The sequence below is a fragment of the Cellulomonas fimi genome (assembly GCF_012952065.1).
Taxonomy (GTDB): Bacteria; Actinomycetota; Actinomycetes; order Actinomycetales; family Cellulomonadaceae; genus Pengzhenrongella; species Pengzhenrongella fimi_A.
This window is the reverse complement of sequence record NZ_JABCJJ010000009.1, coordinates 1-55,230: the sequence shown is the minus strand read 5'-3', so window position 1 is coordinate 55,230 and position 55,230 is coordinate 1. Positions and strand designations below refer to the sequence as shown.

Genomic DNA, 55,230 nt, shown 5'->3' with positions numbered 1-55,230 from the left:
GAACCGCCCGGGCACCGGGTTCCAGCGCGCGTGCAGCGCGCCCAGGGCCGCGTAGCAGTCGCGGACCGAGTCGACGAGGACCCGGACCCCCACCAGGTCGTAGATGTCCGCGAAGTCGCGACCGCGGACGATCATCTTCTGGTAGATCGAGTAGTAGTGCTTCGGGCGCCCGGTCACCGAGGCCTTGATCTTCGCGGAGCGCAGGTCCGCACCGACCTGCTCGCGGACGACCGCCAGGTACTCCTCGCGCGCGGGCGCCCGCTCGGCGACGAGGTGCACGATCTCGTCGTACACCTTGGGGTAGAGCGTCTGGAACGAGAGGTCCTCGAGCTCCCACTTGATGGTGTTCATGCCGAGCCGGTGCGCCAGCGGCGCGTAGATCTCCAGGGTCTCGCGGGCCTTCTTCTCCGCCGACGACGCCGCCACGAACCTCCACGTGCGGGCGTTGTGCAGCCGGTCGGCCAGCTTGATCACGAGGACCCGGATGTCCCGCGACATCGCCACGACCATCTTGCGGACGGTCTCGGCCTGCGCGGCGTCGCCGTAGACGACCTTGTCGAGCTTCGTCACGCCGTCGACCAGCATCGCGACCTCGGCACCGAAGTCGGTCCGCAGCTGGTCGAGCGAGTACTCCGTGTCCTCGACCGTGTCGTGCAGGAGTGCCGCCACGAGCGTCGGGGTCGTCATGCCGAGCTGGGCGAGGATCGTGGCGACGGCGACCGGGTGCGTGATGTAGGGATCACCGCTCTTGCGCTGCTGGCCGCGGTGCGCCCGCTCGGCGACCGCGTACGCCTGCTCGATCGCGGCGAGATCCGCCTTCGGGTGGTTGGTCCGGATGGCCTGCATGAGCGGCTCGAGCGCGGGCGTCCCGCCGCTGTTGCGCGTGCCGAACCGGACCAGCCGCGAGCGGACCCGGCTGCCCGTGGGCCCGCCGTCGGACGGCGCACCGGAGGTGACCGGCGCGTCGGCGCGCGCCGTGCGCGTCTCCTCGCTCATGCGACCTCCCAGCCTGCGGCGGCACCCCGCCCTGTCCGACGTCCAAGTCTACGACCGCTTCGATGCGGCCGAGCGGGCACCCAGCCGCGCGCCCGGCCGGCAGGAGCGGCACCGGGGCCGACCGTACGCGGCTCAGGGCACGGTGAGGATGACGTCCACGGGCAGGCCGTCGAGCCGGGCCCGACCGCCCAGGGACGTGATCTCGAGCAGGAACGCGAGGCCGGCGACGACGGCACCTGTGGTCCGCAGGAGCGTCGCAGCCGCCGCAGCGGTTCCCCCCGTCGCGAGCACGTCGTCCACCAGGAGCACGCGCGCGCCGGCCGGCAGGTTCCCGGGCTGGAGCTCGACGGTCGCGGAGCCGTACTCGAGGTCGTAGGACGCCGACACCGTCGGGCCCGGGAGCTTGCCCTCCTTGCGGATGGGGAGGAAGCCGACCCCCAGCGCCGTCGCCACGGGTGCACCCAGGATGAAGCCGCGCGCCTCGATCCCGGCCACGAGGTCGACGCCGCCGGCCGCGCGCGCCAGTGCGGCCAGGTGCTCGACGACGTCGGCGAACGTCGGCGCGTCGGCCAGCAGGGGGTTGATGTCCTTGAACCCCACGCCCGCGAGCGGGAAGTCGGCGACGTCGCGGATGAGCCGAGCGCACCGCGCCGCCAGCTCGGTGGACTCCAGCACCACGTCTACTTCCGGCCGGACTTGCGCCGCTTCGGCTGGGCCGCCGTGCCGAGGTGCTGCCCGGGCAGCAGCTGCGTGGCGTACCCGGTGGTACCGGCCGCCATCGCCGGCGTCGCGCCGCTCTGCGTGGTGGCCGGGCCCCCGCGCAGCGACAGCACCTTCTTCGTGTGCGCGACGACCTTGGGCTCACGCTCGCGCAGGGTCACCTCGAGCGGGGTCGCGAGGAACACCGACGAGAACGTCCCGACGAGCATGCCGACGAAGAGCGCGAGCGCGATGTCGCGCAGGGTGCCCGCGCCGAGGATGAAGGCCCCGACGAACAGGATGGCGCTCACCGGCAGCAGCGCCACGACGGACGTGTTGATCGACCGGACGAGCGTCTGGTTCACCGCGAGGTTCGCCTGCTCGCCGTACGTCGTCCGCGACTGGTCGAGCACTCCCGCGGTGTTCTCACGGACCTTGTCGAACACGACCACCGTGTCGTACATCGAGTACCCGAGGATGGTCAGGAAGCCGATCACGGTCGCCGGCGTGACCTCCCAGCCGACCAGCGCGTAGATGCCGACGGTGATCACCAGGTCGTGGAAGAGCGCGAGGAGCGCCGCCGCCGCCATCCGCCAGTTGCGGAAGTAGATCGTCATGACGACCGAGACGAGCGCGAGGAACACGACCAGACCGGTGACCGCCTTGCTCGAGACGTCGGCGCCCCACGTCGGGCCGATGAACGAGCTCGTGACCTCGCCGACCGGCACGTCGTACGCCCCGGCGAGCGCCCCGCGCACCTGCTCGACCTCGTCGTTCGTGAGCGTCGCGGTCTGGACCCGGATCGCCGACGCACCCACCGTGCTGACGCGCGCCTCCTCGTCGGCGGCGACCGATCCGACGGCGTCGATCGCGGGCTGCTGCTCGAGCGTCGAGGCGCCCGAGACCGTGAACTGCGAGCCGCCGCGGAACTCGATCCCGGGGTTGAGGCCCTTCACCAGGAGGAGGGCGGCGGACGCGAGGACGAGCGCGACGGCGATCAGGTACCAACGACGCCGCAGGCCGACGATGTCGTACGAGCGACGACCGGTGTACAGGTCGTTGCCCCACTGGGCGAATCCGGAGGCCATCAGGGCTCGTTCCTCTCGGCGCGACGATCGGTGTCAGAGGTCGGGGTGTCGTCGCCCGGCGATCCGGTCTCTGGTTCGGCACGTTCGCTCGCCCGCTGCGCGGCGCGCTGTGCTGCCCGGCGCTCGGCGATGGTCTGCTTCGGACCCTCCGTCCCGAACGCACCGCCCGCAGCGGCGCCGACGGAGACCCGCTCGGCCGGCCGCTGCCCGGTCGGGGTGGGCGCCCCCTCGTCGGCCTCCGTGCGCTGTCCGACCGGAGCGGCCCCGGCCCGGCCGGGAGTCACCACGCGGCCTCGACCGGCGTAGTGCGTGCCGCGGGCGCCGAGACGACGCGGGTCCAGCCCGGAGAACCGGTGGCCCTGACCGAAGAACTTCGTCCGCGCGAGCAGCAGCATGACGGGGTGCGTGAAGAGGAACACCACGAGCAGGTCGATCAGGGTCGTCAGGCCGAGCGTGAACGCGAACCCCCGGACGCCGCCGACGGCCAGGAAGTACAGCACGATCGCCGCGAGGAAGTTCACGGCGTCGGAGGCGAGGATCGTCCGGCGCGCGCGCTCCCAGCCCTTGTCGACCGCGTTGACCAGCGTGCGACCGTCGCGCAGCTCGTCGCGGATGCGTTCGAAGTAGACGATGAACGAGTCCGCGGTGATGCCGATCGCCACGATGAGCCCCGCGACGCCGGGCAGGCTCAGGCGGTAGCCCTGGAGCCAGGACAGCAACGTGATCACGCCGAAGGTCAGGATCCCCGCGATCAGGAGGGAGAAGACCGTGACCATACCGAGCGCGCGGTACTGGAAGAGCGAGTAGACGACGACGAGCGCGAGCCCGATGACGCCCGCCAGGAGCCCACGCTGCAGCTGCTCCGACCCGAGCGTCGCGGAGATCTGCTCCTCGCTCTGGACCTGGAACGTGAGCGGCAGGGCGCCGAAGTTGAGCTGGTTCGCGAGCGTCGCGGCGCTCTCGCGGTTGAACGTGCCCGAGATCTCGGCCTTGCCGTCCGTGATGATGACGCCGGGGCTGAGCGACGGCGCCGAGATCACGAGACCGTCGAGCACCATCGCGAACTGGTTCTGCGGCGGCTGGAGGCCCTGCAGGCGCGTGGTGACCTCGCGGAACTGGCTCGTGCCCGCGTTGTTGAACTCGATGTTCACGACCCACTCGTTCGTGGTCACACCGGTCGACGTGACGCCCAGGCCGGACGTCGCGCTCTGGAGCTCGCCGCCCTCGATCTCGACCGGCCCGAGCACGTACTTCGCCGTGCCGTCGGTGTCACAGGTCACCAGCGCCTGGTCCGCGGGCCCGCTCTCGCCGCCGGTGAGGTTCTCCGGGGCCGTGCAGTCGAGGGCGTTGAAGGCCGCGAGGACCTCGTCGGTGAGGTAGAACTCGGCGTCGCTCGGCGAGTCGGGGGCGGCCTTCGGGGTCAGCGGCTGCGCGTCGGCCGGCGGCTCGACCGGCCCCGGCGCCGTGACCGCGAGCACGGGACGGAAGCGCATCTGCGCCGACGTCCGGACGAGGTCGAGCGTCTCCTTGCTCGGCTCCCCCGGAAGGGCCACGACGATGTTCCGTCCGCCCTGGCTCGTGATCTCCGCCTCGGCGACACCCGACGAGTCGACGCGCTGCCGGATCACCCGGATCGCCTCGTTGATGGTCTCGCTGGTGATCTGGTCGTCGGCTGTCGTGGCGACCGGCGTGAGGATGAGCTGCGTGCCGCCCTCGAGGTCCAGGGCCAGCTTCGGCGTGAGCGCCGCGTCGGAGAACTGGTTCCCGGCCACGAGCGATCCGAAGACCGCGGCGATGAGGACGCCGAGGAACACCAGCGTCCGGACGGGCCGGGAGCGGCGGGGAGATGCGGCCAACGCGGTGTCTCTTCTCGTGCGCGCACCGCTCGCCGACGGCGAGCGGTGGGGGGTGTGCGGGCGGGCCGTCCGGGCGGACGACGCCGGTCAGCTCACTTCTTGTCGGGGTCCTCGTCCTCGCGCGTTGCGGGCATGGTCGAGAGGTCGTCGGGAACGGCGATGACGCGGTCGCCCTCGACCGTCGCCTCACCCTCGGCGAGCTCCGCCTCGTCGTCCGTCGTGCCGGCGACCGGCGGCTCGACGACCTTGGCGATCGCCGCGCGGATCCAGCGGGTGCGGTTGCCCGGCGTCGACTCGAGCGTGATCACGTCGTCCTCGACCTCGACCACCGTCCCGTACAGGCCCGACCCGGTCATGACCTCCTGGCCCACCTCCAGGTTCGCGCGGAAGTCGGCGGCCGCACGCTGCTGCTTGCGCGTGCGGCTCGTCATGAGCCACATCGCGCCGAAGGCGAGCGCGAGGATGATCAGAAAGCTCGGGTCCATTGCTTGTCTCACGATCTCTAGATTGCGACCGCGCAAGTCTAGGTGACCTGGACCGGCCTACCTAACGGGTCGATGCGGCCGTTCGTTCCGTCGGAACGACGGGACCCGTGCACGTCCGGTCATCCGAAGAGCGTCCCGCTCGGCGCAGGCGGCGTCAGCCCGAGGTGCTCCCACGCCGCAGGCATCGCGACCCGTCCACGCGGGGTGCGGCCCATCAGGCCCTCACGGACGAGGAACGGCTCGGCGACGGTCTCGACGGTCTCGGGCTCCTCCCCCACGGCGACCGCCAGGGTCGTGAGCCCGACCGGACCGCCGCCGAACCGCGTGCAGAGCGCCCTGAGCACACCGCGATCGAGGCGGTCGAGCCCGAGCGCGTCGACCTCGTAGACCTCGAGCGCGGCACGGGCGGCCGCGAGATCGAGCCGGCCGTCGCCCCGGACCTGAGCCCAGTCGCGGACCCGCCGCAGCAGCCGGTTCGCGATCCGCGGCGTCCCGCGCGAGCGCGTCGCGATCTCGGCGGCGGCATCGGCGCGCAGCTCGACGCCGAGCAGCCCGGCGGACCGGACGAGCACCTGCTCGAGCTCGTCCGTCGCGTAGAAGTCGAGGTGCCCGGTGAACCCGAACCGGTCGCGCAGCGGCGCCGGCAACAGCCCCGCGCGCGTCGTGGCGCCCACCACGGTGAAGGGAGGCAGGGCAAGCGGGATCGCACTCGCGCCGGCGCCTTTGCCGACGACGACGTCGACCCGGAAGTCCTCCATCGCGACGTACAGCAGCTCCTCGGCCGGGCGCGCGAGGCGGTGGATCTCGTCGAGGAAGAGCACCTCGCCCTCGTCGAGCGACGAGAGGACCGCCGCCAGGTCACCCGCGTGCTGGATGGCCGGTCCCGAGGTCACCCGCAGCGGTCGCCCGATCTCCGCGGCGATGATCATCGCGAGGGTCGTCTTGCCCAGACCCGGTGGCCCCGAGAGCAGGACGTGGTCCGGAGCACGACCGCGACCGAGCGCGGCCTCGAGCACGAGCGAGAGCTGGTCACGGACGACGCGCTGTCCGACGAACTCGTCGAGCCGACGCGGTCGCAGCGCGGCCTCCGCGGCGCGCTCCACGTCGTCCGCCCCCGGGCGCACCACGCGCTCGGTCGTCACGGCGTCGTCGTCCTCGGGACTGCCCCACGCGGGCGTCGTGTCCGTCATCGCCTCAGCCACGGCCCGCGCCGAGCGCCCGGAGCGCCGCCCGCAGGACGGAGGCGACGTCGAGATCCGACCCAGGGTCGCTGACCGTCGCGTCGCCGTCGAGCACCCTCGTGACGGCGTCGTCCGCGGCCTTCGCGTTCCAGCCCAGTCCCACGAGCGCCTCGACGACCTCACCGCGGCGATCGGTGACGGGTCCGCGACCGGGCGTGGCGCCGTCGGCGCCTGTCCCGCGCGGCGCGCCGAGCCGGTCGGCGAGCTCGAGGACGACGCGCTGGGCACCCTTGTGCCCGATCCCGGGGACCCGCTTGAGCGCCGCGAGGTCCTCGGTCGCCACGGCGCGCCGTAGGCCGTCCGGCGTGTGGACGGCGAGCATCGCCAGCGCGAGCCGCGGCCCGACCCCCGACACCGTCTGGAGGATCTCGAACACCTCGCGCTCGTCCGCGTCCGCGAAGCCGAACAGCGTGAGCGAGTCCTCGCGCACGACCAGCGAGGTCGCCAGCTCGGCCGTCGCACCGACGCGCAGGCCGGCCAGCGTCGTCGGAGTGGCCTGGACGAGCATCCCGACCCCGCCGACCTCGACGACCGCGGCGTCGAGCCGCACCGACTGCACCGAGCCGCGCACCGAGGCGATCACTCCACGTCCTCCCGAACACCTGTACGAACCCCCGACACCGTAACAACGCGCACGACGACGCGAGGACCCGACGCGCCGAGGCACGGGCCACCCGGGGGTCGCCTGCACAAGGACGAGAGGGCCGTCAACCGCGCGTCGGCCTACGGGCCGCGTGCTCGGCGGCCGCCCAGGCACGTTGGGCGGCGGTCATCGCGCCGAGCGGACGGTGCGGCGCGGCCAGCGCACCGGCCGGGCGCCACAGGTGGCAGATCGCCAGCGCGAGCGCGTCGGCGGCGTCGGCCGGCCGAGGAACCTCCGTCAGCCCGAGGATGCGGGCGACCATCGACTGGACCTGGGCCTTCTCCGCGCGACCGGACCCCGTGACCGATGCCTTGACCTCGCTCGGCGTGTGCAGCGCGACCGGGATCCGGCGTCGGGCCGCGGCCAGCATCGCGATGCCCGCCACCTGAGCCGTCCCCATGACCGTGCTCACGTTGTGCTGGGCGAAGACGCGCTCGACCGCGACGACGTCGGGCGCCTGCAGCTCGAGCCACTCGTCGATCTGCTCGGCGATCGCGAGCAGGCGCAGGTCGATGTCGTCGGCGGCCGAGGACCGCGCGACGCCGACGGCGACGAAGCGCGCACGCCGACCGGGCAGCGACTCGACGACACCGAGCCCGCACCGGGTCAGGCCGGGGTCGACTCCGAGGACACGCACGCCGTCATCGTCGCAGGGAAGGCCGCCCCGGCTGCGGAGCCCGCGCCGGAGTCGCCACGACGTCCGCTACTCCGCGTCCTCGAGCTCGGCGAGCACCTCGTCCGGGGCGTCGAAGTTCGCGTAGACGTTCTGCACGTCGTCGCTGTCCTCGAGCACGTCGATGAGCCGCATGATCTTGCGCGCGCCCTCGACGTCGACCTCGACCTGCACCGCGGGGACGAACTGGCTCTCGGCGGAGTCGTAGTCGATGCCGGCGTCCTGGAGGGCGGTCCGCACGGGCACGAGGTCCGTCGCCTCGGAGATCACCTCGAACGCGTCCCCGAGGTCGTTGACCTCCTCGGCCCCGGCGTCGAGCACGGCGTCGAGCACCGCGTCCTCGGTGAGGTCGCCCTCCTTCGGCACGAGGACGACGCCCTTGCGCGAGAACAGGTACGCGACCGAGCCCGGGTCGGCCAGCGAGCCGCCGTTGCGCGAGAACGCGACGCGCACGTCCGAGGCCGCACGGTTCCGGTTGTCGGTCAGGCACTCGACGAGGACGGCGATGCCGCCCGGGCCGTACCCCTCGTACATGATCGACTGGTAGTCGGCGCCGCCGGCCTCCTGGCCGGACCCGCGCTTGACGGCGCGGTCGATGTTGTCGTTCGGGACCGAGGACTTCTTCGCCTTCTGGACGGCGTCGAAGAGGGTCGGGTTCCCCGCCAGGTCACCGCCACCGGTGCGCGCCGCGACCTCGACGTTCTTGATCAGCTTCGCGAAGAGCTTGCTCCGCCTGGCGTCGACGACGGCCTTCTTGTGCTTGGTGGTGGCCCACTTGGAGTGACCCGACATCGCATCGCTACCCTTCGTCTTCGCCTTGACCCGCTCCGGCACGGTGCGCCGACTCCGCGTCGGCGGTCTGGGGCACGGGTGCGCCGCGGACGATCTCCACGAACAGTCGGTGCACCCGCGTGTCGCCCGTGACCTCCGGGTGGAACGAGGTGGCCAGCAGGCGGCCCTGCCGCACCGCGACGATCCTACCGGCGGCCGGCCCGTCGGAGACCGCAGCCAGCACCTCGGCACCTGGACCGACCTCCTCGACCCACGGCGCACGGATGAACACGGCGTGCACGGGGTCGCCGGGCACGCCCTCGAACGCCAGGTCGGTCTCGAACGAGTCGACCTGCCGGCCGAACGCGTTGCGCCGCACGGTGATGTCCAGCCCGCCGAGGGTCTGCTGGCCCTCGATCCCGCCGAGCACCCGGTCCGCGAGCAGGATCATGCCCGCGCACGAGCCGAACGTCGGCAGACCGGCCCGGATGCGCCGCCGCACCGGCTCGAAGAGCTCGAACGCGCGCAGCAGCTTGTCGATCGTGGTGGACTCGCCACCGGGGATCACCAGGCCGTCGAGCCCGTCGAGCTCGCTCTCGCGTCGCACCGGGACGGCGACCGCGCCTGACGCCTCCAGCGCGAGCACGTGCTCGCGGACGTCGCCCTGCAGCGCCAGCACCCCGATCGTCGGTCTCACGAGCGAGCACTCTACGTCGCCGCCGTGCACCTCAGCCGTCGAGCCTCCGGGTCACGCCGTCCCAGCCCGCGAGGAGCCCCCGCACCAGCTCGGGCAGCCCGACGGGGAACACCTCCTCGTCGACGGCGGCCAGGTCGTCGAGATCCCACCAGCGGAGCTCGTCGATCGTCTCGTGCTCGATCTCGGTCCAGCCCGCCCGGCTGAACGCGGGCGCATCGCCCGACGGTCGGTAGCGCGCGAGGAAGAAGAGCTCGTCCTGGCGGCACGTCTCCCGGAAGAAGTCGAACAGGGCGTCGCGCCGGAAGACAGGCCCGAGCAGGGTGTCGGGCGAGATCGCGATGCCGGTCTCCTCGACGAGCTCGCGCACCGCGCCGTCGCGCGGGTCCTCGCCCGGCTCGAGCCCGCCGCCGACGGTGAACCACCAGGTCCGCTCGCGCTGGTCCACATCGCTGCCGTGCACGAGCAGCACGCGGTCGCTCTCGTCGACCAGCAGCACCCGCGCGGCCTGCCGGAAGCGGACACCGTCCGCCCCGACCTCCCACTCCGGGCCCAGGAACGCGATCGGCCCGTTGGGGCCGACGTCGTCGCCGGTGGTCACCAACCGCGCTCGGCGAGCCGGTGCGGCTCCGGGACGTCGTCGACGTTGATGCCGACCATCGCCTCGCCGAGGCCGCGCGATACCTTGGCGATGACGTCGGGGTCGTCGTAGAACGTCGTGGCCTTGACGATGGCGGCGGCGCGCTGCGCCGGGTTGCCCGACTTGAAGATGCCCGAGCCGACGAAGACGCCCTCGGCGCCGAGCTGCATCATCATCGCCGCGTCGGCCGGGGTCGCGATGCCGCCCGCGGTGAAGAGCACGACCGGCAGCCTCCCGGCGGCCGCGACCTCCTTGACCAGCTCGTACGGCGCGCCCAGCTCCTTCGCGGCGAGGTACAGCTCGTCCTCGGGCAGCGACGTCAGGCGGCGGATCTGGTCGCGCAGCGTGCGCATGTGCGTCGTCGCGTTGGAGACGTCGCCGGTGCCGGCCTCGCCCTTGGAGCGGATCATCGCCGCGCCCTCGGTGATCCGCCGGAGCGCCTCACCCAGGTTCGTCGCCCCGCACACGAACGGCACCGTGAAGGCCCACTTGTCGATGTGGTGCGCGTAGTCCGCGGGCGTCAGGACCTCGGACTCGTCCACGTAGTCGACCCCGAGCGACTGGAGCACCTGCGCCTCGACGAAGTGGCCGATGCGGGCCTTGGCCATGACCGGGATGGAGACGGTCGCGATGATGCCGTCGATGAGGTCCGGGTCGCTCATGCGCGCGACCCCGCCCTGCGCACGGATGTCCGCGGGCACCCGCTCGAGCGCCATGACCGCGACCGCGCCGGCGTCCTCCGCGATCTTCGCCTGCTCGGGCGTGACGACGTCCATGATGACGCCGCCCTTGAGCATCTCCGCCATGCCGCGCTTGACCTTCGCGGTGCCGACGACGGGCTGGCTGTTCTCGCTGGTCACTGCGTGCCTCACAGGAGTGTCGGAAGGTGGTGCGGAGGAAGGAGTGGCGGGGCGACGGGGCGCTCCACGCGTGGTCCCATCCTAGACCGCGGCCGAGGCCGTCGAGGCGCCCGGCCGGCCGAGACCCTCGGGCCACGCGTCGTCGAGCTCGACCGTCTGGGGCCGGGGCGCGCGACCAGCGAGGCGGAGCGCACGGGCGAGCGGCTTCGCGCGTACCCGCTGCGTCTGGACGACAGCCTCGTTGTGGAAGCGTCGGGCCAGCTGCACGCGGTACCAGGCGGCCGCCAGCTCGTCGAGGAGCTCGGCCGCGCTCGGTTCCTCCCGCAGGAGGGTCACCTCCGCCGCGTCGCCGAGGGCCGTGCGCAGCGTCGCCGAGAGCTCGCTCTCGACGAGCCCGCGGTCCACCGCGGGGGTCGGCGGCAGGTCGGCGAGCACGGCGGCATCAGCCGGTGCCGTGCGACCGCTGGCCTCGAGCGACGCGAACGCTGCCTCGGCCACGACCAACGAGCTCACCGGGTCCATCACGCCGGAGGCGCCGAGCTCTGCGGCGACGGTCGCGCGCCGGACCAGCTGGACGTCGAGCACCGTGCGCGACGCCGCGACCTTGCGGTGCAGCCGGTCCAGCCGCGACGCCTCGACCCAGAACGCCCAGCCGAGCAGCAGCACGACCGCGGCGACGACGAGGACCTCCTCGGCCCAGGTCACGACTCCCCGCCCCGGTCACCGCGCACGAGCCGTCCGAGGGCGCCGCGCAACGACGACGGGTCCTCGCCGACCGGCCGCGGCGCCCCGCCGTCGTCCACGTCGCCCAGGACCATCTCGTACACCGCGAGCACCTGGCTCGTCACGGCCGACCAGTCGTACCGGCGCACCGAGGCCAGGCCGTGCTTGACCGTGGACGCGCGCAGCTCGTCGTCCGCCAGGACCCGGACGAGGGTCGCGGCGAGGTCGGCGGGGTCGCCGCGACGGAACAGCGTCCCGGCGGCGCCCTCGTCGAGCACGCGACGGAAGGCTCCCAGGTCGCTCGCGACCACCGCGACGCCCGCGCTCATGGCCTCGACGAGCACGATGCCGAAGCTCTCGCCACCGGTCTGCGGCGCGCAGTAGACGTCGGTCGACCTCAGCAGGCTCGCCTTCTCGGCGTCCGTGATCGGACCGAGGAACTCGACGGCGCGCGCATCGTCCCCGAGCAGCTCGCGCGCCTCCTCGGGGCCGGTCTCACCGCGCCCGGCGATGAGGAAGCGCGCGCCCGGGACGCTGCGCAGCACGTCGGGGACGGCGGCGAGCAGGACCGGGAGCCCCTTGCGCTGCTCGTCGAGCCGGCCGAGGAACGCGATCGTCGGGGCGGTCGCCGTCCCGGTCCATCGCGCGTCGGGCTCGGCGTCGGCGAACTGGTCGACGTACACGCCGTTGGGGATGACGACGGCGTCGCCCCCCATGTGCTCGACGAGCGTCCGTCGCGCGTCCTCCGAGACCGCGATGCGCGCGCCGATCTTCTCGAGGCTCTGGCGCACCAGGGGGTACGCCATCTGGAGCGGGCGCGAGCGGATCAGCGCGGTGTGGAACGTCCCGACGATCGGTCCGTCCGCGATCCAGAGCGCGAGCATGCCGAGGCTCGGGGTGACCGGCTCGTGCAGGTGGAGGACGTCGAACTCCCCCTCCTTGAGCCACCGCCGCACCCGGGCGGCGGTCACCGGCCCGAACGTCATGCGGGCGACCGCGCCGTTGTAGTGGATCGGGACGGAGCGCCCGGCCGGCACGAGGTACGGCGGCACAGGGGTGTCGTCGTCGGCCGGGGCCAGCACCGAGACCGCGTGACCCTGCGCCATCAGCGCCTCCGCGAGGTCGCGGACGTGGAACTGCACGCCGCCCGGCACGTCGAACGAGTACGGGCAGACGATGCCGACCCGCAGCGGGCGCACACCGGTCCCGGGCATCAGGAGCCGCCGTCCTGCGCGAGGCTCCGGGCGTACCGCGCCGGGTCGAGGTCGGCGACGAAGACCTTCTGCAGCATGTGCCAGTCCTGCGGGTACCGCGCGATCGCACCGCCGACGACGGCGACCCACGCCTGGGTGAGCGCGGTGAGCTGGTCCTCGCGCGGGAGGTGGAGCGGGACCTCGATCGGGGGATGGAACTCGATCAGGATCCCCCACGGCGAGCCGGCCGCGCGGCGTCGCGGACCGCGCAGGCGTTCGTAGCGGATGCTCGCAGGGACCAGCGGCTCCCCCGTCGTGATCGCGACGGCCGCCGGCCCGGCCGCGACACGGGCCCTCTCGCCGGCGAGGTCGACCTCGACCCCGCGCGCGGTGAGGTCCCGGTCCGCCACCAGCGGCATGAGGCTGGTCCCGCCGCGCGCCACGCGCAGGAGCTTCCGGAAGACCTCCCCGCCCGACCCGTCGAGCGGGATGATCCGCATGCCCAGACCTTCGCGGAAGCGCAGGAACTCCTGGAACAGCTCCGCGGGCTCGAGCCGTTCGGCGACCGTGGTGATCGGGCCGAGGTGGACCGTCGCGTACGCCCCTGCCAGGTCCCAGTTCCCCATGTGCCCGAGCGCGACCGGGACGGTACCTCCGGCCTGGATGCGGTCACGCACGGCCTCTCCGCCGATCACCCGCACGCGGGCCGCGAGCTGCTCGGGCGAGTACCCGCTGAGCGCGAAGGCCTCGCGGTAGTACCGCAGGTAGGAGCGCATGCCCGCGCGCGAGAGCCGGCGCAGCTCGCGCGGCGAGGCGTCCGGACGGAGCCGGGCGAGGTTGCGCTCGAGCTGCCGCACGCCGCCGCCTCGACGCCACCACGCGACGTCGGCCCCGACGGTGGCGGCGAGCCGGAGCACCGGCTCGGGGATCCGGCCGCCGAGGCGCCACGCCAGCGCGAACGCGCGTCCGACGTTCATGCCACCCCCTCGGCCTGCCGGCGCACGGTCCCCATGCGCTGGACGACGGTCACGGCGCTCGCCACGGCGAGCAGGCCGAGCACGACGGTGAGGACCACGAGGGGCAGCCCGGCCCCGACGAGCGCCGTCGCGAGCAGGACCGCGAGCAGGCGGTCGGCCCGCTCCGCGATCCCCACGGCAGCCGTCATCCCCAGGCCCTCGGCGCGCGCCCGCGCGTACGGGACGATCGACCCGAGGACGAGGCACGCCAGGGCCAGGACGGCCGTCGGGCGGTCCTCACCGGCGCCGGTGAACCACAGCACGAGACCGGCGAAGATGGCGGCGTCGGCGAACCGGTCGAGCGTCGAGTCGAGGAAGGCTCCCCAGCTGCTCGACCGCCCCGACCGCCGGGCCATGGTGCCGTCGAGCGAGTCCGTGAGGGCGAACACCCCGATCACGAGGGTCCCGACCAGGAGGTTCCCGGTCGGGTACGCCCACAGGGCGGTGACGACCACGGCCAGCGTCCCGGTGATCGTCACGGCGTCGGGCGAGATGCCGCGGCGCAGGAGCAGGTCCGCGAGCGGGGTCATGACCCTCGTCATGCCCCCGCGGAGACGGTTCAGCACGGGTCGATCATCTCCTCGTCGCGGCTACGTCCGGCCACGCGGCGGCCAGCCGGCTGCGGGTGTCGTCGAGCAGCTCGGGCAGCGCCTTGGTCCGGCCGACGATCGGCAGGAAGTTGGCGTCGCCGCCCCACCGCGGGACGACGTGCTGGTGCAGGTGAGCGGCGATGCCCGCACCCGCGACCGCGCCCTGGTTCATCCCGAGGTTGAACCCGTGGGGGGCCGAGACCGCGCGCACGACGCGCATCGCGGTACGGCTCAGCTCCGCCACGTCGACCGTCTCCTCGGGCGTCAGGTCCGTGTAGTCCGCGACGTGCCGGTACGGGACGACCAGCAGGTGACCAGGGTTGTACGGGTACAGGTTGAGCACGACGTAGGCGCTCGTCCCCCGTGCGACGACCAGCCCCGTGGCGTCGTCGAGCGAGGGCGCACGGCAGAAGGGGCAGTCGTCCGAGGTGGCGATGTCGCCCGCGGGCTTGTCCTGCCCGCCGATGTACACCATGCGGTGGGGCGTCCAGAGCCGGTCGAAGCCGTCGGGCTCGCCCGGGTGGTCGGCGGCGCTCTCGTGGTTCCCGGGAGCGACGGGTCCGGTCACCACCGGCTCAGACCTGGACCCGGTCGCGTACCGCGGTGACGATCCGCTCGACCGCGTCGGCGATCGGCACGCCGTTCTCCTGGGAGCCGTCGCGGAACCGGAACGAGACCGCGCCGGCGTCGAGGTCGTCACCCCCCGCGATCAGCACGAACGGCACCTTCTGGGTGCTGGCGGTGCGGATCTTCTTGCCGAAGCGGTCCTCGCTGAGGTCGAGCTCCGCGCGGATGCCCTCGGCACGCAACCGGGCGACGACGTCGGCCAGGTAGTCGTTGAACGGCTCGGCGACCGGGACGGCGACGACCTGCACCGGTGCGAGCCACGCCGGGAAGGCGCCGGCGTAGTGCTCGGTCAGGACGCCGAAGAAGCGCTCGATCGACCCGAAGAGCGCGCGGTGGATCATGACGGGCCGCTGCCGGGTGCCGTCCGGCGCCGTGTACTCCAGGTCGAAGCGCTCGGGCAGGTTGAAGTCGAGCTGGATCGTCGACATCTGCCACGTACGGCCGATGGCGTCCTTCACCTGGACCGAGATCTTCGGCCCGTAGAACGCGGCTCCACCGGGATCGGGGACGAGCTCGAGACCGGACGCGCGACCGACCTCCTCGAGCGTGCGTGTCGCCTCCTCCCACGCCTCGTCGCTGCCGACCGACTTCTCGGGGTCGCGGGTCGAGAGCTCGAGGTAGAAGTCGTCGAGCCCGTAGTCCTTGAGCAGCGCGAGGACGAACTCGAGGGTCGAGGTGAGCTCGGCGGCCATCTGGTCGCGGGTGCAGTAGATGTGGGCGTCGTCCTGCGTCAGCCCGCGCACGCGGGTGAGCCCGTGGATCACCCCCGACTTCTCGTACCGGTACACCGTGCCGAACTCGAACAGGCGGAGGGGAAGCTCGCGGTAGGACCGGCCGCGCGCGTTGAAGATCAGGTTGTGCATCGGGCAGTTCATGGGCTTGAGGTAGTAGTCCTGGCCCGGCTTGCGCACGGTGCCGTCCTCGTTCAGCTCCGCGTCGACGTGCATGGGCGGGAACATGCCCTCGCGGTACCAGTCGAGGTGCCCGGAGACCTCGTACAGGTGGCCCTTGGTGATGTGCGGGGTGTTCACGAAGGAGTACCCGGCCTCGATGTGCCGCTGGCGCGAGTAGTTCTCCATCTCGGTGCGGATGATGCCGCCCTTGGGGTGGAAGACCGGCAGCCCCGAGCCGAGCTCGTCGGGGAACGAGAACAGGTCGAGCTCGGCGCCGAGTCGGCGGTGGTCGCGACGCTCCGCCTCGGCGAGCCGCTCGAGGTACGCGCGGAGCTCGTCCTTGGTCGGCCACGCCGTCCCGTACACGCGCTGCAGCTGCGGGTTCTTCTCCGACCCACGCCAGTAGGCAGCGGCCGACCGGGTGAGCTGGAAGCCGTTCGCGATCAGGCGCGTGCTCGGCAGGTGCGGGCCCCGGCACAGGTCCTGCCAGGCGACCGACCCGTCACGCCGCACGTTCTGGTAGATGCTCAGCCCGCCGAGCCCGACCTCGACGCTCGACGCGTCGTCCTCCGCCGGCGTCGCGGCGTGCGTGCCCTTGAGGCCGATCAGCTCGAGCTTGTACGGCTCCTTCGCGAGCTCGGCACGCGCCTCGTCCTCCGAGACGTCCCACCGGCGGAACGTCTGACCCTCCTTGACGATCCGTTGCATCGCCTTCTCGAGCGCCTTGAGGTCCTCGGGGGTGAAGGGCTGCTCGACGTCGAAGTCGTAGTAGAAGCCGTCCTTGATGGGCGGGCCGATGCCGAGGCGCGCCGACGGGTTCACCTCCTGGACCGCCTGGGCCAGGACGTGGGCCGCCGAGTGCCTCAGCACCGCGAGGCCGTCGGGCGAGCCGATCGTCACGGCCTCGACGGTGGCGTCCGCGACGAGCGGGAGGTGGAGATCGCGGAGCTCGCCGTCGACGCGGACGACGACGACGTCCCGGCGGTCCGCGTAGAGGTCGGTGCCCGTCGTGCCGGCCTCCACCGTCACCGCACTGCCGTCGACAGTGAGCGAGAGGGGCGCTGCGGACGGTTCAGACACGGGGGGCTCCTTGCGATCGTCTCGCGCCCGCGTCGGGCGCACGTCGATGCTACCGATGCCGTGCCTGCCGGATCCGACGTCCTCGCGCTGCCGCTCGACGACCCCGTCCGAACGCCGTCGCGGGCCTCTACATCGTCGGCTCGCGGCACGTCTATGTGCGGAGCCACCGGGTGATATGTGGCCCGGACACAATTCGGCCTCCGGTCGGGTGATGACCGGAGGCGGATCGGGTGGGCGATACTGGGTTCGAACCAGTGACCTCCTCGGTGTGAACGAGGCGCTCTACCACTGAGCCAATCGCCCGTCACGCCGGCGAGCTGGGGGCTCGGGGGGCACGACGACGTGACGATGCTAGCGAACCGGAGCGATATTTCCGAACTGAGGTCAGCCGCTCGCGCGAGTGGGTGAACCTCCCCCATAATCAGCCCGCCGCAGGACCAAGGTCCCGTACGCTTCGTCGAGCCGGACGATCTGCGACCACCCGGAAAGGAGGCGGCAGCATGGCTCCACGGCCATTCGACGTCCTCGAAGTCGTGACGATGCAGCTGGTGCTGTCGGACGCCACCGTTCTCGGTGTGACCGCAGAGCTGGGCTTTCGCGCGGCGGACCCGTACACCGTGCGCGCCGTCTTCACGGGTCCGCACTCGATGTCGACGTGGTTGATCGGCCGCGAGCTCCTGGCCCAGGGCCTCCTCGCCACGCAGGAGCACCCCGCCGGCACCGGCGACGTCCGCGTCTGGCGCGACGACGACCCGACGTACGTCCTCATCTCGCTCAGCGGGGTCGAGGGCGACGCCCTCCTCGCCGCTCCTGCCGAGCCCGTGGAGCGCTTCGTCGCCACCACGCAGCAGCTGGTGCCGTTCGGTACCGAGAGCACCCGGATGGACCCGGAGATCAGCCGCCTGATCGCTGCACTCCTCACGGCCTGACCCGCTCCCCCGCCTCGCTCGCCCGTCGTCGACCGCGCTCGGCACGCTGAGTCGCGCCCTCACGGGTCCAGGTCGTCGCCGATCCTCGCCTGGAACAGTCGCTGGAGCTCGAGCGAGAGCGGACCAGCCACGACGTCGACGCCGTCGATGCCCACCACCGGCACCACGTTGCGCACGCTCGAGGACAGCGCCAGGTGCGCGTCACCTGCGGGTACCTCGTCGAGCACCGTGAACGGCAGCTCGCCGCGGACCGCCTCCCGGGCCGGCAGCCCGGCCGCGCGCGCCCACTCCAGCGCCAGCTCGCGCGTGATCCCGGCGAGGCATCCGCTGGTCAGGGCCGGCGTGACGAGCTCGCCACGACGCTCGACGAACACGTTCGATCCCGTGCCCTCGCAGAGCTCACCGACCGTGTTGGCGAAGATCGCCTCGTCGCCACCCCGCTCGGCCGCATAGCCGAGCGCGACGACGTTCTCGGCGTACGACGTGGTCTTCAGCCCGGCGACGGCCGAGCGCTCGTTGCGCACCCACGGGACGCGCGCGACCCGAGCCGTCTCGGGCCGGACCGCGGGCCCCGCGAGCACGAGCACGGTCTGGCGAGCCGTGCCGGGGGCGGCACGGTTCGACCCGAGCGGCCCCGGCCCCGCCGTCACCGTGATCCGGACGCGGCCCAGGCTGTCGCCGCCCGCGGCCAGCACGGCGTCGACCCCGGCCCGCACCGCGTCCTGGTCCGGTGCGCCGAGCCCGAGACCCGTGGCCGAACGCTCGAGGCGTCTCAGGTGCCGCGTGAGCGCGAACGCCTTCCCGTCGACCACAGCGCACGTCTCGAACACCCCGTTCCCGACCGTGAGCCCGTGGTCCACAGCCGTCACGACCGGCTCTCGCTCGTCCCTCAGGTGTCCGTCCGACCAGATCATGACGCTCATGCGTTCAGTGTGGCGCAGGTTCGTGACGGGACGAGGCCAGGCCGATCAGTCGGCGCGCCTTGAGCTCCGTCTCGGCCCACTCCGCGACCGGATCGCTCCCCCAGGTGATCCCGGCCCCGGTACCGAAGCGGAGAGTTCCAGGTCCCTGCCCTCGGCCGGAGCGCTCGCCCGTCCGGGCGCCCGCGGTCCACCAGAACGTCCGGATGGCGACCGCGAGCTCGGCGCGACCGGCGTCGGCGTCGATCCATCCCACGACCCCGCAGTACGGCCCCCGACGGACCGGCTCGTGCTGCCGTATCAGTCGGAGGGCCGCCGTCTTGGGAGCTCCGGAGACGGAACCTGGCGGATAGGTCGCCGCCAGGAGGCGACGCCATCGATCCGGGGCGGCGGCCACGTCGCGCGTGAGCTGTCCCTGCACCGTGGTGACGAGGTGGACCAGGCCCGGGTGCTGCTCGATGCCGAGCAGGCGCGTGACCTCGACGGTCCCGGGTCGACACACGCGCTGGAGGTCGTTGCGGACCAGGTCCGTGATCATGACGTTCTCGGCCTGGTCCTTGCCCTGGAGACCGTCCGCGGCGGTCGCGGTGCCCTTGATCGGGGCAGACGTGAGGACGTCCCCGTCGAGTCGCAGGTAGAGCTCGGGTGACGCCGAGACGACCCAGGCCGGAGGCAGCCCGCTCGTTGCCGGTACGTGGACCCCACCGGCGTACGGGGCGGGGTTGCCTGCGGCCAGGGCGGCGGCGAGGGCGCGGGCGTCCGGCTCGCCGCCCACCGGACCGCCACCCAAGGGCGCCTCGAGAACGCGGCAGATGTTGACCTGGTAGACCTCGCCCGCCCGGATCTCGGCACGGATCGCTTCGACCGCGCGCAGGTAGGCCTCGCGGTCGAGCGACGAGCGCCACGCCGACGACGCCGGCCCTCGCCACCCCGCGGTCGTCGCCGCGTCGTCCGGCTCCGTCCCTCGGGTGACCTGGCGGAACCGCCACGCGTGCACCGGCCCGTCGAAGTCGCCGACCACGGCCCAGAAGCCGCCGGCCGCAAGCCGCTCGGGCTCGCGGTCGACGTCCACCCACTCGACGACGCCGCGTGCCTCCACCCCGGCGAACCAGGCCGCGCCGTCGAGTCCCCTGGTGTCGTCGCCGCCCAGCGGCCGTTGTGGTGGGGTGTTCGACACCGCGCCACCGTACCGACGCCGGCCCTGCGGCGGCGGCGTGCCCCGGCAGCGGTCCGGTTGGACTCACGCCGATTCGGTCGGCTAAAGTCTGGGACGCGCCCAGCGCACCGGATCGCACTGCGGATCTGAGGCTGTGGGTCGTGCGGACGTGGCTCAGTGGTAGAGCATCACCTTGCCAAGGTGAGGGTCGCGGGTTCGAATCCCGTCGTCCGCTCGGTGGCTCAACTACTGGTCGGCTTCCCGGAGCTCGCGAGAGTCGGGTCGCACGGTGGAGTGGCCGAGAGGCGAGGCAGCGGCCTGCAAAGCCGTCCACACGGGTTCGAATCCCGTCTCCACCTCGCACAGCAGGTCGTGGTTGTAGTACCGCACGGGCGATTGGCGCAGCGGTAGCGCGCTTCCCTGACACGGAAGAGGTCACTGGTTCGATCCCAGTATCGCCCACCAGCATCACCGCAGGTCAGAGGCCGTCTCGGAGGAATTCGAGGCGGCCCTTCTGCTGTTCTGAGCGGCCCATACCCCCACGCATACCCCAACGCCCTTGTGAGCAACGCGAAACTGACCGTTCGCCGAAAGAACGGCTTTCAGTTGGCGACCGGTCGCCGCGGTTCATTCAGCGTTTCGCTGGAGATGCCATTCAGCGTTTCGATGAAGATGCAGCGAGGCGCCTGCCACGCCCAGCGCACGTTGACGGACGGTGGCGATGCTGGCCGGGCCCTCGTGCCGCTTGACACACTCTGTTGGACGGGCCGCGGTGGTGGGACGCGTCACCAGCCGCGCGGGCGGACAGGGCGTCCGCGCGGCCGGCTGCGCTCAGCGCGGCGTCGCGGTGAAAGGCGCGAGTCGTGGGTACAGCCCCTGCTCGACGGTGTCGATGAGGAATGCCCCGAGGTCGGAGCGCGTGATGCGGGTGCTGCGGGTGGAGCGGTGGGCGTGGTGCTCGAGCGGGCGGTCGGACGCCGGGCCGTCGACGAGACGGGGCGGGCGCACCAGGCTCCAGTCCAGGTCGCTGGCTGCCCACACCTGGTACTCGGCGGGCTTGTCCTTGACGACCTCACCGCCGAGGGTCTGGATGAGTCGGCTGATGAGCTTGTCCTTCGTCGTCTTCTGGTCGCCCGGGACGTCGATCCCCGCTCCGCTGATGCCGACGAAGCGGCGTGGCCCAGTGGTGGACATGAGCTCGACCAGGGCGCGAGCGGTGCGGGTGTGCAGGTGTGGTTGTCTGCCCGCGGGGCCGAGTGCCGAGACGACGGCGTCCGCGCCGGTGAGCAGGTCGGCCAGGGCGGCGGGGTCGGTCGCGTCTCCCACGACGACCCGCACGCGTTCGCGCGTGTCGGCGGGCAGCCTGCCCGGGTCTCGCACCAGGACGGTGACGGAGTGGCCACGGTCGAGCGCGGTGTGCAGGGCGTAGGTGCCGGTGCGACCGGTGGCTCCGATCAGAGCGATCCTCATGCTGACCTCCCCTGGGCCGAGGTGCGGGGTGTGAGCGAGTCGGTGGACGGTGCAACGGCGCGTTCCCACGCGCCGCGCTCACGGTGCGCGAAGTCGGCGAAGTCGACGGGGGCGCGCCCCAGGACCGTCCGTACGTCGTCGCTCAGCCCGGCAGCCAGGCCGAGCCGGGCGGCGGTGTAGATCGCCGAGGTGACGGCGACCATGCCGACCGGCAGGTCCAGCTCACGGCGGGCGTGCCGGGCGTACCGCAGGATCCCGGGCCGCGTGTAGCGGATCGGGCGGCCGAGCTCGACCGTCAGGATGTCCGCGATCTCGGCGTAGGTGAGGGCTCGCGGGCCGGTCACGGTCCAGGCCCGGCCGGTGTGTGCCGGCGCGTCGAGCAGAGCCGCGGCGGCGACGGCGCCGACGTCCTCGGCGTCGACGAACGCCGTGGCCCCGCGTCCCGCGGGAACGACGACCTGGTCCCGGTCCCGGATGTCGGCGACGTGGGTGGTGGTCAGGTTCTGGTGGAAGAAGGACGCCCGGACAAAGGTCCAGTCGAGGCCCGAGTGGCGCAGCCAGGACTCGACGGTGGCGTGCGGGACGATCTTGTTCCTCTGCGCACCCTGCAGGGACAGGAGCACCACGTGCCGCACGCCCGCCTCGCGTGCCGCTGCGACCGCCGGCAGGAGGTCGCGCTTGACGTTGCCCAGGGCGGGCGGGCGGACCAGGAACATCGACCGGACGCCGTCGAAGGCAGGCGCCCAGGTGACCGGCTCCTGGAAGTCGAAGGGCACCGTCGACCCGGAGGCGGGCCGCTGCCCGGGCCGAACCGCCGAGCGGACCTCCGTCTCGCTCGCGCTGAGCGCGCGGACGACCGCAGCACCGACATTGCCCGTGGAGCCGGTCACCAGGATGGGTGGCACGGACGATCTCCCTTCCGTGGACGTTGCATGTACCGTGGACGTTGCATGTATCGTACATACATGGCGTCGGGAAGCAAGAAGGACCTCGAGCGGATCGATCGTGCCCTCATGCAGCTGCGCCGCTTCGTCGAGGCGCCGGCCATGGTCGACGATCGCGGACGGCACGTGGAGACCTCCACCCTGCTGGTGCTGGAGGCGCTCGGGCCTGAGTCAGAACCCACCGTGCGCGACGTCGCCCGGCGGTTGGACGTCACCCACTCGACGGCCAGCCGGCTGGTCACCCGCGCCGAACAGGCGGGGATGGTGCGGCGTCGCCGGTCGCCGACGAACCGGCGCGAGACGCTCGTCGAGGCGACCGACGACGGTCACGCTCTTCGCGACCGGGCACGGACCTTTCGACTCCATCGCCTCTGCGACATCGTGGCGGACTGGCGATCCGACGACGTGGCCGCGTTCGCGCACTCCCTCGCGTCCTTCGCTGAACGGGCAGCGCAGGAGAGCCGCGTCCCGGACCACCACGGGCAGCCCGAAGTGGACTCTCCGTTCACCTGAGCCGGTGCTCAGTGCACTTCCCCCTGCTGGCTCCTGGAGGGTTCGAAGCGGGCTCAGAGCGCCGACGTCGGCGAGATGTCGCCCAGCGCCACGGCGAACCAGACCGTCTTGCCTCCTACATCGTGCGGCTGGACTCCCCACCTGGTGGCCAGACGCTCGACTATGCGGACGCCGTGCCCGCCAGGGACCTCCGGTCCGGTCGTACGCATGATGGGCAGACCATCACCGTCGTCGGTCACGGCGACGGTCAGCTCCACGTCGTCGATGTGCAGGGCGATGCAGATCTCACCTTCACCGTGCAGGACGGCGTTGGCAACCAGCTCGCTGGTGAGGAGCTCGGCGACCTCGACGATCTCGCGGGAGAGCCCCCGTTCGTGGGCGTGATCCTTGACCCAGTGCCGGGCGATGTGGACCGAGGCCCGACGGGTGTCGATCCGCAGGCGCATGCTCACCATCCCAGCACCGTAGGGTCGTTCCCGCGTCGAGGCCGAGGACTTCGCCCCGTCAGGCGGGCGGTCACAGGCGGGTGCGGACCGCTTCTGCGATCTCGTGGACGTAGCGGTCCATGCCGATCAGCGAGTCCCGATCCCACGGGTCCAGCAGGTCGGAGTACATGTTCAAGGCGACGGTGGTGTCCTCGTCGACGTACGCCGGCAGGGCCGCCGCGGAAAGGAATCCGGCGCCCAGGGCCGCGTCGCGCCACTCGGGCCACCGCTCTTCGGACTGGACATCCGGGACCAGGACGCTGCTGAGCTGGTTCATGGCCGTCACGCACGGACCGGCACCCACACGCACTTCGACCGCGTCGCACCGCTCAGCGCGCTCGTCGCTGCTGCCGACGTACGTCAGGTGGCTGCGGTGCCGCAGGATGATGCTGCAGTGGCTGTCCGGACCCAGGCGTCCGGCGGCTCCCTTGGCGAAGCCGTCCAGGGCGTGGTGCGTCATGTCGGACATGGGCTCCTCTTCCTTTCGCGCCGGCACCCACGCCGGCGCGCGAGAACACCCACGATCTCACCATGCCGGCGCTGGTTGCGGAGCCACACCCGCGCGCCCTGGGCTCGACGTGCTTCAGCCTTCGGCTCACAGCCGCAGACGCCTCATCGCTGAACGCGGCGGCGGGAGCGCCAGCGGTCTGGCGTGCGGTGGGGGGTTCGACGCGCGCTCGCTCACACCAGCTTTCCGAGGTGCGGGTCCCAGGTGGCGAGCATGAGAGTGGCGTCGTCCTGGAGGATGCCGTGCTGGTGGTCCATCACGGCGACGATCAGGCGACGAACGGTTTCCGGTGGTGGGAAGCCGGCGGCCACGGCGCGCCGGAGAAGGTCGGACAGGCGGTCGACCCCGAAGAAGTCTCCGTGCTCGTCGCGGGCCTCGGGGACGCCGTCCGTGTACAGCAGCAGGCAGTCTCCGGGCTCGAGCATCTCCTCGCCGACGGTGACCGGCTGGTGCCCTGTCCCGAACAGGGCTCGCCTGCCTGCCGTCAGCGACTTGACGATCTTGCCGCGGCGGATCAGCAGCGGGGCGGGGTGTCCGGCGTTGAGATAGCGCAGTCGCCCGGTGCTCAGGTCGAGGTCGGCGAGCACGGCGGTGAGGAACAGGGGCCGGTCGGTGAAGTGGGTGCTGACCACGTCGTCGATCGCCGTCCCCTGGTCGAGCAGGCCGCCACCGGTGCGGCGCACGCTGCGGTAGGCGGCGATCGCCGCGGCGGTGACCAGCCCGGAGGTCATCGAGTGTCCGGTGGCGTCGAAGATCGCCAGCTGCGCGTAGTCGTGGGACAGCGCGTAGTCGAACGCGTCGCCGCCGACGCTCGCGCTCGGCTCGAGCTGGCCAGCGATCATGAACCGGTCGGTCCCGGCAGTCAGGGGCGGCAACAGGTCCCAGATGAGCTCCGCCGAGGGCGTGCGAGGGGTCAGGCGACGAGCCGTGTCGAGCGCGTCGCCATACCCGGTGCTCAGGGTGATCAGGTGACCCAGCAGGTCGGCCAGCCACCGGCACTCCCGCCGGATCTGCGGGTCGCCGGGGTCGTCGGTGTCAGAGAGACGGACCTCGAGGGCACCGAGGCGTTCGGTGCCGTCGAGCAGGGGAACCCACAACCGCGCCGGGCCGTCGCCTTCGCCTTCGTCCGGGACGATCTGCAGCCACTGGTAGGCCCGCCCCGCCAGGGTCGACTCCACCGGCACCGGCGAACCCGCGATGACCGCGCCGCCGGCGGCGCGAGGGTGGGCGCGCAACGGGATCAGGGCGCGCTGCCCATAGTCCACCAGATGGACCGTCGCCTCGACGCCCAACGCCGCGGCGGCCGCATCGAGCGCCCCGATCAGCTGCTCGGGTGGCTCCTGCTCCATGCCCTCGAGCAGCTTCACCAGCGCGGCCAGGGCGCCAGTTGGGGGTGTCGCGGGCCGCACGACGCGCGCGTAAGGGATCCGCAGGCGGGTGGTGAGGTCGTCCAGGTGTTCGTTGGCGGCGTGCGCCAGGATGTCGCGCTGGCCGGCCGGCAGCGGCATCAACCCGTGCAGGTAGGCCTCCACCTCCACCGCACCCGCGTCACCGCCCAGGCTGAAGTACCCCAACCAGAGGTCATCGACGCTCACGTTCGCGCGCCGGCACGCGATCTCCAGTGCTCGCCGTTGGTCGTCCGCCGTCGCCGCGCGAGGCATGACGACCCTCAGCGCCGGCGGCGGACGGCTGAGCGGACGACGAGCTCCGCGACGTCACGCAGCTTCTTGCCGTCCCGCTGGGACATGCTCACCAGCCGGGCGAACGCCGTCTCCTGGTCCACGCCCTCGCGGCCGACCAAGACACCCTTGGCGGTGGCGATGACGTCGCGGGTGCGCAAGGCGTCCTTCAGCTGGTCGCTGAGCCGGCGGGCGGCCTCCAGGGACTGCACGTTCGCGACCATGATCGCCGCCTGGGCGGCGAACAGCGTCAGGGTGCGCTCGGAGTCCGCGTCGTACACCCCGGGACGGCGCCCGTAGACCTTGATCGCCCCCAGGGTGACGTCGCCGGCGATCATCGGAGAGCTCAACGTCGCGTGCACGCCCAGCGGCTGCACGGCCCGCGCCCACCGCGGCCACCGGGAGTCATGCTCGATGTCGTCGACCCGCACCACCACCCGGTGCGCCGCCGCCGTCAGGCAGGGGCCCTCGTGCAGCTCGTACTGCAACGCGTCTGCTCGCTCGGCGACCTGGTCCGACGCCGCTGTGGTCCGACTACCTTGGGCGTCGACCAGCGTCACGCCCGCACCGGAGGAGTCCGGCAACGTCAACTGCGCCAGCTCGCAGATCAGCCGCAGCGACGTGTCCACCGTCTCCTGGGACAGCAGCACACCAGACAAACGGGCGAACACCAGAGCCAGCTCATCGGCCAGCGGCAGGTTGACAGGCACATCCGCGGTCACCTGGGACCCCCGTTCGCGGAGGCACGACACCGAGGAGAGCTCCCGCTGCCGCCGCCTCGAGATCAGGGCCGGGAGCCCTGCCTCACAGCGTCACCGATCCGATGGACCGGGCGGCACACAGTGTCTGCTCACTCCGTACCCCCACACCGTACGCCACATGTGCGGTACCGCACACAGGCCCCGACGCCTGGATCGGACGGCGCGCCGCACGCACCGCGTGGTTCAGGCGTAGGGTCGCGACGACGTACCGACGTCATCGGACAGGCCGACATCCACCACGAGCGAAGGTGGCCGCCTTCCTCGTGCGATCCTCCGCATCGAAGGCAGCGACCGTGTCTCCAGGCCTCGACCAGACGCAGCGCAACGCGATCCTCGCCAGCCTCCCCGCGAACGATGCCACCACCCTGGCCACCCATCTGCGCGAGGAGCCGTTGACGCTCGGCACGGTGCTCCACGAGCCGAACACCCCTGTCCACACCGTGTACTTCCCACTCACCGGTGTGGTGTCCATCGTGACCGACGTCGAGGACGACGACGTCGTGGAGGTCGCCACCGTCGGGCACGAAGGGATGGTCGGCCTGTCCCTCTTCCTCGGCGCCGACGCACCCACCGAACGCGCTCTGGTCCAGGTCAGCGGCCACGCCCTGGCGATGAGCACCGAGGACTTCCTGCGCTGCTCGGAGACGATCGACGGCCCGCTCAACGAAGCGCTGCGCCGCTTCAGCCAGACCATGTTCACCCAGCTCGCCCGCAACAGCGCCTGCAACCGCATCCACCCAGCCCTGCAACGCGCGGCCCGGTGGCTGCTCATGACCAGCGACCGGATGCACAGCCCGACGTTCGACCTCACCCAGGAGTTCCTCGCCCAGATGCTCGCCGTCCGACGCGCCTCGGTCAGCCAGATCGCCCAGACCCTCGCCAAGGACGCCTGCATCACCTACACCCGCGGCACCATCACCATCACCGACCGCGACCGCCTCCACGGCCACGCCTGCAACTGCTACGACGTCATCCGCGCCGGCTCGCCCACAGCCGTGCAGGGGACCTAGCGGACCGTCACCGCGACACCGCCCCGGGCTCAGAGGCCCTCCCTCTGGCTGGAGGCCGATCCTGGGGGGTGCGTCGCTGGGGATTCTGGCGTACAACGGGGGCATGTTCGAAGAGGGACAGCTCTACGCCCCCGTCACGGCAGACGAGAACGGCGACGTCACGGTCCATCTCGCGGACGACCATCCTGGCGCGAACGACCAGGGGTACCGCCGCCGCCGCGAAGAGATCGCCGCCCCGGCGCTCGCGTGGCTGCCTGGCGACCCGGTGCCGCGCGTGGAGTACACAGGCTCGGAGAACGAGATCTGGCGGACAGTGTGCCGCGAGCTTGCCCCGAAGCACGAGCGGCTCGCGATCTGCGGCTACCTGGAGGGCAAGGAAGCCCTCGCCCTCCCCACCGACCACGTGCCCCAGCTCGACGAGGTCAGCGCCGCTCTCGAACCTCTCAGCGGCTTCCGGCTCCATCCGGCCGCCGGGCTGGTACCCCTCGACGTCTTCTACGGGTCGCTCGCAGACGGGGTGTTCCACTCCACCCAGTACCTGCGCCACCCGTCGCAACCGCTCTACACGCCGGAGCCGGACATCCTCCACGAGGTCGTCGGGCACTGCAATCTGCTCGCCAACCCGGCGATCGCGGAGGTCAAGCGCCGCGCCGGGGAGGCCGCGCGACGTTGCGAGACGCCCGAGGGCCTGCAGTACGTCGCCGACGTCTTCTGGTTCACCGTCGAGTTCGGCGTCATGTACGAGGACGGCGAGCTGCGCGCCTATGGTGCCGGCCTGCTCTCCTCCTACGGGGAGATCGAGGAGTTCCGTGGCGCGGACGTCCGTCCCGTGAGCTTCCACGAGATGGCCACGCTGGCCTACGACATCAGCCACTACCAGCCGATCCTGTTCGCCTGCGACGGCATGGGCGAGCTCACCGACCGGGTGGCCGGGTTCTTCGCCGAGTTCGACGACGAGACACCGGCCCGGCTCGCCCGCGACGCCGCGTAGGGCCGCCGCTGGGCCGCCTACCTCGCTGCCCCCGAGCGGGCCGTCACCCGACCGGCTGCCGGGTGCGGATGAGCAGGTGCTGACGGAAGAACGCCGCGAGGTCGTCCGTGGCGTCCAGCGGCAGGACCGCCGCGACGTACTGGTCGGGCCGGACGACGACGACGCACCCCCCACGGTCCACGCCGCGCAGCTCGAAGATGTCGTCCTCAGGGTGCGTGGCGAAGACCTTCTCGTAGTTGACGAGCCCGAACGGCCCGGTGCGCGGCAGGAAGAGCCCTGGCACCGCCCGGATGTCCACGTCGACGTGCCGCTGCTGGTAGACGACCTTGACGTCGAGGACGCCGTCGAGGTCCTCCTCCTCGGGCGTGTGCGAGAGCACCGGGGAGTCCGGTGAGCCTGTCATCCACTCGGCCCAGCGCTCGACCGCGGACCCGCGCCCGGGGGCGTCGTGGTCGGCGAACGCGTAGACCCGCCACCGACCGTCGGACCGGTGCTGGTGCCCGAGCTGCAGCGGGTTCGCGTCGGCGACGCGGACGACGGGGGCGGACTTGAACCGCTTCCCGATCGGGAAGCCCGTGGCGAGCCGCTGGTGGGTCGGCTCGCCGACGACCATCGACGGCGGGTACTGCGTCATGAAGCCGAAGAGGAACTCGGTGGTGCGGACGTAGAAGTCGGCGAGCAGGCCCGGCTCCCCCAGCTCCTCGGGCTTCTTCGCCATGAGGGTGGACCACTCGCGGTCGAAGTCGATGAGGTTCTGCGCGACGACGTGACGCTCGGCGGCGTAGGTCGCCAGCAGGCTCTCGGGGCTGCGGCCGGACAGCACGTAGCCGAGCTTCCAGGCCAGGTTGAAGCCGTCCTGCATGGAGACGTTCATGCCCTGGCCGGCCTTGGCGCTGTGAGTGTGGCAGGCGTCTCCGGCGATGAAGACCCGCGGCGTGCGCGTGCCGACCTCCTCGACGGGCACGTCGTCGAACCGGTCGCTGATCCGGTGCCCGACCTCGTACACGCTGTGCCAGGCGACGTCGCGCACGTCGAGCGAGTACGGGTGCAGGATCTGGTTCGCCCGCGCGATGATCTGCTCGATCGTGGTGCTGCGCACGGCCCCGTGGTCCTCCGGACGGACCTCCCCCAGGTCGACGTACATGCGGAACAGGTAGCCGCCCTCACGCGGGATCAGCAGGATGCTGCCGCCCGCACCCGACTGGATCGCGCACTTGGTGCGGATGTCGGGGAAGTCGGTCACGGCCAGGACGTCCATGACGCCCCACGCGTGGAACGCCTGGTTGCCCTGCATGGTGCAGCCGATCGCCTCGCGGACGTGGCTCCGGGCGCCGTCGGCGCCCAGCACGTACCTGGCGCGCACCACCTTCTCCTGACCGGCCTGCTCCCCCGCGGTGCGGACGAGCCTGACGGAGACGTGGTCGGTGTCCTCGGAGCGCTCGAGACCGCGGAACTCGTAGCCGTAGTCCGGCCTCATCCGGCTGGGCGAGTGGGCCATGTACTCCGCGAAGTAGTCGAGCACCCGCGCCTGGTTGACGATGAGGTGCGGGAACTCGCTGATCCCGCTCGGGTCGTCTGGCGGCCGCTCACCCCGGACGATTCGCGACGGGTCGTCCGGGTCCGGGTGCCAGAAGCACATCTCGGTGATGCGGTATGCCTCCTCGGCGATCCGCCCCGCGAACCCGAACGCCTGGAACGTCTCGACGCTGCGCGCCTGGATCCCGTCCGCCTGCCCGATCGGGAGCCGTCCCGCGCGGCGTTCGACGATCCGGGTGCTGATGCCGGGGAACTGGGAGAGCTGCGCCGCCGCGATCATGCCGGCCGGCCCGGTGCCGACGATGAGGACGTCGACGTCGTCGGGGAGTTCCTCGGGTCGGTCGAGACCGATGCCGGCCGCGGGCTGGACGCGCGGGTCGCCGGAGACGTATCCGTGGTGGTGGAACTGCATGGGACCGACTCCCCTGACGCCGCTGTCGAGGTCGACGGATCGTATATGATGAGCCGCCGCAGACGCAACGACGCCTCTGCGGTCCACCCTGGTCGGGAGGTCCGTTCCATGCCGACAGTTTCCGCGCACGTCGCCGTCACCCTCGCCGCCCACGTCGACCACGTCTTCGGTGTCATGGGCAACGGCAACGCCTACTTCCTCGACGCCCTGTGCGGGACCGACGCCCTGTTCACCGCCGTCCGGCACGAAGCGGGCGCGGTCGTCGCCGCGGACTCCCTCCACCGGGCCTCCGGGAGGCTCGCCGCGGCGACGACCACCTACGGCGCCGGGTTCACCAACACCCTCACTGCCCTCGCCGAGGCCGTGCAGGCCCACGTGCCGCTCGTCCTCGTCGTCGGCGACGAGCCGACCTCGGGGCCACGCCCGTGGGACGTCGACCAGATCGCGATGGCCTCCGCCGTCGGCGCCCGGACCTACACCGTGGGGCGCGCGGATGCGGCCGCCACGACCGTGATCGCCGTCGAGCACGCGCTGACCTACCGGGTGCCTACCGTGCTCGCCCTCCCCTACGACGTCGCGGCCCTGGACGCAGGCCCGGTGCCCGAGACCCTTCCGCCGTACCTGCCGCAGCCGCTCGCCCCTCGCGGGGCGTTCGCCGACGGGGTCGTGCAGGAGATCGCGACGGCGCTCGCCTCCGCGCGCCGGCCGCTGCTCCTCGCCGGCCGCGGCGCCTGGGCGGCGGGGGCGGGCGCTGCGCTCGGCGCGCTCGCAGACGCCACGGGTGCGCTCACCGTGACGACGGCGCTCGGGCGCGGGATCTTCCCCCGCAGCGAGTTCGACCTCGGCGTGGCCGGCGGGTTCGGCGGGGAGAAGGCGATGGCGCTCGTCCGCGAGGCCGACGTCGCGGTCGTCGTCGGTGCGTCCCTCAACCAGTTCACCATGCGTTTCGGCGACCTCTTCGCGCCCGGGACCCGGGTCTTCCAGATCGACGTCGCGCCGGCGGCGACGCACCCGCACGTGGGCGGCTACGTCCGCGGCGACGCCGCGACCGTCGCGGCGGCGATCGTCGCCGAGCACGCCACCCTCGAGGGCGCGTCGCCGAGCGGGTGGCGGGAGTCCGTCGACGTCGCGTCCGCGCGGCGGCACGAGCCCGGGGACGGGACCGCGGCGGACGGCCGGCTGGACCCGCGCTCCGCGGCGGCCCGCCTCGGTGAGCTCCTGCCCGAGGACCGCGTCGTGGTGTCGGACGGCGGGCACTTCCTCGGGTGGGCCAACATGTACTGGCCGGTGTCCTCGCCCGACCGGATGATCATGGTGGGCAGCGCCTTCCAGGCGATCGGCCTGGGCTTCCCCAGCGTCGTGGGTGCGGCGCTCGCCCGACCCGAGGCCACGGTGGTCCTCACGACGGGGGACGGCGGGGGGCTCATGGCCCTGTCGGACCTCGAGTCGGCCGTGCGGGTCGCCGGCGGCCGCGGGATCACCGTGGTGTGGAACGACGGCGCGTACAGCGCCGAGATGCACCTGTACGGCCGCAAGGGCCTGGCCCGGGAGCCGATGCTCATCCCCGACGTCGACTTCGCCGGCGTGGCCACCGCCCTCGGCGCGCACGGCGTCGTCGTCCGTGCCGTCCGGGACCTCGACGCGCTGACCGCGTGGCGAGCCCGGCCGGTGAGGGACCGGCGGTTCCTCCTGCTCGACCTGCGGATCTCGGGCGCCGTGGTCGCACCGTTCTGGGAGGAGATCGTCCGGGCGAGCAGCTGACCGCTCGGGAGGCGCGTGCGGCACACACCCGTTGCCAGGCGCGGCGGCGATCATATACGATCCCCGGACGCGCGGGGCGAGGGAGCTCATGACTCACGACACCACCAGCAAGGACGCCGATGGCAGGGACGGCCGGTTCTCGGCACTGCCCGCGCGCCCCGGCAAGGTCGTCGCGGTCCACCTCAGCTACGCCTCGCGGGCCGACCAGCGCGGCCGTCGCCCGGCCCACCCCTCCTACTTCCTGAAGCCCTCCAGCTCGGTCGCCGCGACCGGCGGGACGATCGAGCGGCCGCAGGGCACGGAGCTGCTGGCCTTCGAGGGGGAGATCGCGCTCGTCGTCGGGACCCCGGCCCGCCGGGTGACGCTCCCCGACGCCTGGGACCACGTCGCCTGGGTGACCGCCGGGAACGACTTCGGCCTCTACGACCTGCGGGCGAACGACAAGGGCTCCAACGTCCGCTCCAAGGGCGGCGACGGGTTCACCCCGCTCGGTCCCGACCTCCTCGACGCCCGCGCACTGGACCCGGCGGCGCTCCGGCTGCGGACGTGGGTCAACGGCGTGCTCCGCCAGGACGACACGACCGCCGGGCTCCTCTTCCCGCTCGCCCAGCTCGTGGCCGACCTCTCCCAGCACCTCACGCTCGAGCCGGGCGACGTCATCCTCACCGGCACCCCGGCCGGCTCGTCGGTCGTCGTCCCGGGCGACGTCGTCGAGGTCGAGGTCGACGCGCCCACCGCAGCCGGCGCACCGACCTCGGGCCGGCTCGTCACGACCGTCACCCAGGGCGAGCACGGGTTCGACGCCGAGCTCGGCTCGCTGCCGGCGGTCGACGACGTCCAGCGCACCGAGGCCTGGGGGTCACGCTCCGAGGCCGGGCTCGAGCCGGAGCCGTTGCCGGAGCCGTTGCTGTTGCCGTTGCCGTTGCCGTTGCCGGAACAGTTCCGCCTCACGCCCGAGCTGCGCGAGAAGCTGCTGCGCGCCCCGGTGGCCGGGCTCAGCGCGCAGCTGCGCAAGCGGGGCCTGGACAACGTCACCGTCGACGGCGTGCGACCCATGCATCCGGGCACCAAGCTCGTCGGCACCGCCCGCACCCTGCGGTTCGTGCCGAACCGCGAGGACCTGTTCGCGAGCCACGGCGGCGGCTACAACGCCCAGAAGCGCGCGTTCGACACGGTCGGCGAGGGCGAGGTCCTCGTCATCGAGGCGCGTGGCGAGGAGGGGGCGGGAACGCTCGGCGACATCCTCACCCTGCGCGCCCACGCCCGCGGGGCGGCCGGGATCGTCACCGACGGCGGTGTGCGCGACCACGACGCCGTCGCCGCCGTCGGGCTCCCGGTGTACTACCGCGCCGCCCACCCCGCCGTTCTCGGCCGCCGCCACGTCCCGTGGGACGCGGACCTGACGGTCGCGTGCGGGGGGACGACCGTCCAGCCCGGCGACGTCGTCGTCGGCGACCGGGACGGCGTCGTCGTGATCCCGCCCGCGCTGGTGGCGCAGGTCGTCGACGCCACCCTGCGGCAGGAGGACGAGGACGCGTGGATCGCCGAGCAGGTCGCCGCGGGACACCCCGTCGAGGGCCTGTTCCCGATGGACGCCGCGTGGCGAGCCCGATACGACGCGTGGCGCGCGAGCCGATGACGCAGCCGCCGACACGGCCCCTGGCGAGCAAGTCGCAGCAGGCCTACGACTGGCTCAAGGAGCGGATCACCAGCCGTCAGTACGCGCCGGGCTTTCGCCTCGTGCTCGCCACCATCGCGGCGGAGCTCGACATGAGCGTGGTACCCGTGCGCGAGGCGGTCCGCCGGCTCGAGGCCCAGGGCCTGGTGACGTTCGAGCGCAACGTCGGCGCGCACGTGGCGATGATCGACGACTCGCAGTACCGGCACAGCATGGACACCCTCGGGGTCCTCGAGGGCGCGGCGACCGCACTGGCGGCGCGGCACCTGACGACCGCGGACCTGCGTCGCGCACGCGAGGTCAACGCCCGCCTCGTCGACACGCTCGACGACTTCGACCCGCACGACTTCACGGCACTCAATCAGGAGTTCCACGCGATCCTCTTCGCGCGGTGCCCGAACCCCCGCCTGCTCGACCTGGTCACCGCCGAGTGGGCAAGGCTGGGCCAGCTCCGGGACTCGACCTTTGCCTTCGTCCCCGGCCGCGCGCGGGAGTCCGTGCGCGAGCACGAGGACCTCGTCGGCCTCATCGAGGCCGGCGCCCCGCTGGCGGACGTCGAGGGCGCCGCCCGCCGGCACCGCTCGGCCACCCTGACCGCGTACCTGAGGCACGAGCACCGCGAAGACGCCGACGGCACCGACCACGTCCTCACCGCACCCTTGACCGGAGACAGCACATGAGCGACACGCGCACCGAGCGGTCGACCGTGCCGTCGACCGAGCCGCCCGCTGCGCCGCCGACCGAGCCGGCGCGGCACCGCCGACCCGCCGACCTGCCCGACCGCATCCGGCACTACATCGACGGCTCGCACGTCGAGTCGATCGACGGCGACACGTTCGACGTCCTCGACCCGGTGACGAACCAGACGTACGTGCGCGCGGCCGCCGGGAAGAAGGCCGACGTCGACGCCGCGGTCGCCGCGGCCCGGCGGGCGTTCGACGAGGGTCCCTGGCCGCGGATGCTCCCGCGCGCGCGCTCGCGCATCCTGCACCGCGTCGCGGACATCGTCGAGTCGCGCGACGCCCGGCTCGCCGAGCTCGAGAGCTTCGACTCCGGCCTGCCGATCACCCAGGCGCTCGGCCAGGCCCGCCGGGCCGCCGAGAACTTCCGGTTCTTCGCCGACCTGGTCGTCGCCCAGGCCGACGACGCCTACAAGGTGCCCGGCCGCCAGATCAACTACGTCAACCGCAAGCCGATCGGTGTCGCAGGACTCATCACCCCGTGGAACACACCGTTCATGCTCGAGTCGTGGAAGCTCGGACCCGCGCTGGCGACCGGCAACACGGTGGTCCTCAAGCCGGCGGAGTTCACGCCGCTCTCGGCGTCCCTGTGGGCCGGGATCTTCGAGGAGGCCGGCCTGCCGACGGGCGTGTTCAACCTCGTCCACGGTTTCGGCGAGGCGGCCGGCGACGCGCTGGTCACGCACCCCCGCGTCCCGCTCATCTCCTTCACGGGCGAGAGCAGCACCGGGCAGATGATCTTCGCCAACGCCGCTCCGCACCTCAAGGGGCTCTCCATGGAGCTCGGCGGCAAGTCGCCCGCCGTCGTCTTCGCCGACGCCGACCTGGATGCGGCGATCGACGCGACGATCTTCGGGGTGTTCTCGCTCAACGGCGAGCGGTGCACGGCCGGCAGCCGGATCCTCGTCCAGCGCCAGGTCTACGACGAGTTCGTCGAGCGGTACGCCGCCCAGGCGAGGCGCGTCGTCGTCGGCCCCCCGCACGAGGCGAGCACCGAGGTGGGCGCGCTGGTGCACCCCGAGCACTACGACAAGGTCATGGGCTACATCGAGATCGGGAAGACCGAGGGACGCCTCGTCGCCGGCGGCGGGCGGCCCGAGGGCTTCGGGACGGGCAACTACGTCGCCCCGACCGTCTTCGCCGACGTCGCCCCCGACGCCCGCATCTTCCAGGAGGAGATCTTCGGCCCCGTCGTCGCGATCACCCCGTTCGACACCGACGACGAGGCGCTGGCCCTCGCCAACGGTGTGCGGTACGGCCTCGCGGCCTACGTGTGGACGAACGACCTCCGGCGGGCGCACAGCTTCTCGCAGGCGGTCGAGGCGGGGATGGTGTGGCTGAACAGCAACAACGTCCGGGACCTGCGCACCCCGTTCGGCGGCGTGAAGGCGTCCGGCCTCGGGCACGAGGGCGGTTACCGCTCGATCGACTTCTACACCCACCAGCAGGCGGTCCACGTGACGCTCGGCGAGGGGCACAACCCGACGTTCGGCAAGGCGCGCACGCCCACCGTGACGGACGTCGCCGCGGTGGCCGACGAGTGAGAGGCAGGGACCTGGACGTGAGGACCGCCGAGACCCCGGGCGCGACCGGCCGCATCCCGACGCCGACGTCGCCGCCGCCGGACATCCTGCGCTGCGCGTCCATGGAGCTGGTCGTCACCGACCTGGCGGCCTCGCGTCACTTCTACGTCGACGTCCTCGGTCTCGTCGTGACCGAGGAGGACACGGACACCGTCCACCTGCGCACGTTCGAGGAGTTCATCCACCACAACCTCGTGCTGCGCCAGGGACCGGTCGCCGCCGCGGCGGCCCTGTCCTACCGCGTGCGCTCCCCCGCGGACCTGGACCGGGCGGTCGCGTTCTACGCCGAGCTCGGATGCCGGGTCGAGCGGCGCGCCGAGGGCTTCACCAGCGGCGTCGGCGACTCGGTACGGGTGGTCGACCCGCTCGGCTTCCCGCAGGAGTTCTTCCACGACGTGCAGCACGTCGAGCGTCTCGCGTGGCGGTACGACCTGCAGCCGCCGGGTGCGCTCGTCCGGCTGGACCACTTCAACCAGATGACGCCGGACGTCCCCCGGGCGGTCGCGTTCATGGAAGGCCTCGGGTTCCGCGTGACGGAGGACATCCGGGACGCCGAGGGCACCACGTACGCCGCGTGGATGCGCCGCAAGCCCACCGTGCACGACACCGCGATGACGGGCGGCGACGGCCCCCGCATGCACCACGTCGCGTTCGCCACCCACGAGAAGCACAGCATCATCGCGATCTGCGACAGGCTCGGCGCGCTGCGCCTGTCCGACCGCATCGAGCGGGGCCCCGGGCGCCACGGGGTCTCGAACGCGTTCTACCTGTACCTGCGTGACCCTGACGGCCACCGCGTGGAGATCTACACGCAGGACTACTACACGGGCGACCCCGACAACCCGGTCGTCACGTGGGACGTGCACGACAACCAGCGACGCGACTGGTGGGGGAATCCCGTCGTCCCGTCCTGGTACACCGAGGCGTCCCTCGTCCTGGACCTCGACGGACATCCCCAGCCGGTCGTCGCGCGCACCGAGGCCGGCGAGCTGGCGGTGACCGTCGGTGCCGACGGGTTCTCGTACACGCGAGCGGGCGACGAGCCTGACGAGCTGCCGACGTGGAAGCAGGGCGAGTACAAGCTGGGCCACCAGCTGTGACGGTCCTGGTTCCCCGCGGCGGGACGACCCAGAGCCCCGGAGGTACGGATGCTGCCGCCTGAGACGATCGCGGCGATCGCGGACGAGCTGGCCGCCGCCGGACGCGACCGGACGACCGTGCCGCTGGTCACCGCACGGCACCCCGGGATGACCGTCGAGGACGCGTACGCCGTGCAGCACGCCTGGCGCCGCCGGGCCGTCGACGCCGGCCGGCGGCCCGTCGGTCGCAAGATCGGCCTCACCTCCAAGGTGATGCAGGCGGCGACCGGCATCGACGAGCCCGACTACGGGGCGATCTTCGACGACATGGTGTTCGAGAACGGCTCCGTCATCGAGCACGCGCGGTTCTCGAACGTGCGGATCGAGGTCGAGCTCGCGTTCGTGCTCGACGCGCCCGTGGACGGACCGCACGCCACCGTGCTCGACGTCCTGCGGGCCACCGAGTACGTCGTCCCGGCGCTGGAGATCCTCTCGTCCCGCATCGAGCTCGAGGGGCGCACGATCGTCGACACGATCAGCGACAACGCGGCGATGGGCGGCATGGTCTACGGCGGCAACCCCGTGCGGCCGGGGGAGGTCGATCTCCGGTGGGTCTCGGCGCTGCTGTACCGCCAGGGGACCATCGAGGAGTCCGGCGTGGCCGCCGCGGTCCTGAACCACCCGGCCATGGGCGTCGCGTGGCTCGCGAACAAGCTCGCCCAGCACGGCGACCGGCTGGAGGCCGGGGAGCTCGTGCTGGCCGGCTCGTTCACCCGCCCGATCTGGATCCAGCCGGGCGACACGGTGCTGGCCGACTTCCGCGACCTGGGGACGATCACATGCCGCTTCACCTGACGCCCACGTTCCGCGACGCCCTGGCGGCAGAGCGGACGCGAAGGACCGACCACCGGCCGCTCGCCGGCATGTGGGTGTGCACGGGCAGCCCGCTGGTCGCGGAGATCTGCGCGGGCTCGGGCCTGGACTGGCTGCTCGTCGACATGGAGCACTCGCCCAACGGGCTGGAGTCGGTGCTCGCGCAGCTCCAGGCGGTCGCCGCCTACCCGGTGAGCCCGGTCGTGCGGGTGCCGAGCGGCGACGCCGTCCTGATCAAGCAGGTCCTCGACGTGGGGGCGCAGAACCTCCTCGTGCCCATGGTGTCGTCGGCGGACGAGGCGGAGGCCGTCGTCGCCGCCGTGCGCTACCCACCCCGCGGACGCCGGGGCGTCGGGTCGGCGCTCGCCCGCTCCGCCCGGTGGAACCGGGTCGACCGGTACCTCCAGGACGCCGACGCGCACGTCTCGGTGTTCGTGCAGATCGAGACGGCCGAGGGAGTCGCGGCCGCCGACGCGATCGCGGCCGTCGACGGGGTCGACGGGGTGTTCGTGGGGCCGTCCGACCTCGCCGCCTCGATGGGACTGATCGGCGAGCAGAGCCACCCGGATGTCGTCGCGGCGGTCCACCGCACGTTCGAGGCCGTGCGCGCGGCGGGCAAGCCCGTCGGTGTGAACGCGTTCGACGCTGCCCTGGCGCGCTCGTACGTCGCCGCCGGCGCGTCCTTCGTGCTCGTCGGTGCCGACGTGGCGATCCTCGCGCGAGGGTCGGAGGCCCTCGCCGGCCGGCTGGCGCCCGCGGCTCGGTGACGTGGCTGGGCTCCGTCACGGGGCGGCCGGGTCCGGGGCCGGGGACGCGACCCCGGCAGCGTCGGACCGCAGGCCCAGACCCCGCGTCCAGACGGCGTCCATGGCGCGGGCCGGCAGCAGCGTGCGCAGCGCGACGAGCATCCGGGCGTCCCGTCCCACCACGGTCCGTGGGCGCATCCGGCGGCGCGAGAGCGCGTCCTCGACGACCCGCGCCACCGTCTCGGCGGGCGCCGCACCCGCACGGATCTTCGCCACCAGCCGGCGTTCGCCCGCGAAGTGGCCGGCGTAGAGCTCGCGCAGCTCGGGCTCCAGGGCGTTCTCGAGGGAGTCGATGAGGCCGTCCATCTGGTGCCAGGGATCGGTGTCGATCACCCCCGGCTCGACGAGCCCGACCTGGACGCCGAACGGACCCAGCTCGACCCGAAGGCAGTCGGCGACCGCCTCGACAGCGAACTTCGACGCGTTGTAGAGGCCCGTGAACGGGAAGGACACGCGCCCGTTGATCGAGGAGATGAACACGACCCGCCCGCGGGCCTGCCGCAAGCGAGGCAGCACCGCCCGGGTGACGGCCAGCGGGCCGAACAGGTTGGCGTCGAACTGACGCGCCATGTCGTCCCGGGCCACCGTCTCGACCGGACCGGCGACGGCGATGCCGACGTTGTTGACGAGGGCGTCGAGCCGGTCGGGCAGGACGGCGTCGAGGCGCGCCACCTGCGCGGGGACCGTGACGTCGAGCTCGACCGGGGTGATCGTGCCGCGCTCCTCGGCGAGCGACTTCACGGCGACGTCGGTGCGGACACCGGCGTACACGTGCCAGCCGAAGGCGGCGAGACGGACGGCGATGGCGCGGCCGATCCCGCGGCCGGCGCCGGTGACGAGGACGGAGCGCGCGGTGCTCATCGAGGTGCCTCTCGGGGATGTGGTGGCACGACGATGCCGCCGATGCACGACGGCGGCCCGAGTAGTGCGGTACTCGGATCGGCGTGGCTAGCATCGGCCCATGGAGCGGCTGTGGCCGCTCACCGGCCGGGACGAGGAGCTGCAGGAGATCGCAGCGGCCATCCGGCCAGGTGGCGCCGGGATCGTGGTCGCGGGACCCGCGGGGGTCGGCAAGACCCGACTGGCGCGGGAGGCCGTCGCGCGCGCCGTCGGCCGCGGCACCCAGGTGGTGTGGGCGCTGGGCAGCAGGGCCGCCCGCCCCTTCCCGTTCGGCGCGTTCGCAGGGCTTGTCGACCTCCCTGCGGGTGATGCCTCCACGGGCGTCGCCCGGGTCCTGGACGACCTGGTCAGCCGTGGCCGGCTGGTGCTGGCGGTGGACGACGCGCACCTGCTCGACGAGCTCTCCGCGGTGGTCCTGCACCGCGTCGTGGTGCGTGGGCTCGCCCCGGCCGTCGTCACGGTCCGGGACGGGGAACCGGCCCCGGACACGGTGACGTCGTTGTGGAAGGACGACCTCCTGCCGCGCCGCGACCTCCCGCCTCTGGACCGCGCGACGACGACGGCGCTGGTCGCACGCGTGCTGCGGGGACCGGTCGAGTCGAGCGCGGCCCATCGGCTCTGGGCGCTGACCCGGGGCAGCCCGCTCTTCCTCCGCCACCTGCTCGCCGGCGAGGTGAGCGCGGGCCGGCTCGAGGCGGCCACGGGGATCTGGCGCTGGTCCGGGGAACCCCGGGTCTCCCCCGGGCTCGCGGCACTCCTCGAGCGGGAGATCGGGGAGCTGGACCGGCCCGTGCAGGACGTGGTCGATCTCGCGGCCCTCGGGGAGCCGCTCGCGCTCGCCACCGTCGTCGCGCTCACGGGGGCCGACGCCGTCGAGGAGGCCGAGACGCGCGGTCTGATCCAGCTGGGCGGACCTCCCGACGGCCCGGTCGCCCGGCTCGCGCACCCGCTGTACGGCGAGGTCCGGCGCGAGGCGATGGGCACGGTCCGGTCACGGCGGCTGCGCGGCCGGCTCGCCGCCCGGCTCGACGGAGGGACGGACCCGATCCCTCGGGCGGTCCTCGTGCTCGACTCCGACCTCCCCCCCGACCCGGGCCTGTTCCTGCGCGCCGCCGAGGCGGCCATCGGCTACCACGACCTGCCGCTCGCGGAGCGGCTCGCCCGCGCGGCCGCGGCCGGCGGTGGAGGGGACGCCCGCCTGGTGCACGCGTCGACGCTGTCGTGGCTCACCCGGGGCGAGGAGGCCGAGGCCATCCTGCGGGACCTGGCCGACAACGCTCCGACCGGCCCGCTCCGGGCGCAGGCGCAGGCCCACCGGGCGGGGAACCTGCTCTGGACGCTGCGCCAGGCCGACCGGGCGAGAGACGTCCTGGCCCACGCGCTCGACGATCCCGACTGCGGGCCGGCGCGCGTCCGGCTCGAAGCCCTGATGGCCGCCTGGGAGGTTGCGGTCGGGGACGCCGCCGCTGGGCTGGACCGCGCCCTCGCTCTGCTGGAGCGGGGAGTGACCGACGACCTGGCGCTGCTGGTCGTCGCCGCAGCGGTGGCAGCGGGGGCCGCCGTGGGCGGGCGCGTCGACCTGCTCGACGCCGTGGCCGCCCGCCGGGGCGCCTCGCGGGCCTCACAGGCGATCCCGGTGTACGGGCTGGCCGACTGGCTCGTGCTCGGGTACCGCCTCGCCGGGATCCCGGCGTCGGCGAACGACGCTGCCGCGGAGCTGGGGGCGTCCTCCGCCGACCTGCCCGGCCCGGCCCGACTGATGGGGCTGGTCCTGGCGGGCCACGCCGCGCTGGCGACCGGCCACGTCGGGCACGCGCTGGTCCCGCTGCGCGAGGCGTGGGCCGGGTTCGCCGACTCTGCCCACGAGTTCCGGTTCCGCTGCCGCACCCTCCTGGCGACGTCGTACGCCATCGCCGGCCGGCCGGAGGCTGCCCGCCCGCTGGTGGACGCGCTCGTCGGTGACCGCCACCCCGCGTACGTGCTCTACGCGCCCGAGGACGAGCTGGCACGCGCGTGGCTCGCGGCGGCCGAGGGGTCCCTCGGCGAGGCGGTCGGGCTCGCCGAGGCCGCCGCGGCACTCGCACGCCGGCAGAGCTCGCCCGCCTACGAGGTGCTCGCCTGGCAGACCGCGACCCAGCTCGGCGGTGCGGGCGGCGCGGTCGAGCGTCTCGCGGCGCTCGCCGACGAGGTGGCCGGTCCGCGGGTCGGCGTCGCGCTGACGCACGCACGGGCCCTGGCGGCGCTCGACGCGGACGGGCTCGCGGCGTCGGCGCATGCGTGGGAAGGGCTCGGCGATCTCGTGGCCGCGGGCGACGCCGCCGCGCAGGCAGCCGACGTCCACCGCCGGTACGGGCGCACGGGGTCGGCTCTGACGGCCGCCGCCCGGGCGCAGGAGATCGCGCACCGGTCGGGCGCCTGGACCCCGGCCCTCGCCACCGCCGCGCGGCCCCTGCCGCTGACGCCCCGCGAACGGGAGATCGCGCTCCTCGCCGCCCGGGGTATGAGCAACCGGGAGATCGCCGCGCGGCTCACGGTGTCGGTCCGGACGGTCGAAGGGCACCTGTACCGGGCCGGCCACAAGCTCGACGTCTCCGATCGCGCGGAGCTCGCCGGCATCCTGAGCGGCTCGCCCGCACATGAGTAGCCGACTACTCGCGCCGACGTGCACCGCAGGGTCCGAGCCTGGTGCCTCGACACGGCAGAGGGAGACCGGCCATGAGCACGACGAGCACGACCCATGTCCGCCCGGACGAGGGCGTCCGCTACCCGATGATCGACGGCGACCACGTCGTCAAGGCCGCGGTCCACGAGGCGGACGGCGCCTTCGAGGTCTTCGAGGTCCACTCCTCGGCGGGTCCGGCCGCACCGGCGCACGTCTCCCCCTGGGCGGGCGTCCTCTACCTGCTCGACGGTGCGCTGACCGCCTGGGTCGACGGCGACACGTACGACGTCGAACCCGGAGGGCTCGTGACGATGCCGGCGGGCGTCCCGTGCACGTTCTCCGTTCCCGAGGGCGAGGCGCGCTTCCTGGCGATCACGTCTGGCAACGGGGCGGCCCGCTTCTTCGCCGACTTCGCGCGAGCGGTGTCGGCGGACCGGCCCGTCGAGGAGTCGATGACCGAGATCATGGCCGTCACGGCGCGGCACGGGGTCTCGCTCGCGGGTACCTGACCGAGCGATCCGGCGTCGGCGTCACCCCGGCGGGGCCGCAGACGTCCGACATCGGTGCCGTGCGGCCCGTCGCGCGCGTCACGGCCGTGACCGGGTGGCCCGCGGGCGGCGCGCCATGTAGAAGTGTCCCGACCGGCATGCCCGAGAAGGATGAGCTCGTGGGGGCAGATGTGAAGAAGATCGGGTTCCTCTCGTTCGGCCACTGGACGCCGTCGCCGTCCTCGCAGACCCGCTCGGCCTCCGACGCTCTGCTGCAGTCGATCGAGCTGGCGGTCGCCGTCGAAGAGCTCGGGGCCGATGGCGCGTATTTCCGCGTGCATCACTTCGCGAGCCAGCTCTCCGCGCCGTTCCCGCTGCTCGCTGCGATCGGCGCCAGGACGAGCCGCATCGAGATCGGGACCGGCGTGATCGACATGCGCTACGAGAACCCGCTCTACATGGCCGAGGACTCTGGCGTGGCGGACGTCATCTCCGGTGGACGCCTCCAGCTGGGCATCAGCCGGGGATCGCCCGAGCAGGTGATCGACGGGTTCCGCTACTTCGGCCACGAGCCCGCGGAGGGTTCGGACCACGCGGCCATGGCCCGCGAGCACACGCGGGTGTTCCTCGAGGTGATCGAGGGGAAGGGCTTCGCGCGCCCGAACCCCCAGCCGATGTTCCCGAACCCGCCCGGCCTGCTCCGGATCGAGCCGCACTCACCCGGGCTGTCCGACCGGATCTGGTGGGGTGCCGGCTCGCGCAAGACGGCCGAGTGGGCCGCGGAGCAGGGCATGAACCTGATGAGCTCGACCCTGCTCACCGAGGACACCGGCGTGCCGTTCCACCAGCTGCAGGCTGAGCAGATCCAGCGGTTCCGGGACGCCTGGAAGGCCGCAGGCCACGGACGTGAGCCGCGTGTCTCGGTCAGCCGCAGCATCTTCCCGATCGTCACCGACCTCGACCGAGCGTACTTCGGGAGCCAGACGGGGAGCAAGGACCAGGTCGGGCACCTGGACACCGGCGCTGCCCGCTTCGGCAGGACCTACGCCGGTGAGCCCGACCAGCTGGTGAAGGAGCTGGCCGCGGACGAGGCGATCGCGGCCGCGGACACCCTCCTCCTCACCGTCCCGAACCAGCTCGGCGTCGACTACAACGCACATCTCATGGAGAGCGTGCTGCGCCACGTCGCGCCCGAGCTCGGCTGGCGCTGATCCCGGCACGCGGTGCACGAGGGTCACGGCTGCCGCTCGACGGTGCCCGGAGGGCTGCGTCACGCCCGTCGTACGGTCGTCACCCGGAGCGGGGCCTTCCGACCGGTTGGACGTCCGCGACCGTGACGTTGACCTCGGCGGCGGTCAGGTCGAGCTGGGTGGCGATGACACCCGTGATGTGTGCCCGGACCCGGTCGGCGATGTCGGGGATGTTGGCGCCCATCTCGATGGCGACCTGGATGTCGACCACGACATGGGAGCCGGCGACGCCGACGTCGGTCGCGGCGTCGGTCTCGGGCCCGGCGATGTGCGCCGGTGAGGAGTAGGGGCTGGTGCGGCCGGAGCCCAGGGCGAGCGCGACGTGCGGGATCTCTTCGGCGGCGAGGCGCGCGACGGCGGCGATGACCCGGGCTGCGATGCGGGTGTGACCGCGGTCGGTGGGCACGAACGCGAACCAGGTGTGCTCGGTGAGCTCTCGGACCCGCGCCATGACGGCGCGAAGCACGCTCTCGGGGGTGCGGACCTCTTCCGCGGCGAGGTGATCGACGGGCGCCCACAGCTCGGTGAGCTGGGCCAGCGCGGCGCGGCAGTGGGGGCAGGTCGACTGGTGGCCGGAGTCGGCCGGGGGGGCGTGGTCGGCGACCTGGGTCAGGAGGTCGTCGTAGTCGGCTCCACAGGGCAGTCGGGTCGATCCCATGGCGGTCACCTCCACTCCTGCAGCTGTTCGACGAGGGCATGGCGGGCGCGGTGGACGCGCACCTTGGCCGCCGACTCGCTGATGCCCAGGATGCGCCCCGTCTCGGCGTGTGTACATCCACCGAAGGTGTGCAGGACCAGGGCGGCGCGCTGGTCGAACGGCAGAGCCAGGACTGTGGTCTTCGTCTTTGAGTGGCGGGAGGCTTTCCGTGTTACTGGTGCGGGCTGTGCCCGAGAGCGTGCCTGCCCCGGGAACCCTCAGAGGCCGAAGGCACCGCCTTCGACGAGGATGACGAGGCCCAGACCGATCAGGACGACCGGGAACAGGACGTGTTCCCAGCGCTCAAGTACTTCGGCGATCGGCCGCCGGGTGGCGACGAACCGGGCCAGCATGACAAGGCCCGCGACGAGCACGAGGAAGGCGACACAGTAGGCCACCACGGCCGTAGGTCCCACGCTGAGGAAGACCGGGACGTAGACGCCGATGTTGTCCCCGCCGTTGGCGAGGGTGACTCCGGCGACGGTTAAGACGGTGACCTTCTTATCGGCGACCTTATCGGCGACCTTGGCGTCGTCATCGTCATCATCCCCGCGCCAAGCCCTCCATGCGGCCCACAGTCCGAGAGCCAGGGGTATGAGACCGAAGTACGGGATGACTTCCGCGGGGAGGAACGCTCCTGCGCCCAACGACACGAGCACGGCCGCGCCCAGGATGCCCGCGAATCCCAGGTACTGGCCTGCGGCAATCCGGACCGTCGTCCCGCGCTGCCCCGCGCCGCGGGCGAAGAACAGCGAGAGCACGATGATGTCGTCGATGTTGGTGGCAATGAACAGGCCGATGGCCTGCAGAACTGAGGACAGGATCATGCGCCCGCCTCGGCGTTGCCGCACCCGGGAACCGGGCAGGCAGAGTCGATGCACGGGGCGCTCTCATCCACCGCGAGGGTGACGTCGACCAGCGCGCTGAGCGCTCGGGCCAGATGCGGGTCGGCGATCTCGTAGCGCGTCTGGCGGCCCTCGGGCTCGGCGACCACGATGCCGCAGTCGCGCAGGCATGCCAGATGGTTCGACACGTTCGAGCGCGTCAGCCCCAAATCGCGTGCCAGCTCCGCCGGGTAGGCCGGCCGTTCGAGCAACGTCATGAGAAGTCGTGACCGGGTCGGGTCGGCCAGGGCCCGGCCCAACCGGTTCATCGCATCTAGGCGAGAGGTAGTGGTCAGCACGGGCTGAATAGTACAGCAGGCACTGAACCGACAGTTACGAACGGGAACGCACTTTCCATCGCGGTCACGTTCGCTGGGCTCCTCATCGGTGTCGTCGCCGGAGCCACCGTCGCCGCGGTGCTCGTTCGCCGTCGGTAGTCTCAACGCAGCGCCTGCTCACCCGCCGTGATACCGGGCGCAGGCCCTGTGTCCGTCGATCTGCTGACCTGTCGATGCGAGCTGCCGTGAGTGGCGCATCGGCGCCGTCTGGGATGCTTTTCCTCGTGTTCGGCGCCGCAAGCTCTGTGATCCTCTGCTCGCCCAACGCCGACCACGCATGGTCGGCATGGTGAGCGACCCCGCTGGTGCAGGGGCGCTCGGGCAGCCGTCGGCCAGTGAACCGCCGGTTATGCAGGGAGGTTGGCCTACCGCCCCGCACGACCCCACGGCGCCCGCAGGCTCGGGCATCGGCCGAGCGGTGGAGTCCGCGGAACGCCACCAGATCGCGATCTATCTCCTCGCCTTGGCGTGCGCCGTGCTGCTCGGCCTGGTCGCTCCCAGGACCGGTCCGACACTTGAGCACGCGATCGAGCCGGTACTCGCGACCCTGCTCTACGCCACGTTCCTCCAGGTCCCCTTCACGACGTTGACCCGCAGCTTCCGTGACGGCCGCTTCCTGGGCGCCGTCCTGGTCGTGAACTTCCTGCTGGTGCCGGTCATCGTGTGGGGCCTGACCCTGATGCTGCCCGCCGACCGAGCTGTCCTGCTTGGCGTGCTACTGGTGCTGCTGACTCCTTGCATCGACTACGTGATCGTCTTCGCGGGCCTGGCGGGCGGCTCCGGGCAGCGCCTGCTGGCCGTGTCGCAGCTCCGCTGCTGATGCTCGCCCAGATGGCGCTGCTACCGCTGTACCTGCTGCTGTTCCTCGGCTCGGATCTCGCGACCATCGTCGACCCTGGGCCTTTCATCGAGGCGTTCGTCGTCCTGATCGTCGTACCGCTGACCCTGGCGTTGTGCACCGAGCTGCTCGCCAACCGGCACCGGGCAGGTGTGGTCATCACGCGGGTCATGACTGCGCTCATGGTGCCCCTGATGGCTGCCACGCTGTTCACGGTCGTGGCCTCGCAGATCCCCCAGGTCCGCGACAGTCTCGGGACCGTCGCCCGCGTGCTCCCCGTCTACGTGGCCTTCCCGGTGATCATGGCGCTAGTGGGCCGGCTGGCGACCCGGGCGTTCGGTCTGGATGTGCCCGCCGGGCGGGCGCTGACCTTCAGCGGCGCGACCCGTAACTCTCTCGTGGTGCTCCCGCTGGCGCTGGCGCTGCCTGAGCCGTACGCGATCGCCGCCGTCGTCGTGGTCACCCAGACCCTCGTCGAGTTGGTCGCCATGATCGTCTACGTGCGCGCGATCCCTCACCTGCAGCCGCACCGAAGGCCGGCGCAATCGGCGTGAACGCGCCGAGTCGGCCCCCGCGGCGCCGAACGCCCGCGAGACCGTTCCCGGCAGCATGGAAGACGTCGCACATTCGAGCGTTTGCGCTACAACCGCAGGCCTGTCTATCGAAGCAGTGTCGACACGAGGCCCGCGTTGTAGCACAACTCTGTGCCAGTATCTACGACTCGATACTTCCTGCGCCGGTCGAGTTTCGCTACGGTCGACGGGTGGGTCATCTCCTTGGGTACGCGCGCGTGTCCACCATCGACCAGGACGCGACGCTCCAGGTCGACGCACTGAACCGGGCCGGGTGCTACCGGGTCTTTATCGACACCAGCTCCGGCGCGCTGCAGCACCGGCCCGAGCTGGACAAGCTGCTCGACCAGATACGCCCTGGCGACACTCTCGTCGTGTGGCGCCTGGACCGCCTCGGCCGCTCGATCCGCCACCTCATCGACCAGCTGCAGGTTCTCGCCGAGCGAGGGGTCGGGTTCCGGTCCTTACAGGAGACGATCGACACCACCTCACCGGGAGGCCGGCTCGTCTTCCACGTCTTCGCCGCCCTCGCCGAGTTCGAGCGCGACCTCATCCGTGAGCGCACCAACGCCGGCCTGACCGCGGCCCGAGCACGTGGGCGCACCGGCGGACGACCGTCGTCACTGTCCACCGACCAGGTCAAGGCCGCTCGGCGGATGTACGAGCAGAAGGACATGACCGTCGCCCAGATCGGCGATGTGCTGGGCGTCAGTCGCACCACGATCTACCGGGCGCTGAACCGCCAGCCCGCCACAGCGAGCGCGCCACGGCGGCCCAGAAGCGCCGTGTAGGCCCGACGTGGACGCGGACGGGCGCTGGCAGATCCTCAGGCTGCACGTCGAGGACAAGATCCCGCTCGCCGCCCTGGCCCGTGACTCCGGGATCGGACTGCGCACGCTGGAACGCTGGCACGCCCGCTACCGCGCCGCTGGGCTGGAGGCTCTGCGTTCGCGGCCGCGCGCCGACGCCGGCGGGCACCACCTGCCTGCGGAGTTGGTCACGCTGATCGAGGGCCTGGGACTGACCAAGCCGCGGCCTTCGATCGCGACGATCCACCGCACGCTCGCCAAGGTCTGTGCCGCCGAGCGGTGGCCCGTGCCTTCTTACTCGGTGGTCTGGTCGATCATCCGCAGCCTGGACCCCGGCATGGTCACCCTGGCACTCGAGGGTGCGGCGTCCTACCGGGACAAGTACGAGCTCGCCCTGCGCCGGGCAGCTGATCGGCCCAACGCGATGTGGCAGGCCGACCACACGCTGCTCGACGTCCTGATCGTCGGCGCCGACGGCAAGCCCGCCCGGCCGTGGCTGACCGCCGTGATGGACGACTGCTCGCGCGCCGTCTGCGGGTACACCGTTTCGCTGGACGCCCCCTCGTCCATGCACACCGCCCTGGCATTGCGACAGGCGATCTGGCACAAGCCCGACCCCGCCTGGCCGATGTGCGGCATCCCGGACGTGCTCTACGTCGACCACGGGTCGGACTTCACCAGCGACCACCTGACCCGCACCGCTGTCGACCTGCACATCCGCCTTATCCACTCCGCCGTCGCCCGCCCGCAGGGACGCGGCAAGATCGAGCGCTTCTTCGGCACCGTCAACACCGAACTCCTCGCCGCTCTGCCCGGGCACATCACCGGCGCCCGCCCGAGGCCGGCGCCCAGGCTCTCCCTGACCGAGCTGGACACGGCGGTTGGGACGTTCGTCGCGGACTACAACGACCGCCCCCACAGCGAGCTCGGTGCCTCACCGCGATCGACATGGATCGCCGACGGGTGGCTGCCACGCATGCCCGACAGCCTCGAAGACCTCGACGGCCTGCTGCTCACCGTGGCTCGACCCCGGACCGTTCGCCGCGACGGCATCCACTTCCAAGGGCTGCGCTACGTGTCCCCGACGCTCGCCGGCTTCGTCGGACGGGCCGTCGTCATCCGCTACGACCCCAGGGACATCACCGAGATCCGCGTCTTCGACCACGACGAGTTCGTCTGTAAGGCAGTCGACCAAGATCACCACGGCGAGCAGGTCAGCCTCAAAGAGGTCCAGGCGGCGCGCAACGCTCGCCGTCGCACCTTGCGCCGGGGCATCAACGAGCGGATCGCCGTCGTCAACGCCCACGCCACTGATCCTCCGCCCCGGCCACTGCCGACACGGGTGCCCCCACCGGCGAAGTTGAAGCTCTACAAGGAGGACCTCTCGTGAGCGAACGCTTCATCGTCACCAAGGAGCACCGCCGCTTCACCGAGTTCGCCGACTCCGTACGACGCGGCCACACCATCGGCCTGTGCTTCGGCGCAGCCGGCGTCGGCAAGACCGTCTCCGCCCGCCGCTACGCCCACTGGGACAAAGCCCATGACCTGCTCGCCGACTGGGGGCCGCGCTCCGAGGACGACGTCAAGGTCTACGCCGCCCTCGCCAAGAGCCGCACCGTCTTGTACACCCCGGGCGTTCTCACCACGCCCCGTCTACTCCGGGACGACCTGAACCTGGCCATCTCGCGGACCAACATCTGCATACAGGAACACGTCGAGGCCGCCGCGGTCTCACGACGGACCAAGAACTACATCCAGCTCATCATCGTCGACGAGTCCGAACGACTCAGCCCCACCGCGCTCGAGCTGCTCCGCGACCGGTACGACCGCGACAACATCGCCGTCATCCTCATCGGCATGCCCGGCCTGGAGAAGCAGTTCAGCCACTACCCCCAGTTCTACAGCCGCGTCGGCTTCGCCCATCACTACCGCGCGCTGGGCAACGACGAGCTGCTCTTCGTCCTCCAGCGCCACTGGCGCGCACTCGGTAAGACCCTGGACCCCGACGACTTCACCGACGCCCAAGCCATCGCCGCCATCGCCCGCGTCACCCGCGGCAACTTCCGGCTCCTCGAACGCCTCTTCCCCCAGATCGAGCGGGTGCTGAAGATCAACGAGCTCCAGACCATCACCAACGACGTCGTCGAAGCCGCGCAGAGCACCCTCGTCATCGGCGTCACCTGAAGCCGCACCGCCAGCTACCAAGCACGACCCACCGCCTTCGATCGGCGAAAGCCACAAGCCAGGACGGCGGCGACGGTGGCGTCGCGGCGTTGACCGGCCACGGCCTCGGCCTCGGGGCCCGCCGCGGTGCTCGTCCGGTCCTGGTCGGGCAGGGTCGTGGTGAGACGGTGGCCGCGGCGCAGGTTGTGGCAGCGGTTGATGACGATGCGGATCAGCCACGTCCCGAAGCCCGAGTCCCCGCGGTAGCCCCCGAGGTTCTTCCACGCCTGGAGCAGGGCGTCCTGGATGACGTCCTGGGCGTCCTGGGGATCGCCGGTCATCCGCAGCGCCACGTGATAGGCGCGGTCCTGGTGCAGGCGCACCAGCGCCTCGAACGCCGATTCGTCCCCGCCCCGCGCCTGGGTGACCAGGAGCGCCTGCCAGCCGGCGTCGCCTCCGGTCGACCCGTCAGGTGCGGGACTCACCCGCGCGTCTTCAACCGGCTCGACATGCGCTGTAACCCTTCGTGCTCTTCGGTGTCTAAGTAGGTGAAAGCCACCGTAACCAGGACGCCGCACCGGCGCCCGCAGGGGCGGTGACCCGATCACAGCCGAGAAGCCACAGGGAGCCACCATGACCACCCCCACCGCATCGAGCAGCACCGCCGTGAGCCGTTCCTCCGCAGCCGCGACCGCGGATGCCCTGCAGACCCCGGAGGGTCGCACCACCATCGCCGACGGCGTGGTGCAGAAGATCGCCGGGCTGGCCGCGAAGGAGGTCGCCGGGGTGCACGCCCTGGGTGGCGGCACCGCGCGCACGCTGGGTGCGCTGCGCGAGCGCATCCCGGGCGCGTCGCAGTCCACCGGTCAGGGTGTGTCCGTGGAGGTCGGCGAGACCCAGGCCGCGATCGACCTCGAGATGGTGACCGAGTACGGCGTGTCGATCGCCGAGGTCGCCAAGGCCGTGCGCCGCAACGTGATCCAGACGGTCGAGGGCATGACCGGCTTGCAGGTCACCGAGGTCAACGTGTCGGTCAACGACATCCACCTGCCGTCGGACGACGACGCCGAGGACCGGCCGGAGCCGGCACGCGTCCAGTGAGCGCGCACACCGTGGTCCCCGGTCCGGACGCGGCGGGTGAGGTCGACCTCATCGCCACCGCCGTCCTGGGGTGCCCGGCCGTCGTGGCGCTGGACACCGGTGGGCTCCGGATGGTCGCCACCTACCTGCCCGGACGCCGGGTGGTGGGGGTGCGCACCGACGAGCAGCTGGTCGAGGTCGCCGTCGTCGGTGCGCTCGGCGTGCCGGTCACCGGCCTGGACCGTCAGGTCCGCGCCGCGGTGGCGCCGTACGCAGCCGGCCGACGCGTGGACCTGCACGTCGCAGATCTGGCCGACCCGTCGGTCGTCGCCGTACCGGTGCCGGTCCCGGTCGGATTGACACCGCCATGACCGCGACCCGCGTCGTCGTCCCGGCGTCGCCTGACCAGGTCAGACGACGCCGACGACGGGCGGTCCTCCGCGCTCACCACCCCGACCTGGGCGGGGACCCGGCCGAGCTGATCCGGCAGCTGAACCTGGTGGACACCGGCGACCGGTTCGACGCCCCGATCGTCTTCACCCGCAGACCGACCGGGCTGCGGCGCGTGACCACGTGGTGGGCGTCGCGGCGTCGCACGCGTCGCCACCCTCGCGTGCACTAGCCCGACCCCGTGCACGTCACTCGTCCTCAACCCTTCGCCTCTTGGAGATTCTCATGCCCCCCACCACAGTGGGTCTGTTCACCGGGCTGCTGCTCGGCATCGCCTGGGTGGTCGGTGGTTTCGACGCGTTCGTCGGCACCGCAGTCCTTGGCGTGGTCGGCTTCATCGTCGGCAAGGTCGTCTCGGGCCAGCTCGACCTGGCCCAGTACCTCGGCGGCGCAAGCCGCGCACCTCGATGACCGCCGTCACCGACACCCCCACCCAGGCGGCGCCTGGGCGGTACGGGGCGCCGGCGGCGCCGGCCGACCGGGGCACGCTCACCGTCAGTGACCGGGTCGTGGAGCGGGTCGCGGGGTACGCCGTCACCCTGGTCGACTCCGCCGCGGCCGCTCCCCGCCGGATCCTGGGTGTCACGCTCGGGGAGGCCGAGGACGACGACGAGGCCCGCGTACGTGCCCAGGTCGCCGGAGACACCGCGACCGTCCAGGCGACCATCGCGGTGGGGTGGCCCGCCTCGATCCGCCAGATCGCCGAGCAGGCCCGTCAGCGCATCCGCGACGACGTGCAGCGCATCACCGACGTGCGGGTGGACCACATCGACATCAACGTGGTCAGCCTCACCGTCCCCGGCGCCCACCGCCCGAGGGTGAGGTGAGCAGCATGGTCCTGACCCATCGCATCCTGGCCGCCCTGTTCGCCCTCGCCCTGCTCCTGGGCGGGTTCCTGGGAGCCGTGGAGATCCTCCTCGCTCGCCTCGGTCAGCCGCCGTGGCTCGTCCCGCACCCGCAGTGGAGCGCCTGGCTGGGCGGTCAGACCTGGGACGCCGGGGCCGTGCGCACAGCGCTGGCCGTCCTCGCTCTTCTCGGGTTGCTGCTCGTGATCCTGGCGCTGCGCCGCGGCAAGCCCCGGGCCCTGGCCCTGCCGCCCCGACCGGGCCACACACCCGCCGGGGTCACCGTGACCGCCAACCGGCGCGGGGTGGAGGCGTCGTTGAGCGCCGCCGCTCGCCGCACCAGCGCGGTCAGCTCCGCCGCCACCACGCTGGGTGGTCGCAGCGCCACGACCACCGTCGTCACCTCGACCCGGTCCGCCGGGAACCTCCAACGGGACGTCACGACCGCGATCAGCCGCCGGCTGGCCGAGCTCGGCCTGGCCGACACGGTGCGCCCGCGGGTCACCATCAAGCACAAGGGGCACTGATGACCACACGGAGCAACAGCGCCAACCGCACCGGGCTCACCCTGATCGGCCTGGTGCTGCTGACCGCCGGGGTCGGCGGGCTCCTGCTGAGCGCCGGGGTCTTCGGGCCGGACCCGGTCAGCTCCCCGGTCCTGCCCGAGGAGGTCCGGACGTTCGCCGGCGACACCCCGTGGTTCTGGTGGGCCGCAGCCGCGGCGTGCCTGCTGCTCGCCCTGCTGGGTGCCCGCTGGCTCATCGCCCAGCTCCGCACCGACCGGTCCGGGCAGATGGACCTGACCGCCGATCCAGGCGACGGGCTCACCCACCTGCACGCCGGCGCGCTGACCACCGCCGTGGAAGACGAAGCCGCGACTATCCGCGGCATCACGGGCGCGGCGGCCCACCTGGTCGACCGCCGCGGACAGCGCCTGCAGCTCGTGGTGGACGTCGCCGACTACGCCGACATCACCGACATCCGCACCGGCCTGGAAGAGCAGGTCGTGCCACACCTGCGCCAGGCGCTGGACACCGACCTGCCCGTCGACATCGAGCTACGCCCGGGCAGAAGCGGACGGTCCGGGCGCGGCCTGACCTGACCCGTCCGGTGCGGCCAACTCCCGCCTACGCCGTCCACCCCACGCTCAGGCCAACGAATCCTGCGTCGTCCGCGCTACGCCTGCGTCGCGTCCAGCATGACCACCGGCTCCGTCGTTGGCTCGTCGGAACCACCGCGGGGCTCGATCGTCATCGCCAACGCGTCCCCGGCGGCGAACGCCCCCGTCACGGCGCGCACACGACCATCGGCGTCGGGCATCACGACATCTCCCACCGGCACCCCGTCGCGCAGGATCCAGAGCTGGTACTCCTTGCCCTCGCCCGGATCGGCGACGCCCGTCGCCGTGAACAGTGCCTGGTCGTCGGAGAGGACGGCGACGGCGGTGCCGCCCCCTTCGACGCCGGCTCGTACCACTCGCGCATCCGGGTCGGCGAGCAGCTCGGCGACGACCTGGGCCTGCTCCTCCGCTCGCTCCATCTGCTGCACATGTCCCGCCTCGACGTCGTCGACGCTCACGCCGCTACCCCCAGGCAGTCGCGAAGACGCAGCAGCCCGTCCCGGATCCGCGTCATGACGGTCCCCAGCGGCGCCCCGAGCTCCTCCGCCACCTCGCGGTACGTCCGGCCGCCGTAGTACGCGAGCGTGACCGCCTGGTGCTGGGTCGGGGTCAGTCCGTCCAGGCAGCGCCGCACACGCTGGCGCTCCATCGCGTCCTCTGAGCTCAGGTGCGGGATTGAATCCGGCCCCCCAAGGTAGGATCGTTGGGAGAATTGAGAGGGGATTTCCCAGGACCAGCGAAATTGAGGAGATCATGAGACGAATTGCACTCGCCGTCTCGATCGCGTTCATTGTCACGGGCTCCGTGACATCCGCTGCGCAGGCCGAGCCGCAGAGCGACTTGGCGTTTGAAATATCACCGGGAGTCAGCGTTGCGGTCGACGATGCGCGCGTCGAGTCGGAACTCGCGGACCGGCGCATCGAACTGGATGCCCTGGCCGTCGCGGGTGATGAGGTCGCCCTCGAGTCGACCTCGGAACTCGGCTCTGGCGCCGACGTCGACTCGACCCTCACGGTGGACTTCAAGGACTCGGCGGCGGATTTCTCGATTCTGACAGAACAGGGCGTGAGCACAACTTACGCAATCGACATCGTCGATCTGAACGACGATCGTGTGGAGCTGATATTCACGGACACTGCAACCGGCCAGACGTCGCCTTACGCAAGCGATCAAGGATCGCTCGCCGCCGTACCGCTGATCCTCGGCATTCCCTTGACTGTCTCGGTACTCGAATCCCTCCTTGCAGCGGCGTTGGATGTCGTCTTTGCCACCGTCGCTTACGCCGCCGTCACGGAAGCGATCAACGCCATCAATGCTCGCGGTTCTCAGTACCAGCACTTCATGGCGATGCGGCAAAGTGCCAGCCTCTTCATCGGAAATCGGCTCTCACTCAACGGGGTAATTCGGCTCTTCGCAGTTGGGGGTGTAGTCCGGCGGTGAGGGTGTGCGGCGCGTCGCGGGGCGGGTAGAGGTCGAGGCCTTCCGATGATGGGAGTTCTCACACTGCCCATCGGGAAGACCTCGACGTGCTT

General features: G+C 72.0%; 61 protein-coding genes, 4 tRNA genes and 1 pseudogene (1 of these 66 only partly in view). 30 read left to right on the top strand and 36 right to left on the bottom strand.

Annotated features, from left to right (window positions below; translation table 11 throughout):
* The 19 genes from HIR71_RS07880 to HIR71_RS07790 all read right to left on the bottom strand — a co-directional run.
* Positions 1-996, bottom strand: the start of a protein-coding gene (locus HIR71_RS07880) for a RelA/SpoT family protein (RefSeq protein WP_169324506.1). It extends 1,350 nt beyond the left edge of the window; only the first 996 of its 2,346 coding nucleotides appear in the window; it begins with the start codon at positions 994-996; the stop codon falls past the left edge of the window.
* Positions 997-1,128: 132 nt separating this feature from the next.
* Complete coding sequence (locus tag HIR71_RS07875) at positions 1,129-1,671, bottom strand: adenine phosphoribosyltransferase (protein ID WP_169324505.1); 543 nt, start codon at positions 1,669-1,671, stop codon at positions 1,129-1,131.
* A 5-nt stretch (positions 1,672-1,676) separates the two neighbouring features.
* Positions 1,677-2,783, bottom strand: coding sequence for a protein translocase subunit SecF (secF, locus tag HIR71_RS07870; RefSeq protein WP_169324504.1), 1,107 nt, complete (start codon positions 2,781-2,783; stop codon positions 1,677-1,679).
* Positions 2,783-4,639: a protein translocase subunit SecD gene (gene secD, locus HIR71_RS07865; protein WP_169324503.1), complete on the bottom strand. Its 1,857-nt coding sequence runs from the start codon at positions 4,637-4,639 to the stop codon at positions 2,783-2,785. Before secD ends, secF begins: the two co-directional genes overlap by 1 nt.
* 92 nt (positions 4,640-4,731) lie before the next feature.
* Positions 4,732-5,136: a preprotein translocase subunit YajC gene (gene yajC / locus HIR71_RS07860; protein WP_311836173.1), complete on the bottom strand. Its 405-nt coding sequence runs from the start codon at positions 5,134-5,136 to the stop codon at positions 4,732-4,734.
* 107 nt (positions 5,137-5,243) lie between these two features.
* Entirely contained in the window at positions 5,244-6,314 is a 1,071-nt protein-coding gene (ruvB, locus tag HIR71_RS07855; RefSeq protein WP_169324502.1) for a Holliday junction branch migration DNA helicase RuvB, read from the bottom strand.
* A gap of 4 nt (positions 6,315-6,318) precedes the next feature.
* Positions 6,319-6,948: a Holliday junction branch migration protein RuvA gene (ruvA, locus tag HIR71_RS07850; protein ID WP_169324501.1), complete on the bottom strand. Its 630-nt coding sequence runs from the start codon at positions 6,946-6,948 to the stop codon at positions 6,319-6,321.
* 124 nt (positions 6,949-7,072) lie between these two features.
* Positions 7,073-7,645 (bottom strand): crossover junction endodeoxyribonuclease RuvC, encoded by a 573-nt coding sequence (gene ruvC, locus HIR71_RS07845; RefSeq protein WP_169324500.1) that lies wholly within the window; start codon positions 7,643-7,645, stop codon positions 7,073-7,075.
* A gap of 66 nt (positions 7,646-7,711) precedes the next feature.
* A complete protein-coding gene (locus HIR71_RS07840; protein ID WP_169324499.1) occupies positions 7,712-8,473 on the bottom strand; it encodes a YebC/PmpR family DNA-binding transcriptional regulator in 762 nt (253 codons plus the stop codon).
* 7 nt (positions 8,474-8,480) lie between these two features.
* Entirely contained in the window at positions 8,481-9,149 is a 669-nt protein-coding gene (gene pdxT, locus HIR71_RS07835) for a pyridoxal 5'-phosphate synthase glutaminase subunit PdxT (protein ID WP_169324498.1), read from the bottom strand.
* 31 nt (positions 9,150-9,180) lie between these two features.
* Positions 9,181-9,747, bottom strand: a complete 567-nt coding sequence (locus tag HIR71_RS07830; RefSeq protein WP_311836172.1) for an NUDIX hydrolase — start codon at positions 9,745-9,747, stop codon at positions 9,181-9,183.
* Positions 9,744-10,646 carry a pyridoxal 5'-phosphate synthase lyase subunit PdxS gene (gene pdxS, locus HIR71_RS07825; RefSeq protein ID WP_311836171.1) on the bottom strand — a complete coding sequence of 301 codons (903 nt, stop codon included), beginning with the start codon at positions 10,644-10,646 and terminating at the stop codon, positions 9,744-9,746. Before pdxS ends, HIR71_RS07830 begins: the two co-directional genes overlap by 4 nt.
* A gap of 81 nt (positions 10,647-10,727) precedes the next feature.
* Positions 10,728-11,351, bottom strand: a complete 624-nt coding sequence (locus HIR71_RS07820; RefSeq protein WP_169324495.1) for a hypothetical protein — start codon at positions 11,349-11,351, stop codon at positions 10,728-10,730.
* On the bottom strand, positions 11,348-12,559 hold the full coding sequence (locus tag HIR71_RS07815; protein WP_169324571.1) for a glycosyltransferase family 4 protein: 1,212 nt from the start codon (positions 12,557-12,559) through the stop codon (positions 11,348-11,350). The genes HIR71_RS07820 and HIR71_RS07815 overlap by 4 nt, the downstream gene beginning before the upstream one ends.
* A gap of 23 nt (positions 12,560-12,582) precedes the next feature.
* Positions 12,583-13,539, bottom strand: coding sequence for a phosphatidylinositol mannoside acyltransferase (locus HIR71_RS07810; RefSeq protein ID WP_169324494.1), 957 nt, complete (start codon positions 13,537-13,539; stop codon positions 12,583-12,585).
* Entirely contained in the window at positions 13,536-14,144 is a 609-nt protein-coding gene (pgsA, locus tag HIR71_RS07805) for a phosphatidylinositol phosphate synthase (RefSeq protein ID WP_169324493.1), read from the bottom strand. The genes HIR71_RS07810 and pgsA overlap by 4 nt, the downstream gene beginning before the upstream one ends.
* A gap of 7 nt (positions 14,145-14,151) precedes the next feature.
* Positions 14,152-14,736, bottom strand: coding sequence for an HIT family protein (locus HIR71_RS07800; protein ID WP_311836170.1), 585 nt, complete (start codon positions 14,734-14,736; stop codon positions 14,152-14,154).
* A 7-nt stretch (positions 14,737-14,743) separates the two neighbouring features.
* Entirely contained in the window at positions 14,744-16,768 is a 2,025-nt protein-coding gene (gene thrS, locus HIR71_RS07795) for a threonine--tRNA ligase (RefSeq protein WP_169324492.1), read from the bottom strand.
* Positions 16,769-16,999: 231 nt separating this feature from the next.
* A tRNA-Val gene (locus HIR71_RS07790) sits at positions 17,000-17,071 on the bottom strand.
* A 197-nt stretch (positions 17,072-17,268) separates the two neighbouring features.
* Here HIR71_RS07790 and HIR71_RS07785 point away from each other — a divergent pair.
* Positions 17,269-17,697, top strand: coding sequence for an SsgA family sporulation/cell division regulator (locus HIR71_RS07785; protein ID WP_169324491.1), 429 nt, complete (start codon positions 17,269-17,271; stop codon positions 17,695-17,697).
* Between the two features lie 59 nt (positions 17,698-17,756).
* On the opposite strand, the gene HIR71_RS07780 is transcribed toward HIR71_RS07785, so the two are convergent.
* A complete protein-coding gene (locus HIR71_RS07780; protein ID WP_169324490.1) occupies positions 17,757-18,620 on the bottom strand; it encodes an aminotransferase class IV in 864 nt (287 codons plus the stop codon).
* 4 nt (positions 18,621-18,624) lie between these two features.
* Positions 18,625-19,794: a chorismate-binding protein gene (locus HIR71_RS07775; RefSeq protein WP_311836169.1), complete on the bottom strand. Its 1,170-nt coding sequence runs from the start codon at positions 19,792-19,794 to the stop codon at positions 18,625-18,627.
* 142 nt (positions 19,795-19,936) lie between these two features.
* Here HIR71_RS07775 and HIR71_RS07770 point away from each other — a divergent pair.
* The 3 genes from HIR71_RS07770 to HIR71_RS07760 all read left to right on the top strand — a co-directional run bounded on the left by HIR71_RS07770 (position 19,937) and on the right by HIR71_RS07760 (position 20,238).
* Positions 19,937-20,008 (top strand) — tRNA-Gly (locus tag HIR71_RS07770).
* Positions 20,009-20,061: 53 nt separating this feature from the next.
* Positions 20,062-20,132, top strand: a tRNA-Cys gene (locus tag HIR71_RS07765).
* Positions 20,133-20,163: 31 nt separating this feature from the next.
* A tRNA-Val gene (locus tag HIR71_RS07760) sits at positions 20,164-20,238 on the top strand.
* Between the two features lie 366 nt (positions 20,239-20,604).
* Here the strand turns inward: HIR71_RS07760 and HIR71_RS07755 are convergent.
* Complete coding sequence (locus HIR71_RS07755) at positions 20,605-21,243, bottom strand: NAD(P)-dependent oxidoreductase (protein ID WP_169324489.1); 639 nt, start codon at positions 21,241-21,243, stop codon at positions 20,605-20,607.
* The gene (locus tag HIR71_RS07750; RefSeq protein ID WP_169324488.1) at positions 21,240-22,148 is read right to left on the bottom strand and encodes an NmrA family NAD(P)-binding protein; all 909 of its coding nucleotides are present in this window, start codon (positions 22,146-22,148) and stop codon (positions 21,240-21,242) included. The genes HIR71_RS07755 and HIR71_RS07750 overlap by 4 nt, the downstream gene beginning before the upstream one ends.
* 60 nt (positions 22,149-22,208) lie before the next feature.
* Between HIR71_RS07750 and HIR71_RS07745 the strand changes: the two genes are divergently transcribed.
* Positions 22,209-22,700, top strand: a complete 492-nt coding sequence (locus tag HIR71_RS07745) for a MarR family winged helix-turn-helix transcriptional regulator (RefSeq protein ID WP_169324487.1) — start codon at positions 22,209-22,211, stop codon at positions 22,698-22,700.
* 53 nt (positions 22,701-22,753) lie between these two features.
* Here HIR71_RS07745 and HIR71_RS07740 read toward each other — a convergent pair whose 3' ends face one another.
* The 4 genes from HIR71_RS07740 to HIR71_RS07725 form a co-directional block, all read right to left on the bottom strand.
* Positions 22,754-23,155: an ATP-binding protein gene (locus HIR71_RS07740; protein WP_169324486.1), complete on the bottom strand. Its 402-nt coding sequence runs from the start codon at positions 23,153-23,155 to the stop codon at positions 22,754-22,756.
* Positions 23,156-23,216: 61 nt separating this feature from the next.
* Positions 23,217-23,654, bottom strand: a complete 438-nt coding sequence (locus HIR71_RS07735; protein WP_169324485.1) for a GAF domain-containing protein — start codon at positions 23,652-23,654, stop codon at positions 23,217-23,219.
* A 212-nt stretch (positions 23,655-23,866) separates the two neighbouring features.
* Positions 23,867-25,288: a PP2C family protein-serine/threonine phosphatase gene (locus tag HIR71_RS17435; RefSeq protein ID WP_211373925.1), complete on the bottom strand. Its 1,422-nt coding sequence runs from the start codon at positions 25,286-25,288 to the stop codon at positions 23,867-23,869.
* Between the two features lie 74 nt (positions 25,289-25,362).
* Positions 25,363-26,082, bottom strand: coding sequence for a GAF and ANTAR domain-containing protein (locus HIR71_RS07725; protein ID WP_169324483.1), 720 nt, complete (start codon positions 26,080-26,082; stop codon positions 25,363-25,365).
* A gap of 344 nt (positions 26,083-26,426) precedes the next feature.
* Between HIR71_RS07725 and HIR71_RS17430 the strand changes: the two genes are divergently transcribed.
* The gene (locus HIR71_RS17430; RefSeq protein ID WP_169324482.1) at positions 26,427-27,143 is read left to right on the top strand and encodes a Crp/Fnr family transcriptional regulator; all 717 of its coding nucleotides are present in this window, start codon (positions 26,427-26,429) and stop codon (positions 27,141-27,143) included.
* Between the two features lie 103 nt (positions 27,144-27,246).
* The gene (locus tag HIR71_RS07715) at positions 27,247-28,134 is read left to right on the top strand and encodes a phenylalanine 4-monooxygenase (protein WP_169324481.1); all 888 of its coding nucleotides are present in this window, start codon (positions 27,247-27,249) and stop codon (positions 28,132-28,134) included.
* A gap of 43 nt (positions 28,135-28,177) precedes the next feature.
* Here HIR71_RS07715 and HIR71_RS07710 read toward each other — a convergent pair whose 3' ends face one another.
* A complete protein-coding gene (locus HIR71_RS07710) occupies positions 28,178-30,082 on the bottom strand; it encodes an FAD-binding monooxygenase (RefSeq protein ID WP_169324480.1) in 1,905 nt (634 codons plus the stop codon).
* Positions 30,083-30,190: 108 nt separating this feature from the next.
* Between HIR71_RS07710 and HIR71_RS07705 the strand changes: the two genes are divergently transcribed.
* The 7 genes from HIR71_RS07705 to HIR71_RS07675 all read left to right on the top strand — a co-directional run bounded on the left by HIR71_RS07705 (position 30,191) and on the right by HIR71_RS07675 (position 38,563).
* Positions 30,191-31,843 carry a thiamine pyrophosphate-binding protein gene (locus HIR71_RS07705; protein WP_169324479.1) on the top strand — a complete coding sequence of 551 codons (1,653 nt, stop codon included), beginning with the start codon at positions 30,191-30,193 and terminating at the stop codon, positions 31,841-31,843.
* 88 nt (positions 31,844-31,931) lie between these two features.
* Entirely contained in the window at positions 31,932-33,482 is a 1,551-nt protein-coding gene (locus tag HIR71_RS07700) for a fumarylacetoacetate hydrolase family protein (protein WP_169324478.1), read from the top strand.
* Entirely contained in the window at positions 33,479-34,201 is a 723-nt protein-coding gene (locus tag HIR71_RS07695) for a GntR family transcriptional regulator (protein ID WP_169324477.1), read from the top strand. Before HIR71_RS07700 ends, HIR71_RS07695 begins: the two co-directional genes overlap by 4 nt.
* On the top strand, positions 34,198-35,805 hold the full coding sequence (gene hpaE / locus HIR71_RS07690; RefSeq protein WP_249051676.1) for a 5-carboxymethyl-2-hydroxymuconate semialdehyde dehydrogenase: 1,608 nt from the start codon (positions 34,198-34,200) through the stop codon (positions 35,803-35,805). Before HIR71_RS07695 ends, hpaE begins: the two co-directional genes overlap by 4 nt.
* A gap of 17 nt (positions 35,806-35,822) precedes the next feature.
* Positions 35,823-36,944, top strand: coding sequence for a 3,4-dihydroxyphenylacetate 2,3-dioxygenase (gene hpaD, locus HIR71_RS07685; RefSeq protein WP_311836168.1), 1,122 nt, complete (start codon positions 35,823-35,825; stop codon positions 36,942-36,944).
* Between the two features lie 48 nt (positions 36,945-36,992).
* Positions 36,993-37,778, top strand: a complete 786-nt coding sequence (locus HIR71_RS07680) for a fumarylacetoacetate hydrolase family protein (protein WP_169324476.1) — start codon at positions 36,993-36,995, stop codon at positions 37,776-37,778.
* Positions 37,763-38,563 (top strand): aldolase/citrate lyase family protein, encoded by an 801-nt coding sequence (locus tag HIR71_RS07675; RefSeq protein ID WP_169324475.1) that lies wholly within the window; start codon positions 37,763-37,765, stop codon positions 38,561-38,563. The genes HIR71_RS07680 and HIR71_RS07675 overlap by 16 nt, the downstream gene beginning before the upstream one ends.
* 15 nt (positions 38,564-38,578) lie before the next feature.
* Here the strand turns inward: HIR71_RS07675 and HIR71_RS07670 are convergent, their stop codons facing one another.
* On the bottom strand, positions 38,579-39,463 hold the full coding sequence (locus HIR71_RS07670; protein ID WP_169324474.1) for an SDR family oxidoreductase: 885 nt from the start codon (positions 39,461-39,463) through the stop codon (positions 38,579-38,581).
* Positions 39,464-39,563: 100 nt separating this feature from the next.
* Here HIR71_RS07670 and HIR71_RS17170 point away from each other — a divergent pair, with 100 nt between their 5' ends.
* From HIR71_RS17170 to HIR71_RS07655, 3 genes are all read left to right on the top strand, one after another.
* Positions 39,564-42,146, top strand: a complete 2,583-nt coding sequence (locus tag HIR71_RS17170) for a helix-turn-helix transcriptional regulator (RefSeq protein WP_282959255.1) — start codon at positions 39,564-39,566, stop codon at positions 42,144-42,146.
* 71 nt (positions 42,147-42,217) lie between these two features.
* On the top strand, positions 42,218-42,673 hold the full coding sequence (locus tag HIR71_RS07660; RefSeq protein ID WP_169324473.1) for a cupin domain-containing protein: 456 nt from the start codon (positions 42,218-42,220) through the stop codon (positions 42,671-42,673).
* 170 nt (positions 42,674-42,843) lie between these two features.
* The gene (locus HIR71_RS07655; protein ID WP_169324565.1) at positions 42,844-43,863 is read left to right on the top strand and encodes an LLM class flavin-dependent oxidoreductase; all 1,020 of its coding nucleotides are present in this window, start codon (positions 42,844-42,846) and stop codon (positions 43,861-43,863) included.
* A 79-nt stretch (positions 43,864-43,942) separates the two neighbouring features.
* Here the strand turns inward: HIR71_RS07655 and HIR71_RS07650 are convergent, their stop codons facing one another.
* The 4 genes from HIR71_RS07650 to cmtR all read right to left on the bottom strand — a co-directional run bounded on the left by HIR71_RS07650 (position 43,943) and on the right by cmtR (position 45,782).
* A complete protein-coding gene (locus tag HIR71_RS07650) occupies positions 43,943-44,560 on the bottom strand; it encodes an Asp23/Gls24 family envelope stress response protein (RefSeq protein ID WP_169324472.1) in 618 nt (205 codons plus the stop codon).
* A 5-nt stretch (positions 44,561-44,565) separates the two neighbouring features.
* Positions 44,566-44,724 carry an RNA polymerase sigma factor gene (locus HIR71_RS17600; protein WP_396031229.1) on the bottom strand — a complete coding sequence of 53 codons (159 nt, stop codon included), beginning with the start codon at positions 44,722-44,724 and terminating at the stop codon, positions 44,566-44,568.
* Between the two features lie 93 nt (positions 44,725-44,817).
* Positions 44,818-45,426, bottom strand: a complete 609-nt coding sequence (locus HIR71_RS07640) for a cadmium resistance transporter (protein ID WP_169324471.1) — start codon at positions 45,424-45,426, stop codon at positions 44,818-44,820.
* Positions 45,423-45,782 (bottom strand): Cd(II)/Pb(II)-sensing metalloregulatory transcriptional regulator CmtR, encoded by a 360-nt coding sequence (gene cmtR / locus HIR71_RS07635; RefSeq protein ID WP_169324470.1) that lies wholly within the window; start codon positions 45,780-45,782, stop codon positions 45,423-45,425. The genes HIR71_RS07640 and cmtR overlap by 4 nt, the downstream gene beginning before the upstream one ends.
* 457 nt (positions 45,783-46,239) lie before the next feature.
* Between cmtR and HIR71_RS17425 the strand changes: the two genes are divergently transcribed.
* The 5 genes from HIR71_RS17425 (at position 46,240) to HIR71_RS07615 (ending at position 50,224) form a co-directional block, all read left to right on the top strand.
* The gene (locus HIR71_RS17425) at positions 46,240-46,641 is read left to right on the top strand and encodes a bile acid:sodium symporter (RefSeq protein ID WP_311836167.1); all 402 of its coding nucleotides are present in this window, start codon (positions 46,240-46,242) and stop codon (positions 46,639-46,641) included.
* Positions 46,642-46,652: 11 nt separating this feature from the next.
* Complete coding sequence (locus HIR71_RS17420; RefSeq protein WP_311836166.1) at positions 46,653-47,213, top strand: hypothetical protein; 561 nt, start codon at positions 46,653-46,655, stop codon at positions 47,211-47,213.
* Between the two features lie 209 nt (positions 47,214-47,422).
* The gene (locus HIR71_RS07625; RefSeq protein ID WP_169324469.1) at positions 47,423-48,022 is read left to right on the top strand and encodes a recombinase family protein; all 600 of its coding nucleotides are present in this window, start codon (positions 47,423-47,425) and stop codon (positions 48,020-48,022) included.
* Between the two features lie 7 nt (positions 48,023-48,029).
* Entirely contained in the window at positions 48,030-49,430 is a 1,401-nt protein-coding gene (locus HIR71_RS07620; protein WP_169324468.1) for a Mu transposase C-terminal domain-containing protein, read from the top strand.
* Positions 49,427-50,224 carry an AAA family ATPase gene (locus HIR71_RS07615; protein ID WP_169324467.1) on the top strand — a complete coding sequence of 266 codons (798 nt, stop codon included), beginning with the start codon at positions 49,427-49,429 and terminating at the stop codon, positions 50,222-50,224. The genes HIR71_RS07620 and HIR71_RS07615 overlap by 4 nt, the downstream gene beginning before the upstream one ends.
* 14 nt (positions 50,225-50,238) lie before the next feature.
* Here the strand turns inward: HIR71_RS07615 and HIR71_RS17165 are convergent, their stop codons facing one another.
* Positions 50,239-50,688, bottom strand: a complete 450-nt coding sequence (locus HIR71_RS17165) for an RNA polymerase sigma factor (protein WP_169324466.1) — start codon at positions 50,686-50,688, stop codon at positions 50,239-50,241.
* 148 nt (positions 50,689-50,836) lie between these two features.
* On the opposite strand from HIR71_RS17165, the gene HIR71_RS07605 reads away from it, so the two are divergent.
* The 7 genes from HIR71_RS07605 to HIR71_RS07575 are packed head-to-tail and all read left to right on the top strand — an operon-like array spanning position 50,837 to position 53,680.
* Positions 50,837-51,304 carry an Asp23/Gls24 family envelope stress response protein gene (locus HIR71_RS07605; protein WP_169324465.1) on the top strand — a complete coding sequence of 156 codons (468 nt, stop codon included), beginning with the start codon at positions 50,837-50,839 and terminating at the stop codon, positions 51,302-51,304.
* Complete coding sequence (locus tag HIR71_RS07600; RefSeq protein WP_211373923.1) at positions 51,301-51,654, top strand: hypothetical protein; 354 nt, start codon at positions 51,301-51,303, stop codon at positions 51,652-51,654. Before HIR71_RS07605 ends, HIR71_RS07600 begins: the two co-directional genes overlap by 4 nt.
* Positions 51,651-51,905 (top strand): hypothetical protein, encoded by a 255-nt coding sequence (locus HIR71_RS07595; RefSeq protein WP_169324464.1) that lies wholly within the window; start codon positions 51,651-51,653, stop codon positions 51,903-51,905. Before HIR71_RS07600 ends, HIR71_RS07595 begins: the two co-directional genes overlap by 4 nt.
* A 53-nt stretch (positions 51,906-51,958) precedes the next feature.
* On the top strand, positions 51,959-52,144 hold the full coding sequence (locus HIR71_RS07590; RefSeq protein ID WP_169324463.1) for a hypothetical protein: 186 nt from the start codon (positions 51,959-51,961) through the stop codon (positions 52,142-52,144).
* The gene (locus HIR71_RS07585; RefSeq protein ID WP_169324462.1) at positions 52,141-52,560 is read left to right on the top strand and encodes an Asp23/Gls24 family envelope stress response protein; all 420 of its coding nucleotides are present in this window, start codon (positions 52,141-52,143) and stop codon (positions 52,558-52,560) included. The genes HIR71_RS07590 and HIR71_RS07585 overlap by 4 nt, the downstream gene beginning before the upstream one ends.
* A 5-nt stretch (positions 52,561-52,565) precedes the next feature.
* A complete protein-coding gene (locus HIR71_RS07580; protein ID WP_169324461.1) occupies positions 52,566-53,105 on the top strand; it encodes a DUF6286 domain-containing protein in 540 nt (179 codons plus the stop codon).
* On the top strand, positions 53,105-53,680 hold the full coding sequence (locus tag HIR71_RS07575) for an alkaline shock response membrane anchor protein AmaP (RefSeq protein WP_169324460.1): 576 nt from the start codon (positions 53,105-53,107) through the stop codon (positions 53,678-53,680). Before HIR71_RS07580 ends, HIR71_RS07575 begins: the two co-directional genes overlap by 1 nt.
* A gap of 74 nt (positions 53,681-53,754) precedes the next feature.
* Here the strand turns inward: HIR71_RS07575 and HIR71_RS07570 are convergent, their stop codons facing one another.
* Positions 53,755-54,156 carry an anti-sigma factor gene (locus tag HIR71_RS07570; RefSeq protein WP_396031186.1) on the bottom strand — a complete coding sequence of 134 codons (402 nt, stop codon included), beginning with the start codon at positions 54,154-54,156 and terminating at the stop codon, positions 53,755-53,757.
* Positions 54,153-54,338 (bottom strand): annotated as a pseudogene (locus HIR71_RS07565) (sigma factor-like helix-turn-helix DNA-binding protein); the annotation flags it as partial. The gene HIR71_RS07570 and the pseudogene HIR71_RS07565, both read right to left, overlap by 4 nt.
* Positions 54,339-54,451: 113 nt before the next feature.
* Here HIR71_RS07565 and HIR71_RS07560 point away from each other — a divergent pair.
* The gene (locus HIR71_RS07560) at positions 54,452-55,138 is read left to right on the top strand and encodes a hypothetical protein (protein ID WP_169324458.1); all 687 of its coding nucleotides are present in this window, start codon (positions 54,452-54,454) and stop codon (positions 55,136-55,138) included.
* Positions 55,139-55,230: the final 92 nt, after the last annotated feature.

Bases quoted from the DNA above. Each gene is read 5' to 3' on its own strand.
- ruvB (WP_169324502.1), bottom strand. From the start codon at position 6,314: ATGACGGACACGACGCCCGCGTGGGGCAGTCCCGAGGACGACGACGCC.
- HIR71_RS07580 (WP_169324461.1), top strand. From the start codon at position 52,566: ATGGTCCTGACCCATCGCATCCTGGCCGCCCTGTTCGCCCTCGCCCTG.
- HIR71_RS07675 (WP_169324475.1), top strand. From the start codon at position 37,763: ATGCCGCTTCACCTGACGCCCACGTTCCGCGACGCCCTGGCGGCAGAG.
- HIR71_RS07740 (WP_169324486.1), bottom strand. From the start codon at position 23,155: ATGGTGAGCATGCGCCTGCGGATCGACACCCGTCGGGCCTCGGTCCAC.
- HIR71_RS07735 (WP_169324485.1), bottom strand. From the start codon at position 23,654: ATGTCCGACATGACGCACCACGCCCTGGACGGCTTCGCCAAGGGAGCC.
- HIR71_RS07840 (WP_169324499.1), bottom strand. From the start codon at position 8,473: ATGTCGGGTCACTCCAAGTGGGCCACCACCAAGCACAAGAAGGCCGTC.
- HIR71_RS07710 (WP_169324480.1), bottom strand. From the start codon at position 30,082: ATGCAGTTCCACCACCACGGATACGTCTCCGGCGACCCGCGCGTCCAG.
- HIR71_RS07590 (WP_169324463.1), top strand. From the start codon at position 51,959: ATGCCCCCCACCACAGTGGGTCTGTTCACCGGGCTGCTGCTCGGCATC.
- HIR71_RS07660 (WP_169324473.1), top strand. From the start codon at position 42,218: ATGAGCACGACGAGCACGACCCATGTCCGCCCGGACGAGGGCGTCCGC.
- HIR71_RS07605 (WP_169324465.1), top strand. From the start codon at position 50,837: ATGACCACCCCCACCGCATCGAGCAGCACCGCCGTGAGCCGTTCCTCC.
- HIR71_RS17420 (WP_311836166.1), top strand. From the start codon at position 46,653: ATGGCGCTGCTACCGCTGTACCTGCTGCTGTTCCTCGGCTCGGATCTC.
- HIR71_RS07670 (WP_169324474.1), bottom strand. From the start codon at position 39,463: ATGAGCACCGCGCGCTCCGTCCTCGTCACCGGCGCCGGCCGCGGGATC.
- HIR71_RS07595 (WP_169324464.1), top strand. From the start codon at position 51,651: ATGACCGCGACCCGCGTCGTCGTCCCGGCGTCGCCTGACCAGGTCAGA.
- HIR71_RS07810 (WP_169324494.1), bottom strand. From the start codon at position 13,539: ATGAACGTCGGACGCGCGTTCGCGCTGGCGTGGCGCCTCGGCGGCCGG.
- HIR71_RS07585 (WP_169324462.1), top strand. From the start codon at position 52,141: ATGACCGCCGTCACCGACACCCCCACCCAGGCGGCGCCTGGGCGGTAC.
- HIR71_RS07560 (WP_169324458.1), top strand. From the start codon at position 54,452: ATGAGACGAATTGCACTCGCCGTCTCGATCGCGTTCATTGTCACGGGC.
- secF (WP_169324504.1), bottom strand. From the start codon at position 2,783: ATGGCCTCCGGATTCGCCCAGTGGGGCAACGACCTGTACACCGGTCGT.
- HIR71_RS07780 (WP_169324490.1), bottom strand. From the start codon at position 18,620: ATGAGCGTCATGATCTGGTCGGACGGACACCTGAGGGACGAGCGAGAG.
- HIR71_RS07745 (WP_169324487.1), top strand. From the start codon at position 22,209: ATGGCGTCGGGAAGCAAGAAGGACCTCGAGCGGATCGATCGTGCCCTC.
- HIR71_RS07785 (WP_169324491.1), top strand. From the start codon at position 17,269: ATGGCTCCACGGCCATTCGACGTCCTCGAAGTCGTGACGATGCAGCTG.
- HIR71_RS17170 (WP_282959255.1), top strand. From the start codon at position 39,564: ATGGAGCGGCTGTGGCCGCTCACCGGCCGGGACGAGGAGCTGCAGGAG.
- HIR71_RS07680 (WP_169324476.1), top strand. From the start codon at position 36,993: ATGCTGCCGCCTGAGACGATCGCGGCGATCGCGGACGAGCTGGCCGCC.
- HIR71_RS07705 (WP_169324479.1), top strand. From the start codon at position 30,191: ATGCCGACAGTTTCCGCGCACGTCGCCGTCACCCTCGCCGCCCACGTC.
- HIR71_RS07715 (WP_169324481.1), top strand. From the start codon at position 27,247: ATGTTCGAAGAGGGACAGCTCTACGCCCCCGTCACGGCAGACGAGAAC.
- HIR71_RS07640 (WP_169324471.1), bottom strand. From the start codon at position 45,426: ATGATCCTGTCCTCAGTTCTGCAGGCCATCGGCCTGTTCATTGCCACC.
- HIR71_RS07755 (WP_169324489.1), bottom strand. From the start codon at position 21,243: ATGAGGATCGCTCTGATCGGAGCCACCGGTCGCACCGGCACCTACGCC.
- hpaE (WP_249051676.1), top strand. From the start codon at position 34,198: ATGAGCGACACGCGCACCGAGCGGTCGACCGTGCCGTCGACCGAGCCG.
- HIR71_RS07575 (WP_169324460.1), top strand. From the start codon at position 53,105: ATGACCACACGGAGCAACAGCGCCAACCGCACCGGGCTCACCCTGATC.
- HIR71_RS07695 (WP_169324477.1), top strand. From the start codon at position 33,479: ATGACGCAGCCGCCGACACGGCCCCTGGCGAGCAAGTCGCAGCAGGCC.
- HIR71_RS07650 (WP_169324472.1), bottom strand. From the start codon at position 44,560: ATGGGATCGACCCGACTGCCCTGTGGAGCCGACTACGACGACCTCCTG.
- HIR71_RS07700 (WP_169324478.1), top strand. From the start codon at position 31,932: ATGACTCACGACACCACCAGCAAGGACGCCGATGGCAGGGACGGCCGG.